Annotated in this window: 60 protein-coding genes (1 of these 60 cut by a window edge); 24 read left to right on the plus strand and 36 right to left on the minus strand. The window is 63.5% G+C overall.

Translation table 11 applies throughout. From position 1 onward, the window contains the following. Positions 1-47: 47 nt before the first annotated feature. The 3 genes from O0881_RS03175 (at position 48) to O0881_RS03185 (ending at position 1,138) form a co-directional block, all read left to right on the plus strand. Entirely contained in the window at positions 48-254 is a 207-nt protein-coding gene (locus O0881_RS03175) for a hypothetical protein (RefSeq protein WP_289904861.1), read from the plus strand. Positions 255-490: 236 nt separating this feature from the next. Beyond that, on the plus strand, positions 491-820 hold the full coding sequence (locus O0881_RS03180) for a hypothetical protein (RefSeq protein ID WP_251348591.1): 330 nt from the start codon (positions 491-493) through the stop codon (positions 818-820). 72 nt (positions 821-892) lie between these two features. Beyond that, a complete protein-coding gene (locus O0881_RS03185; RefSeq protein ID WP_099667858.1) occupies positions 893-1,138 on the plus strand; it encodes a hypothetical protein in 246 nt (81 codons plus the stop codon). A 13-nt stretch (positions 1,139-1,151) separates the two neighbouring features. Here the strand turns inward: O0881_RS03185 and O0881_RS03190 are convergent, their stop codons facing one another. After that, on the minus strand, positions 1,152-1,373 hold the full coding sequence (locus O0881_RS03190; RefSeq protein ID WP_099667857.1) for a hypothetical protein: 222 nt from the start codon (positions 1,371-1,373) through the stop codon (positions 1,152-1,154). A 144-nt stretch (positions 1,374-1,517) separates the two neighbouring features. Here O0881_RS03190 and O0881_RS03195 point away from each other — a divergent pair, with 144 nt between their 5' ends. Then, a complete protein-coding gene (locus O0881_RS03195; RefSeq protein WP_289910095.1) occupies positions 1,518-2,231 on the plus strand; it encodes an SOS response-associated peptidase family protein in 714 nt (237 codons plus the stop codon). Here the strand turns inward: O0881_RS03195 and O0881_RS03200 are convergent. From O0881_RS03200 to queE, 8 genes are all read right to left on the minus strand, one after another. Beyond that, on the minus strand, positions 2,228-3,406 hold the full coding sequence (locus tag O0881_RS03200) for a DUF418 domain-containing protein (RefSeq protein ID WP_289910097.1): 1,179 nt from the start codon (positions 3,404-3,406) through the stop codon (positions 2,228-2,230). The two genes, O0881_RS03195 and O0881_RS03200, sit on opposite strands and share 4 nt — an antisense overlap. A gap of 14 nt (positions 3,407-3,420) precedes the next feature. After that, complete coding sequence (gene ldcA / locus O0881_RS03205; protein WP_289910100.1) at positions 3,421-4,338, minus strand: muramoyltetrapeptide carboxypeptidase; 918 nt, start codon at positions 4,336-4,338, stop codon at positions 3,421-3,423. Positions 4,339-4,375: 37 nt separating this feature from the next. Next, positions 4,376-5,293 carry an alpha/beta hydrolase gene (locus O0881_RS03210; RefSeq protein ID WP_251348585.1) on the minus strand — a complete coding sequence of 306 codons (918 nt, stop codon included), beginning with the start codon at positions 5,291-5,293 and terminating at the stop codon, positions 4,376-4,378. A 163-nt stretch (positions 5,294-5,456) separates the two neighbouring features. Next, complete coding sequence (locus tag O0881_RS03215; RefSeq protein ID WP_289910102.1) at positions 5,457-6,611, minus strand: ChuX/HutX family heme-like substrate-binding protein; 1,155 nt, start codon at positions 6,609-6,611, stop codon at positions 5,457-5,459. 61 nt (positions 6,612-6,672) lie between these two features. Further along, complete coding sequence (locus O0881_RS03220) at positions 6,673-9,036, minus strand: TonB-dependent hemoglobin/transferrin/lactoferrin family receptor (protein WP_289910103.1); 2,364 nt, start codon at positions 9,034-9,036, stop codon at positions 6,673-6,675. 244 nt (positions 9,037-9,280) lie between these two features. After that, positions 9,281-9,790, minus strand: a complete 510-nt coding sequence (gene tadA / locus O0881_RS03225) for a tRNA adenosine(34) deaminase TadA (RefSeq protein ID WP_289910105.1) — start codon at positions 9,788-9,790, stop codon at positions 9,281-9,283. Beyond that, positions 9,783-10,229: a 6-carboxytetrahydropterin synthase QueD gene (gene queD / locus O0881_RS03230; RefSeq protein WP_289910106.1), complete on the minus strand. Its 447-nt coding sequence runs from the start codon at positions 10,227-10,229 to the stop codon at positions 9,783-9,785. Before queD ends, tadA begins: the two co-directional genes overlap by 8 nt. Positions 10,230-10,239: 10 nt before the next feature. Then, positions 10,240-10,875 (minus strand): 7-carboxy-7-deazaguanine synthase, encoded by a 636-nt coding sequence (gene queE, locus O0881_RS03235; protein ID WP_034785949.1) that lies wholly within the window; start codon positions 10,873-10,875, stop codon positions 10,240-10,242. 288 nt (positions 10,876-11,163) lie between these two features. Here queE and O0881_RS03240 point away from each other — a divergent pair, with 288 nt between their 5' ends. From O0881_RS03240 to O0881_RS03265, 6 genes are all read left to right on the plus strand, one after another. After that, on the plus strand, positions 11,164-12,063 hold the full coding sequence (locus O0881_RS03240; RefSeq protein WP_289910107.1) for a sensor histidine kinase: 900 nt from the start codon (positions 11,164-11,166) through the stop codon (positions 12,061-12,063). Between the two features lie 101 nt (positions 12,064-12,164). Further along, a complete protein-coding gene (locus O0881_RS03245) occupies positions 12,165-13,151 on the plus strand; it encodes a diguanylate cyclase (protein WP_099667847.1) in 987 nt (328 codons plus the stop codon). 70 nt (positions 13,152-13,221) lie between these two features. Further along, positions 13,222-13,509: a type II toxin-antitoxin system Phd/YefM family antitoxin gene (locus tag O0881_RS03250; protein WP_289904851.1), complete on the plus strand. Its 288-nt coding sequence runs from the start codon at positions 13,222-13,224 to the stop codon at positions 13,507-13,509. 1 nt (position 13,510) lies between these two features. Next, complete coding sequence (locus O0881_RS03255; protein WP_289910108.1) at positions 13,511-13,843, plus strand: type II toxin-antitoxin system RelE/ParE family toxin; 333 nt, start codon at positions 13,511-13,513, stop codon at positions 13,841-13,843. A gap of 110 nt (positions 13,844-13,953) precedes the next feature. Next, the gene (locus O0881_RS03260) at positions 13,954-16,830 is read left to right on the plus strand and encodes a pitrilysin family protein (protein WP_289910110.1); all 2,877 of its coding nucleotides are present in this window, start codon (positions 13,954-13,956) and stop codon (positions 16,828-16,830) included. 185 nt (positions 16,831-17,015) lie between these two features. Further along, on the plus strand, positions 17,016-19,358 hold the full coding sequence (locus O0881_RS03265; RefSeq protein ID WP_289910111.1) for a M20/M25/M40 family metallo-hydrolase: 2,343 nt from the start codon (positions 17,016-17,018) through the stop codon (positions 19,356-19,358). 15 nt (positions 19,359-19,373) lie between these two features. On the opposite strand, the gene O0881_RS03270 is transcribed toward O0881_RS03265, so the two are convergent. Further along, the gene (locus O0881_RS03270) at positions 19,374-19,628 is read right to left on the minus strand and encodes a hypothetical protein (protein ID WP_077404902.1); all 255 of its coding nucleotides are present in this window, start codon (positions 19,626-19,628) and stop codon (positions 19,374-19,376) included. 20 nt (positions 19,629-19,648) lie between these two features. Next, positions 19,649-20,434 (minus strand): DNA/RNA non-specific endonuclease, encoded by a 786-nt coding sequence (locus O0881_RS03275; RefSeq protein ID WP_099667845.1) that lies wholly within the window; start codon positions 20,432-20,434, stop codon positions 19,649-19,651. Positions 20,435-20,661: 227 nt separating this feature from the next. Here O0881_RS03275 and O0881_RS03280 point away from each other — a divergent pair, with 227 nt between their 5' ends. Further along, positions 20,662-21,189 carry an SRPBCC family protein gene (locus O0881_RS03280; RefSeq protein WP_289910114.1) on the plus strand — a complete coding sequence of 176 codons (528 nt, stop codon included), beginning with the start codon at positions 20,662-20,664 and terminating at the stop codon, positions 21,187-21,189. Positions 21,190-21,265: 76 nt separating this feature from the next. Here the strand turns inward: O0881_RS03280 and O0881_RS03285 are convergent, their stop codons facing one another. The 6 genes from O0881_RS03285 to O0881_RS03310 form a co-directional block, all read right to left on the minus strand. Beyond that, positions 21,266-22,279 (minus strand): response regulator, encoded by a 1,014-nt coding sequence (locus O0881_RS03285; RefSeq protein ID WP_251348576.1) that lies wholly within the window; start codon positions 22,277-22,279, stop codon positions 21,266-21,268. Further along, positions 22,272-23,369, minus strand: a complete 1,098-nt coding sequence (locus O0881_RS03290) for a hybrid sensor histidine kinase/response regulator (protein WP_289910115.1) — start codon at positions 23,367-23,369, stop codon at positions 22,272-22,274. Before O0881_RS03290 ends, O0881_RS03285 begins: the two co-directional genes overlap by 8 nt. A gap of 1 nt (position 23,370) precedes the next feature. Continuing rightward, the gene (locus tag O0881_RS03295; protein ID WP_289910117.1) at positions 23,371-24,714 is read right to left on the minus strand and encodes a HAMP domain-containing sensor histidine kinase; all 1,344 of its coding nucleotides are present in this window, start codon (positions 24,712-24,714) and stop codon (positions 23,371-23,373) included. Then, positions 24,714-26,108, minus strand: a complete 1,395-nt coding sequence (locus O0881_RS03300; protein ID WP_099667840.1) for a class I SAM-dependent methyltransferase — start codon at positions 26,106-26,108, stop codon at positions 24,714-24,716. Before O0881_RS03300 ends, O0881_RS03295 begins: the two co-directional genes overlap by 1 nt. A 264-nt stretch (positions 26,109-26,372) precedes the next feature. Beyond that, positions 26,373-27,398, minus strand: coding sequence for an AraC family transcriptional regulator (locus tag O0881_RS03305; protein ID WP_289897776.1), 1,026 nt, complete (start codon positions 27,396-27,398; stop codon positions 26,373-26,375). Beyond that, on the minus strand, positions 27,398-28,306 hold the full coding sequence (locus O0881_RS03310; protein ID WP_099667838.1) for a GGDEF domain-containing protein: 909 nt from the start codon (positions 28,304-28,306) through the stop codon (positions 27,398-27,400). The genes O0881_RS03305 and O0881_RS03310 overlap by 1 nt, the downstream gene beginning before the upstream one ends. A 305-nt stretch (positions 28,307-28,611) precedes the next feature. Between O0881_RS03310 and O0881_RS03315 the strand changes: the two genes are divergently transcribed. Together O0881_RS03315 and O0881_RS03320 are read left to right on the plus strand one after the other, a co-directional pair. Next, complete coding sequence (locus O0881_RS03315; protein ID WP_289910119.1) at positions 28,612-31,149, plus strand: TonB-dependent receptor; 2,538 nt, start codon at positions 28,612-28,614, stop codon at positions 31,147-31,149. Positions 31,150-31,166: 17 nt separating this feature from the next. Further along, complete coding sequence (locus tag O0881_RS03320; protein WP_289910121.1) at positions 31,167-33,026, plus strand: phytase; 1,860 nt, start codon at positions 31,167-31,169, stop codon at positions 33,024-33,026. A 54-nt stretch (positions 33,027-33,080) separates the two neighbouring features. Here the strand turns inward: O0881_RS03320 and O0881_RS03325 are convergent, their stop codons facing one another. The 4 genes from O0881_RS03325 to O0881_RS03340 form a co-directional block, all read right to left on the minus strand. Then, positions 33,081-33,497, minus strand: coding sequence for a hypothetical protein (locus tag O0881_RS03325; protein WP_289910123.1), 417 nt, complete (start codon positions 33,495-33,497; stop codon positions 33,081-33,083). A 24-nt stretch (positions 33,498-33,521) separates the two neighbouring features. Then, the gene (locus O0881_RS03330) at positions 33,522-34,082 is read right to left on the minus strand and encodes a hypothetical protein (protein ID WP_289910124.1); all 561 of its coding nucleotides are present in this window, start codon (positions 34,080-34,082) and stop codon (positions 33,522-33,524) included. A gap of 20 nt (positions 34,083-34,102) precedes the next feature. Beyond that, positions 34,103-34,585 (minus strand): hypothetical protein, encoded by a 483-nt coding sequence (locus tag O0881_RS03335; RefSeq protein WP_289910125.1) that lies wholly within the window; start codon positions 34,583-34,585, stop codon positions 34,103-34,105. An 80-nt stretch (positions 34,586-34,665) separates the two neighbouring features. Next, positions 34,666-35,151: a hypothetical protein gene (locus O0881_RS03340; protein WP_289910128.1), complete on the minus strand. Its 486-nt coding sequence runs from the start codon at positions 35,149-35,151 to the stop codon at positions 34,666-34,668. 214 nt (positions 35,152-35,365) lie between these two features. Between O0881_RS03340 and O0881_RS03345 the strand changes: the two genes are divergently transcribed. Both O0881_RS03345 and O0881_RS03350 read left to right on the plus strand, forming a co-directional pair. Further along, positions 35,366-36,244, plus strand: coding sequence for an EamA family transporter (locus O0881_RS03345; RefSeq protein ID WP_289910129.1), 879 nt, complete (start codon positions 35,366-35,368; stop codon positions 36,242-36,244). Positions 36,245-36,399: 155 nt separating this feature from the next. Then, the gene (locus O0881_RS03350) at positions 36,400-36,807 is read left to right on the plus strand and encodes a cytochrome c family protein (protein ID WP_289910130.1); all 408 of its coding nucleotides are present in this window, start codon (positions 36,400-36,402) and stop codon (positions 36,805-36,807) included. Between the two features lie 185 nt (positions 36,808-36,992). Here O0881_RS03350 and O0881_RS03355 read toward each other — a convergent pair whose 3' ends face one another. Beyond that, positions 36,993-37,256, minus strand: coding sequence for a DUF378 domain-containing protein (locus O0881_RS03355; RefSeq protein WP_218965320.1), 264 nt, complete (start codon positions 37,254-37,256; stop codon positions 36,993-36,995). A gap of 321 nt (positions 37,257-37,577) precedes the next feature. On the opposite strand from O0881_RS03355, the gene O0881_RS03360 reads away from it, so the two are divergent. Beyond that, positions 37,578-38,960: a methyl-accepting chemotaxis protein gene (locus tag O0881_RS03360; protein WP_289910132.1), complete on the plus strand. Its 1,383-nt coding sequence runs from the start codon at positions 37,578-37,580 to the stop codon at positions 38,958-38,960. A 35-nt stretch (positions 38,961-38,995) separates the two neighbouring features. On the opposite strand, the gene O0881_RS03365 is transcribed toward O0881_RS03360, so the two are convergent. Genes O0881_RS03365 through O0881_RS03375 form a run of 3 tightly spaced genes read right to left on the minus strand, consistent with a single transcriptional unit; the run spans position 38,996 to position 41,053 of the window. After that, on the minus strand, positions 38,996-39,520 hold the full coding sequence (locus O0881_RS03365; protein WP_289910133.1) for a GNAT family N-acetyltransferase: 525 nt from the start codon (positions 39,518-39,520) through the stop codon (positions 38,996-38,998). A 7-nt stretch (positions 39,521-39,527) separates the two neighbouring features. Further along, positions 39,528-40,100: a helix-turn-helix transcriptional regulator gene (locus tag O0881_RS03370; protein ID WP_289910135.1), complete on the minus strand. Its 573-nt coding sequence runs from the start codon at positions 40,098-40,100 to the stop codon at positions 39,528-39,530. Between the two features lie 50 nt (positions 40,101-40,150). Further along, positions 40,151-41,053, minus strand: coding sequence for a LysR family transcriptional regulator (locus O0881_RS03375; RefSeq protein WP_289910136.1), 903 nt, complete (start codon positions 41,051-41,053; stop codon positions 40,151-40,153). 105 nt (positions 41,054-41,158) lie between these two features. Between O0881_RS03375 and O0881_RS03380 the strand changes: the two genes are divergently transcribed. Together O0881_RS03380 and O0881_RS03385 are read left to right on the plus strand one after the other, a co-directional pair. Next, complete coding sequence (locus O0881_RS03380; RefSeq protein ID WP_289910137.1) at positions 41,159-42,241, plus strand: YeiH family protein; 1,083 nt, start codon at positions 41,159-41,161, stop codon at positions 42,239-42,241. 105 nt (positions 42,242-42,346) lie between these two features. Continuing rightward, complete coding sequence (locus tag O0881_RS03385; RefSeq protein ID WP_099667826.1) at positions 42,347-42,988, plus strand: LysE family transporter; 642 nt, start codon at positions 42,347-42,349, stop codon at positions 42,986-42,988. On the opposite strand, the gene O0881_RS03390 is transcribed toward O0881_RS03385, so the two are convergent. Beyond that, complete coding sequence (locus tag O0881_RS03390) at positions 42,989-43,756, minus strand: alpha/beta hydrolase (protein WP_289910138.1); 768 nt, start codon at positions 43,754-43,756, stop codon at positions 42,989-42,991. A gap of 85 nt (positions 43,757-43,841) precedes the next feature. Between O0881_RS03390 and O0881_RS03395 the strand changes: the two genes are divergently transcribed. Continuing rightward, the gene (locus O0881_RS03395; protein ID WP_289910139.1) at positions 43,842-44,600 is read left to right on the plus strand and encodes a helix-turn-helix transcriptional regulator; all 759 of its coding nucleotides are present in this window, start codon (positions 43,842-43,844) and stop codon (positions 44,598-44,600) included. Here O0881_RS03395 and O0881_RS03400 read toward each other — a convergent pair. The 10 genes from O0881_RS03400 to O0881_RS03445 form a co-directional block, all read right to left on the minus strand. Next, on the minus strand, positions 44,597-45,238 hold the full coding sequence (locus tag O0881_RS03400) for a CatA-like O-acetyltransferase (protein ID WP_289910140.1): 642 nt from the start codon (positions 45,236-45,238) through the stop codon (positions 44,597-44,599). The two genes, O0881_RS03395 and O0881_RS03400, sit on opposite strands and share 4 nt — an antisense overlap. A gap of 98 nt (positions 45,239-45,336) precedes the next feature. After that, positions 45,337-45,663 (minus strand): hypothetical protein, encoded by a 327-nt coding sequence (locus O0881_RS03405; RefSeq protein ID WP_289910142.1) that lies wholly within the window; start codon positions 45,661-45,663, stop codon positions 45,337-45,339. A 79-nt stretch (positions 45,664-45,742) separates the two neighbouring features. Beyond that, positions 45,743-46,615 (minus strand): hypothetical protein, encoded by an 873-nt coding sequence (locus O0881_RS03410; protein WP_289910143.1) that lies wholly within the window; start codon positions 46,613-46,615, stop codon positions 45,743-45,745. 140 nt (positions 46,616-46,755) lie between these two features. Further along, on the minus strand, positions 46,756-47,178 hold the full coding sequence (locus tag O0881_RS03415) for a DUF5071 domain-containing protein (protein ID WP_289910144.1): 423 nt from the start codon (positions 47,176-47,178) through the stop codon (positions 46,756-46,758). After that, complete coding sequence (locus O0881_RS03420; protein WP_289910145.1) at positions 47,175-48,395, minus strand: MFS transporter; 1,221 nt, start codon at positions 48,393-48,395, stop codon at positions 47,175-47,177. Before O0881_RS03420 ends, O0881_RS03415 begins: the two co-directional genes overlap by 4 nt. 38 nt (positions 48,396-48,433) lie before the next feature. After that, the gene (locus O0881_RS03425; protein ID WP_289910146.1) at positions 48,434-49,060 is read right to left on the minus strand and encodes an energy transducer TonB; all 627 of its coding nucleotides are present in this window, start codon (positions 49,058-49,060) and stop codon (positions 48,434-48,436) included. Between the two features lie 142 nt (positions 49,061-49,202). Continuing rightward, positions 49,203-49,490, minus strand: a complete 288-nt coding sequence (locus tag O0881_RS03430; RefSeq protein WP_099667818.1) for a pentapeptide MXKDX repeat protein — start codon at positions 49,488-49,490, stop codon at positions 49,203-49,205. An 83-nt stretch (positions 49,491-49,573) separates the two neighbouring features. Further along, positions 49,574-50,344 carry a molybdopterin-dependent oxidoreductase gene (locus O0881_RS03435; RefSeq protein ID WP_289910147.1) on the minus strand — a complete coding sequence of 257 codons (771 nt, stop codon included), beginning with the start codon at positions 50,342-50,344 and terminating at the stop codon, positions 49,574-49,576. Positions 50,345-50,355: 11 nt separating this feature from the next. Beyond that, complete coding sequence (locus tag O0881_RS03440) at positions 50,356-50,952, minus strand: cytochrome b/b6 domain-containing protein (protein WP_289910148.1); 597 nt, start codon at positions 50,950-50,952, stop codon at positions 50,356-50,358. Beyond that, positions 50,952-51,758, minus strand: coding sequence for a DUF1223 domain-containing protein (locus O0881_RS03445; RefSeq protein WP_289910149.1), 807 nt, complete (start codon positions 51,756-51,758; stop codon positions 50,952-50,954). The genes O0881_RS03440 and O0881_RS03445 overlap by 1 nt, the downstream gene beginning before the upstream one ends. Positions 51,759-51,888: 130 nt before the next feature. Here O0881_RS03445 and O0881_RS03450 point away from each other — a divergent pair, with 130 nt between their 5' ends. The 5 genes from O0881_RS03450 to O0881_RS03470 form a co-directional block, all read left to right on the plus strand. After that, the gene (locus tag O0881_RS03450) at positions 51,889-52,473 is read left to right on the plus strand and encodes a sigma-70 family RNA polymerase sigma factor (RefSeq protein WP_099668507.1); all 585 of its coding nucleotides are present in this window, start codon (positions 51,889-51,891) and stop codon (positions 52,471-52,473) included. Then, positions 52,470-53,117, plus strand: a complete 648-nt coding sequence (locus O0881_RS03455) for a DUF1109 domain-containing protein (RefSeq protein WP_289910152.1) — start codon at positions 52,470-52,472, stop codon at positions 53,115-53,117. Before O0881_RS03450 ends, O0881_RS03455 begins: the two co-directional genes overlap by 4 nt. 374 nt (positions 53,118-53,491) lie before the next feature. Continuing rightward, positions 53,492-55,003: a DUF4331 domain-containing protein gene (locus O0881_RS03460; protein ID WP_289910154.1), complete on the plus strand. Its 1,512-nt coding sequence runs from the start codon at positions 53,492-53,494 to the stop codon at positions 55,001-55,003. Positions 55,004-55,021: 18 nt separating this feature from the next. Next, the gene (locus tag O0881_RS03465; protein ID WP_099667811.1) at positions 55,022-55,270 is read left to right on the plus strand and encodes a hypothetical protein; all 249 of its coding nucleotides are present in this window, start codon (positions 55,022-55,024) and stop codon (positions 55,268-55,270) included. Positions 55,271-55,356: 86 nt separating this feature from the next. Beyond that, on the plus strand, positions 55,357-55,380 hold the 5' portion of the coding sequence (locus tag O0881_RS03470) for a hypothetical protein (RefSeq protein ID WP_289910156.1). 1,188 nt of this gene lie beyond the right edge of the window; only the first 24 of its 1,212 coding nucleotides appear in the window; the start codon lies at positions 55,357-55,359; its stop codon lies beyond the right edge, outside the window.

Raw genomic sequence — 55,380 nt, forward strand, 5'->3', positions numbered from 1 at the left:
TGTGCTACATTCAAGGCTCTGCATTCCTGTCTCGCAAGGTGACCATCATGGAAACTCTTGAGCTGCTTTTTGCCTCGCTGGTGCGCGAAACGGCCGAATCGATACGCGACCACCACGTCCCTTTTGCCATCAAGCACGACGAGCGCGCCTATTTCGAGTGGATGGACGGGCATCCGATCGATGGCTATATCCAGGAAGCGTATCGGGAAATCGAAGAAACAGCCCAGCAAATCCGCGCCATCCGCGCTGGGTGATGACGGCAGCCGCAAGCTACTGCGCGGGCGACTTTGCGGCTGGCGATGCTCACCGTACCAATGTACGGTTGCGCTTCTCAGCCACACATCACCGTCGCTCGCTACGCTTGCGACAAGCGTAGCGACGTTGGTTGAATCGTGGCTTGAAATGGCGGTCTTGATTCAGATCAAACACTCTGCTGTTCCTATCGAATTGATGGCCCAATGCCGTGACAATGGACTTGGAGGCGGGAGACATGGATCAGGAACAAAAACACCAGATCAGGGGTTATGAATTTCATGTGACGGGGGCGCTGGAGAAGGACGGACGCTACCGGGGCATGATCTTGATCAGCAAGCGCGGCGATACCTTGCAGGCGTATGCCAAGCCCGTGCTGATTGAAACGCCGAGCAGTTTCAAATCCGTGCATGCGGCCTTGATCGAGGCCTCGGCGTACGCCCAGGAACTCATCTATAACGGCGCCATCAAGGCGCTGCTGCCGGCCGAGGCGCCGCTCGCGGGTACACAGGCCGATACGCAGGCTGGTACGCAAGCGCCGCAGCCGCCGGATTTCGTCGGCAACTGACGCCGGCAAGCCCGTCAGGCCCGCCTGGGCGCGCGTATAATGACGCGCTTTCCCGGATGAAAACACAAAACCATGGAATATGTGAACTTGCCGCTGGTCTTCCTCGTCGGCTGCGCCCTGATTGCCTTGCTGGCCAAGAAGAATGGCTATTCGTGGTACCTGTTTTTCTTCGCCATCGCCGTGCCCACGCCCCTGTTGCTGCTGGCCTTGCCCCATGTGGTGGGCGTGGAGGCCGCTTCGCTGACCTCCGTCCGGCTGGGTACCGCCCTGTTCTTCCCCGTGGCCGGCTTGCTGCTGGCCCTGCGGCGAAAACACTGACCCAAAAGCGGTCTCAGCGTGCAGGCACGCCATCGGCCAGGCGCCAGCCGACGGACAGCGCCAGTTGCTGCGCCTCTTTTTCATTGCTGCAATCGTCGTAATCGCAGGTGTCCGCATATGCGCCGCACGCCTGGTTCTGGCTGACATACGAGCCGACCCAGCGGCCATCGCGGCGCTGGCTGGCCGTGGCGCTGATGGTAAAACCCTTGTGGATGGTGGGATTTTCAAAAGGCATAATTCCTCCGATGCAAGAAGCGTCAGGGACCTGACTGGCTTCCACTGTGCGCCTTGCGGTCGCCCACGTCTGTACGTTTGACCACACTCACGAAAAGGGCGTGCGCCGCGCTCGCGCCGGCGGGCGATCGGGTATGATTTCCCCATGTGTGGACGATTCGATCAAAATGACACGGCGCGCGTGCTGGCGTCATCCTTCGGCTGGACCGACGCGGTGTTCGACAGCGAGGCGGAAGCGCACCTGAACGTCTCGCCCGGCACCTACCGGCCCATCCTGCACATCCAGGATGGCGTGCACCGGGTCGACGATATCTTCTGGGGCTACCGGCCCGCCTGGGCCGCCGCGGCCACGCCCGCTCCCGGCAAGAAAAGAATCCCCATCGCCATCAATGCCCGCCTGGAAAAACTCGCCGGCGCCTACTGGAAACCCTTGCTGCGCGCGGGGCGCGGCATCGTCTGCGTTTCCGGCTGGTATGAATGGACGGGCGAGAAAGGCGGCAAGCAGCCGTGGCACATCCACCGCAAGGACCGCGCACCCCTGTTCCTGCTGGCGCTGGCCCAGTTCGGTCCCTACAAGGTCAATCGGGAAGAAGCGGGCTTCGTACTGGTGACGGCCGACAGTATGGGCGGCATGGTCGATATCCACGACCGCCGCCCCGTAGCCGTCAACCGGGAAGACGCGCACCGCTGGCTGGACCCCGCCCTGACGCCCGAGCAAGCGCTGCACCTGGCGCGCACCTGCATGCTCGACGTGGACTTGTTCGAATGGCATGCCGTCGACAATCCGCTGGTACCGTCCGCCAGGGCCAAGCCGCCACCGGCCGCGGCGCAAAGTGCCTTCGACTGGGGTACGGATTAAGGCAGGTGCGCCAGGCGGCGCCACAGCGCTTCCATGGGACCTTGCCTGAAATGGCGCAGCCAGTAGCGGCTCAGCAGCACCTGCCCCGCCATCATCACGACCGCCAGGCCCAGCATCTCGACGGGACGCAATGTTGCGCCCCAGCCCAGGCCCGGCCCCTGCAGCAGCCAGGTGCCGATCAGCGATTGCAGCAGATAATTGCTCAGCGCCATGCGTCCCACGGGCGCCAGCCATGCACCGAGCCAGCGCAGCATGAAGGGGCCGGCCAGCATCAGCGCGGCCACATAGCCGGCCGCCAGCACGGGGCCGCCGGCGAACAGGCCCACTTCGAACAGGGCCGTGTCAAACACGGTTTGATACGGATCGGCCACCTGCCACGCGACGGCCCCCGCCGCCAGCAGGTTGAACGGCAAGCCCGCGCCCAGGCCCACGGCACGCACCCTGCACCACAGGCGCTGGTGGCGCTGCGGCTGCGTCAGCCAGCCGAAACGCACGGACAAGATGCCCAGCAAGAACAGCACGATGATATGCGGCAGCATGACGGCCGAGTACAGCAAGGAGACGAGGAAATCGTTGGCGCGCAGCCTGGCGACGGCCCATGCGCCGCCCTGCGTGTAGACCGCGTAGCGCTCCGCAAAGGCTTGCAGGTCGCGCGCGATGTCCGGCGCGCCGCCCTGCTGGCCCACAGGAATCAACAGGCACATGAATAATAGAAAACCGGCCGCCACCAGCCAGGCGCGGTTGCGCACGCGGCTGAGCCTGGCGGACAGCAGGGGCAGGACCAGCATGCCGGCGACGGCATACGAGGTCAGCACGTCGCCGCTCCAGATGCAGAAGCCGTGCAGCAGGCCGAACACGAGCAGCCAGCGCAAACGGCGCCGGTAAGCCGCTTGCGCCACTTCCCAGCTACCCAGCTGGCGCCGCAGGGAACGTGTCTGCAAGGCAAAACCGGCGCCGAACAGAAAGGCGAAGATGGGGTAAAACTTGAATTGCGCCAGCGCCGCCACGCCAAAAATGACGAGCTGGTCGAGCACGGGCGGCTGCGCCGGCAAGGTGCCGTAGCGCAAGGACAGGCTGCCCCAGGCGAACGACCATATATTCACCAGCAAGATGCCAAACACGGCGATGCCGCGCAGCACGTCGAGCTGCAGCAACCTGCCGGGCTTGGCGCCCACGGAGTTCAGGACGTTCAGGGGCGCGCCAGGGTCGGGTAATCGCCCACCTGCAGGCTGAAACCGGACGCATCCGATTGCAGCCGCGCCTGGCCGCCGAACGGCAAGGTGACGCGGCGGCGGATGTGGCCGAATTCCAGTCCCGTCAACACGGGCACGGGCAGGCGCTCGCGCACGTAAGCCAGCATGGCGTCGACATCGTAGCCCTTGTCCATGGGGCTCAGTTTATAGCCGGAAAAGTCACCGAGCACGACCGCTTGCTGGCGCTGGATCACGCCCGCGTGCAGCAGTTGCAGCAGCATGCGTTCGACCCGGTACGGGTGTTCGTTGACGTCTTCCAGGAACAGGATGCCGCCATCGATCTGGGGGAAATATGGCGTGCCCAGCAAGTGAACCAGCATGGCCAGGTTGCCGCCCCACAGTTGCCCGCTCAGCTCGACCTGCGGATTGCCCGCCGCCGCGCCCGTGACCGCGTGCGTGGGACCGGCCAGGCACGACCACAGTTGATCCAGCGTAAATTGCTCGGGCTCGTCGCGGATAAAATCATCGCAGATCATGGGGCCGGCAAAGCTGGCGCGGCCCGTTTTTGCCAGCAAGCCCATGTGGAAGGCCGTGAAGTCGCTGTAGCCGACAAACAGCTTGCTGCTGTCTGCCATGCGGTCGAAATCGATGTCGGGCAGGATGCGGCTGATGCCGTAGCTGCCGCGCAAGGCGATCACCACTTGCACGGCCGGGTCGGCGGCCGCCGCGTTCAGCTGCGCCAGGCGGCCCGCATCCGTGCCGCCGAAGCGCTGGAATGTGTGCTCGGGGTCGTAGTAATTGTGGACGGTGGCGCCTTGCGCCTGCAAGCGGGCGATGCCGCGCGCCAAAGCCGCCTCGTCGGGCGCACAACCGCCCGGCGCGACGATGGCGATGCCAATCTCAGGTGTCTTCAAAATATGCCTGGCTAGTCAAGTGGTGGGCGCGCCTGGCTCAAGCTGGCTGGGAGCGCATCTGGGGCGCCATCTTACCTTGCAGATGCACATCGATCAAGGCGAGCAGGCGCTCGATCAGCTGGGGCGGCATGTCGTGCCCCATGCCTTCGATCACTTCCAGCCGGGCGCCGGGGATCAGCGCCGCCGTATCGATGCCGCAGGCGACGGGGATCAAGGGGTCGGCCGCGCCATGGATCACGAGCGCCGGGCAACTGATGCTTGGCAGCAAGGCCGTGCGCTCGCCCGAGGCGGCGATCGCCACCATTTGCCGCGCCACGCCTTCGGGGCAACTGCCCCGCTGCAGCGCCGCTTCGATGCGCTGGTACAGCAATTTTTCCGACACGGGATAGGCGGGACTGCCGATCACGCGCACGGTGGCGGCCATGTGCGCCATCAGTTCGGCGCGGCTGGCGTTGCGTTTCGGGCGTTGCAGCAGCGCATTGCGCGCGGCCCGCGTGGGGCCAGGCAAGCCGCGCCGGCCGCTGCTCGACATGATGGAGGTCAGGCTGAGCACCTGCAGCGGCGCGCGCGCCGCCATCACTTGCGCGATCATGCCGCCCATCGATACGCCGATCACGTGCGCCTGGGCAATCCGCAGGGACGCCAGCAAGCCCAGCGCGTCGTCCGCCATGTCATCGAGGGTGTAGGAAGTCTTGAGGGGCCAGCCCAGCAGGTTTTTCACGTAGGCCAGCGGCAGATACGGCTTGCCCGCCAGCGCCATCTTGCTCGACAGGCCGCTGTCGCGGTTGTCGAAACGCACGACCCGGTAGCCTTGCTCGACGATGCCTTCGACGAAGTCCGCCGGCCAGGCAATCAGTTGCATGCCCAGGCCCATGACCAGCAGCACGCACGGGTCATCGGGGTTGCCGTGGCTCTCATAAGCTATGTTGAGGCCGTTCGCCATGATGGTTGCCATGATTGCCTCTCTTCAGGAACCAGCACGCAGGCACGATCGCTGCGGCCTTGCAATCAGCATACCACTATTGTGCTTCAGACATGAGACCGGCACGCGGTACACAAGCTGAAGTGTTGCCGCGCCGGTACGGCGCGCGGCAACCGTGCAGAATCATCGCTACTGCTTACTTGGCCTTCGGCAAGGAATCGGCCAGGTCCACCCAGCTTTGCGGCTGCGGTTTGCCGCGCTCGCGCACGCCGAAGAAGGAGACCACTTGCGTGCCGTCGTTGTCAAAGAACTCGACGGAAGTGACGCCGCCGCGCTTGACGATCCAGCCGCTGCGCAGGGCCGTGTCGCGGATGTGCAGGTTGAAGTCCGGGTCCAGCACGTTGAAGAAGCCGCCGGCGGCCATGGTTTTCTCGATCTTGCCGCTGTAGATCTGCGTCAAGCCTTCATTGCCCAGGAACACCATGATGGCGACCTTGTCCTTGGCCGCGTTTTCCAGCAGGGTGCGCAGCGCCGCTGGCGTCACGCGCTCGACCACGCCGGCCGGCGCCAGGCGCAGGGCCTGTTCGCGCGACAGGTGGAATTCGCGCATGATTTGCGCAAACTGGTGCACGTCCGTCATGTCTTTCCAGGCCAGCTGGAATTCCTTGACGTCGATCTCGGCATCCGGCTTTTCCGCCGCTTTCGGCGCCACGGCCAGCACGTTCAATTCCGCGCTTTGCTGGGGCATGCGGAAGGTGGTCACCAATTTATCGTAGACGGCCACGCCCGGCTCGTTGCGCAGGTAGATCTTGTGCACGGCCGTGCCGTTGGCGTCAAAGAATTGCAGGCTGCGCGTCGGCTTGCCATCGCGGCCCGCTTGTTCTACCGCAAATGCGTATTTCCAGTTTTCAAAGTGGAAACGCAGGTCGATCTGGCCGCCCAGGTAGCCGCCGGCGATATTGCGCTGGCGCGCTTGCGTTTCCGGGTCCTTGGCGTCGGCCTGCTCGGACTTGTCGCCCGCCTGCTTGAATTTGCTGGCGACGCCCGTCGTTTCGATGACGCCGTTTTCATTGCGCGTGATCGCTTGCACGGTGCCCAGGTCCAGCGCGGCGCGCATGATTTCGCGCGGCTGGTTGCCGTCGGCCTGCAGGCGCGTGACGCCCTTGCCGATGTTGGTTGCCAGCAATTGCGCTTCGGATACACCCAGCGCGCGCGCCGCGTCGCGGATCTGCAGCTTCGGCTGCTCCGTGCGCAAGGTGGACCAGCGTTCCGCCAAAGTGGCTGGGGCCGCGTATGCGTTTGCGATCAGCAGGCTGCCTAGCAGGGATAGAACGAGTTTGGATAACTTCATAGAGAGACCATTCAATCAAACATGGAAAAAAAGAGGGGCAAGCACCCCTCCCCGGTAGAAATCAATAGTTGACGCTGAGGCTGGCGGCGACGTTGCGGCCCGGCTTGGCGTAGCGCTCGATCTCCAGGCGGCTGGCAGCCGTGGTGCCGGCGGCCAGGCTGCGCGCGGCGGCGTAATCCCAGTACTTGCGATCCGTCAAGTTGTACACGCCGACGATGATCTTGGCGTTCTTGTGCACGTTCCAGTAGGTCGACAGGTCGAAGATGGTGTACGACGGCACCTTGAAGAGCGGCGCGGTCCCGCCCATCAGCAAATCGTTCGGCGCCTGTTTCTCGCCGGCATGCAGCGCCGTCAGTTCCAGGCCGAACAACTTGTTCGTATGGTCATAGCCGAAGGTCAGCGCCGTCTTGGCCGGCGCCACCGAGGCCAGGCCGCCGCTCTCGCCCGTCAGGGTATTGAAGGAGCGGCCCTTGGCCACGCCCGTGGCCAGGTCGACGCGGTAGCCCTGCATGGCCGGCAACCAGGCGCCCAACTCCGCGCGCAGGCTCAGCTCGGCGCCCCAGGTGCGCGCATTGCCGATGTTTTCCGGACGGAACAGGCCCAGAGTGAGGGTCGGGTAATTCACCGGATCCAGCTCTTGCGCCACGTACTCGATCATGTTCTTGTACTCCGTCTGGTAGACGGACGCCTGCATGCTCAAGCCCCTGGTCACGTCGCCTTTGAGCCCCAGTTCATATGCCTTGCTGGTTTCCTTGCCCAGATTCGGATTGCCCAGCACGGCATAGCCATTCCCCGTGCCCGTATAGCTGATGGAATCATAGGTACCCGTGCGTTCGATCGCCGTCGGCAGGCGCGTGCCGCGCGTGAACGTGGCGTAGGCTTGCATTTGCGGCAGCACTTCCACGGACAGGCTCAGGCTCGGCGTGAAGTAGGAATCGCTCTCCTTGCGCACTTCCTTGGCCGCATTCGGCACGCCGATCAGGTAGTTCTGCAGGTTTTTCGGCTCCAGTTTGCGGTAGTCGGCACGCAGGCCTGGCGTCAGCACGGCTTTCTTGCCGCCCAGGTCGAAACTGAGGTCGTCGCGCACATACAGGGCCAGCTTGGTGGCATCCATGTCGGCCATGCGGTTCTTGCGCGTGATCTGGTGCTCGCCCGTGGCGATGAGGGTGCGGTCTTCCATCCAGGGGCGGCGCGATTTGGCCTGTTCCAGCTGCACGCCGTACAGCAGCGCGTTGTCGGCGTTGAGCTGCTTGAACGCTTCCGAGGTCAGGCCGATGCTGTCATTCTTGAAGCTGGTGTCGATGGCGCGCAGGGAGTTGCCGCGGTAAACATAGCGCCCCTTGCTCTTGTCCTCGATCTTCGCATTCTGCAGATAGACTTTCGAGGTCAGGCGGTCGAACAGGGCGAAATCCTTCAGCACCACCTCGTGGCCCAGGCTGACGCGGGTGCGCTTGGTGGTGGAATCCTGCTGTACGCCGTCCGGGTACATGGCGCTGACTTTATTGTTGAGGTCGCGCTTGTTCTTGCGTTCGAACATGTCGACCGTCAAGTCCAGCTTTTGTTCGCCCGGCAAGGCCCACACCAGCTTCGACAGCAAGGCGTTCGAATGCCAGTCATCCGGGTTGACGGTGGCGCTGCCGCGGCTGTCCAGCTGCTCGCCATCGCGGTGCACGTACACTGCCAGGCCTTGCAGACTGGCGCCGATCTTGGCGGCGCCCGTCAGGGTGTGCGCATTGCTGCGGTCCACCGTGGCGCGGCCGTATTTATACGCCACATAATGGTCCACCCCTTCGCCCAGGTAATCTTCGGGCGACTTGGTGATGAAGGCCACGCCGCCGCCCAGGCCGGGATTGGCGCCGCTGACGGCCGTCGTGCCCGAATCGATGCGCACTTCGCGGAAAGTCTCCGGATCAAAATAATCGCGGCCCATGCCGAAGGCGTTCATGTTACTGCTGTCCGGCTTGGGTGCCGCGTCTGGCAGGGAAATGCCGTCGAGTTCCAGGCTGACCCGGTTGCCTTCCAGGCCGCGGATGTTGTAACCGGTATTGCCCGCGCCATCCCACATGCCGCCGCCGCCCGAGGCCGCCATTGACGTGCTGATCAGCGGCTGATAGCGCACGACGCCAGCCATGTCCGTCACGTTGCGGCGCTCCAGGTCATCGCTGCGGATCACCGTCTTGGTGCCCGCGCGGCGCTCGTAATCCTGTTTGGCGTTCACGACGATTTCCGGGAAAACAGGCAGCTTGGCCGGTTCCTGCGCGGCCGTGCCTGCATTGATGGCGGCGTTTTGCGCGGCCACGGGCAGCAGCGGCGCGGCGAACAGGCCCAGCAAAGCGGCGCGCAGCACCAGGTTATGGCGGCGGACAGGCAGGTGAGCTGGGGATACGACGGGTGCAGCGAGGCGCTGCGTAGGCACAGTAGTCATGATGATCCGGTGGAAGAGTAAAGGCTGGCTCTTGAACCCGGATCGATAACGAAAGTGTTAACGATGTATAAGGAAAGTTTGCTGGCGAAAACAATACTGTAACACGAATCATTCTCATTTGAGAATGGCAAAGTGGTCTAGACAGATGTTATTTCGCAACAGTTGTAAAAAATGCCAGCCGGGGTGGCTGGCATGGCTGGCACGCGGGACAAGGCCATGGCGGCCCTGCCCTGTCTGGGCCGAATCAGGCCGGAGGATGGGCCAGCTTGCGCGCTTCCGCCTGCGCGCGGCGGCGCTCGGCAAAGAAGCGCTTGAGGAAAGCGCCGCACTCGTCGGCCAGCACGCCGCCAGCGATGGCCGTCTGGTGGTTCAGCGCCGGCTGCTCGAACAGGTTCAGCACGGAACCGCAGGCGCCCGTCTTCGGGTCGCCCGCGCCGTACACGACGCGCGCCAGGCGCGCATGCAGCATGGCGCCCGAGCACATCACGCACGGTTCCAGCGTCACGTACAGCTCGCAGCCGGGCAAGCGGTAGTTGCCCAGCTTTTCGGCGGCCGCGCGCAAGGCCATGACTTCCGCATGCGCCGTGGGGTCGTGGCGGCCGATGGGCTGGTTGTAGCCGACGGCGATGACCACCCCATCCTTGACGACGACGGCGCCGACGGGCACTTCGCCCAGATCCCATGCGTGCTGGGCCTGTTCCAGGGCCAGCTGCATGTAGCACGCGTCCTGCGCGCTAGCGTGCGTTTCAGTCATCGGTCACTTCTGCCCAGCAATTCGGCGTTTCATGCAGCACCAGCTTATGCAGGCGCAAGCCCGTGCCGAAATGGTCGGTAAATGCGGCTTTCAGGATCTCGAAAGCGATGCGCGCCAGGTTTTCCACGGTCGGGATGCGGTCGATGACGACGGTTTTATGGTCGGGCAGGCTGGCCAGGAAGTCGCGCACGGCCGTATCTTTTTCGTAGACGAGGAAGGCGTGGTCCCACACATCGACCAGGTGCTGCTTGGCCAGGGTTTTCACGTCGGAAAAGTCCATGATCATGCCATTGTCGGAATTGCCTTCCGCTTCGATGACCTTGCCGACCAGGGTGATTTCCACCGTGTAGCGGTGGCCGTGCAGGTTGCGGCACTGGCTTTTGTGGTCGGGAATGCGGTGGCCCGCGTCGAATTCGAGCTTGCGTGTGATAGTCAGCATATTATTTGTTTTAAGGGATTTGCAGGAGTTTATGGGTTTGCAGGCTCAGCTTCCACTTCGGGTTGCTTTTGCATGTTTCGATGGCCAGCTTCATGTTGTGCGCGGCCAGGGGGCCGTCCATCGCCTGCACGAAGAAGTTCTCGAAGTCCAGTTGTTCGTAGGCGGCCAGGTCTTGCTGGAACTGGGGGATGACCACCTTGATTTCATTGCCTTTGTGCACCACCAGGGTGGAACCCATCTTCGGGCTGACGCAGATCCAGTCCACGCCGGCCGGCACGGGCAAGGTGCCATTGGTTTCGATGGCGATGGTAAAGCCGACCGCGTGCATGGCGTCGATCAGCGCCGTGTCCAGTTGCAGCAGCGGTTCGCCGCCCGTAAACACCACGTATTTGCTGGGCGCGTAGCTGGCGGGCCACAGGCTGTCGATCAGCGCGGCCAATTCCTGCGGCGTCTTGAACTTGCCGCCCAGTTCGCCGTCCGTGCCGACGAAATCCGTATCGCAGAACTGGCACACGGCCGTGGCGCGGTCGCTTTCGCGGCCCGTCCACAGGTTGCAGCCGGAAAAGCGGCAAAACACGGCCGGACGGCCCGCGTGCGCACCTTCGCCCTGCAGGGTATAAAAAATCTCTTTGATGCTATAAGTCACTGTATTTCCTAAGAGCTGGCTGGCGTCATCGCGCAGGGCGAACGCATCGGGGCTGGCGCGTGGCGCCGTTACCGCAAAAGCCGATTGACAACCCTCTATTATATGCCGCCACGACACTTCCCGTGCAAATGCCGTGCCCGCCGCCTGCCGCTGCGGCGTCCGGGGCCGGAAATCGACATGCGCAGGCATAACTGCGCGGCTTTTGCGTTTAGACAATGTAAATGATCCCAAGTTAATATATTTTCTGTAAGAACATTGCCTGATGGAAAACATTAAGGGAGCATGGACATGCCGCAACGCTGGCTACGCCCGCCGTACCGCCTGAGTATTCTGGCCTGCCTGGCGGCGGCCGCACTCGCGGCCCTGCACGCCAGCCATGCCGCCGGGCCGATGCAGGTAGCTGGCACGCCCTCCCCCTTGATGCTGGCCTGTGCCGTCCTGCTCGGTGCGCTGGCGCTGCTGCTGTGGCGCCAGCGCCGCCTGGCGCTGCGCCTGCAGGCGCTGGAACAGCTGCGCGCGGAGGCGGAACAGGCGCGCCTGGCCGGCGAACAGCACAAGGCGCGCGCGCAGGAACGCCTGCGCATCGGGCGCGACATCCACGACGACCTGGGCCAGCATCTGCTGACCCTGAAAATCGACCTGGCCATGCTGCAGACCAGCACGCATGACGCCGCCCCCTTGCTGGCGCGCCAACTGGACATGATGGCGCGCAATATCGACCTCAGCATCGCGGCGCTGCGCTGCGTCATCCACGACCTGCGCCCGCCCGCCCTCGACGCGGGCCTGCAAGCGGCGTGCGACGGCTTGCTGGCCGATTTCAAGCGCACCACGGGCATCGCTTGCAGCTGCGACTACCGGCTCGACGCCGCCGCCGGCAGCGCGCACGGCCCCCTGCTGTATCACGTGCTGCAGGAAGCGCTGGCGAACATCGCCCGCCATGCGCGCGCCACGCATGTCCAGCTGAGCCTGCAGCAAGCGGGGGCCACCCTGGCATGCCGCATCAGCGACGACGGCGTCGGGCTGTCGGGTTCGCCACCGCGCCTCGGTTGCGGCCTGTCCGGCATGCATGAGCGCGTGGCCGCCGCCGGCGGCAGCCTGCACATCGAAAGCCGCAGCGGCGCCGGCACCACCTTGCGCCTGTCCCTGCCGCTGGCCGCCTGCGAGGAGGCGCCCCTGCTGCACGACTGATCGTGGCGTCATAAATATTGCTCAATATCAACACCCTCCGTCCCGCTGCGCTGCATCATGGCCAACGAGCCAGCCCCATTCACCCCAAGAAGGATGCTTACATGCCGGATAGCCATGCTCATGCCAGCGCATCGCCCTGCGATGAAGCCCAGGGTTTCGCCGTCAAGATGATGGAATTGCTGGTGGTGCCCACCTTTGTCCTCGACGTACATGGCCAGGTCATGATCTGGAACCGCGCCTGCGAGCAGCTGACGGGCGTGCCGGCGGCCGAAGTGCTGCGCACGCGCGAGCCGGGCCGCTGCTTCTACAACGACGAGCGCCCCACCCTGGCCGACCTGCTGCTGGCCGGGCGCGGCGGCGACATGCGCGCGCTGCACGCCCAGCAGCAGTACCGCAGCAGCACGGGCGGCAATCTGTGCGCGGAAAACTGGTGCGACATGCCGCGCACGGGGCGGCGGCGCTACCTGGCCGTCGATGCCAGCCCCATCTATGGCAATCACGACGAGCTGATCGCCGTCGTCGAAACCCTGCGCGACATGACGGATGAAAAACGCGCGCACGTGGAACTGGAACGCCTGGCCACGCGCGATGGCCTGACGGGCCTGGCAAACCGGCGCTGCTTCGACGACACCATCCTGGCCGAGTGGCAGCGCGCCCAGCGGCAGGGCCAGCCCCTGTCGCTGCTGATGGTCGACGTCGACAATTTCAAGGAATACAACGACAGCCATGGCCACCAGGGCGGCGACCTGTGCCTGCGCAAGGTGGCCGGCGCCGTGGCCAGCGAAATGCGCACGAACGACCTGGTGGCCCGCTATGGCGGCGAAGAATTTGCCGTCATCCTGCCGAACCAGTCGCTCAAGGGCGCGGCCATCGTGGCCGAACGCATCCGCCAGCGCGTGGAACGGCTGCAACTGCCGCGCAAGCGTCCCGACGGCGCCTGCGTCACCGTCAGCATCGGCGCCGCCACGGCCCTGCCCGGCCCCGGCACGGAACTGGGACAGCTGATCCACACGGCCGACTGCGCCCTGTACCGCGCCAAGCACCTGGGCCGCAACCGCATCAGCCTGCCGGAAACGACGCTCACATAGGCAACAGGGAAGCACGACCAAATTTGGTGTATATTTAGTCCTATCACAGTTTTTCGCATTCGGAGCCGCCATGGACCTCAAGGAACGCATCAAGCCGATTTCCTATCTCAAGGCCAATACGACGGACATCGTCAACAGCTTCGACGCGGGCCAGGACGAGCCCATCATCATCACGCAAAATGGCGAAGCGAAGATGGTCGTGCTGTCCATGCACGCGTATCAGGAAGGCAAGCGGCAAGCGCGGCAAATGCAGGAGCAGCATGCATTCATGAAACTGATCGCCATGGGCAACCAGGACATCGCGCGCGGCGACGTGGTGTCCGAAGAAGACTTCCTGGCCAGCCTCGATCAGGACTGACATGGCGCGCATCGTCGTGCTGAAAAGCGCGCAAGCCGATTTCAATGAACTGCGCAGCGACTTCAAGGCGCGCCGCACGGCGGCAGCGTACGCGCAGTTCATCGCAGCTTTCCGGCAATTATTTGCCGATCTCAAGACCTTTCCCGACAGCGGCACGCCCGTCGAGGCCGCCCGCGAAGTCGGCATGGATGTGCGGCAACGCCTGTGCGAAGAGATCCGCGTCATCTACCACCATGACCGGGCGCACGACACCGTGTACATCCGCATGTTCCTGCCCACCAAACGCGACTTCCTCGCCCACTTGACGGCGCGCATCCTGCGGCCCGACTTTTAATCTCCCCCCAGCGCAGCGTTCCGACAGCGCCTTGCCCCTATGCAGGGCGGCACGAATATTCTATGCTGCGGCGTTGCACTTTCCACATTCCAGAAAAAGAAGGAGCCTTCGTGTCAAGAATCATGCCCGCTTTATTACCCGCTTTCGCCCTGGCCCTGTCGGCCATGGCCTCGTCGAACCTGGGCGCCGCGCCTATCAAACCGGCCGCCGCCCACAGCGCTGCCGCCAGCAAGGCCGATCTGCTGCCATTCAAGGCGACGGAAAAGACCTTGCCCAACGGCTTGAAAATCATCATCGTGCCGACCGGCTTCCCGAACCTCGTCTCGCTGCAGATTCCCGTGCAGACGGGATCGCGCAACGAAGTCGAGCCGGGCAAGTCCGGTTTCGCCCACTTCTTCGAACACATGATGTTCCGCGGCACCAAAGCTTATCCACCCGAGAAATACCAGGAAGTCATCACCCGCGCCGGCGCGCGCCAGAATGCGTATACGAGCGACGACTTGACCAATTACCACACGACGTTTGCCAAGCAAGACCTGGAAACCGTGCTGAAGGTGGAAGCGGACCGCTTCCAGCACCTCGACTATGCGGAAGACGCGTTCAAGACGGAATCGCGTGCCGTGCTGGGCGAATACAACAAGAACAGCGCCAATCCCGTGTCGAAACTGTTCGAAGTGATGCGCGACAGCGCCTACACGACGCATACCTACAAGCACACGACGATGGGTTTCATTCAGGACATCGAAGACATGCCGAACCAGTACGCGTATTCGAAGCTCTTCTTCGACCGCTGGTACCGTCCCGAGCGCACCACCATCATCATCGCCGGCGACGTGGAACCGCAGCAAGCGATCGCGCTGGTGGAAAAATACTGGAGCAGCTGGCAGCGCGGCAAGCAGCAGGCGGCCGTGCCCGTGGAACCAAAGCCGCGCGGCCCCGTCTACAAGCATGTGGCCTGGCCCACGCCGACCCTGCCGTGGGTGGCCGTGGGCTTCCACGCGCCCGCGTTTTCCGTGAAGGACAAGGACCAGGCGGCGCTGGCCACCCTGCTGTCGCTGTCGTTCGGCCGCACTTCGCCCCTGTACAAGCGCCTGGTGCAGAACGAGCAAAAGGTCGACCAGTTGTTCGACATGACGCCGGACCGGGTCGATCCGACCCTGGCCGTGCTGGGCGCGCGCGTGAAAAACATCGACGACGCCGTCTACGTGCGCGACGCCATCCTGGCCACCGTGGCGCAGCTGCGCGATACGCCCGTCAGCGACAAAGACCTGGCGGACGCCAAGTCGGCGGAAAAATACGGCTTGATCCGCTCGCTCGACAACACGGAGCAGATCGCCGGCACCCTGGCTTCCTTCGTGCATTTCGACCGCTCGTATGCCACCATCAACCAGTACTACCGCCTGCTCGATACGCTCACGCCGGCCGACCTGCAGGCGGCCGCGCGCAAATACCTGACGGACGAGGGCCTGGTGGTGACGACCTTGTCGCACCAGCCGATGGCCGCCGCCATCGCCGCCACGCCAAAGCTGGCCAGCCTGCTGCCGGCCGCCTCGACCGCGAAGTTCGACGTGCTGGTGCAAAAGTCGGCGCTGCCGCAAATCCGCTACAAGCTGCTGTTCATGGCAGGTTCCGCGCAAGACCCGCAAGGCAAGGAAGGCCTGGCCGCGCTGACGGCGTCCATGGTGGCGTCGGGCGGTTCGTCCGAGCGCAAGATCGACGAAGTCAACCAGGCCCTGTTCCCGCTGGCCGGCAGTTTCAGCCAGCAGACGGACAAGGAAATGACGACGTTTACGGGTTCCATCCACAAGGATAACTGGACCCAGTTCAACGCCATCGCCCTGCCGCTGCTGCTCTCGCCCGGTTTCCGCGAAGACGACTTCCGCCGCCTGAAGGATGCGCAAAAGAACGCGCTGCTGCTGGACCTGAAGGACAATAACGAAGAGGAATTCGCCAAGGAACGCCTGCAAACCAATGTGTATGCGGGCACGCCGTACGGCCACCCCGTGCTGGGCACGGTCGCCGGCATCGACGCCATCACCCTCGACGACGTGAAACAGTTCTGGAAGAGCGCGTATGCGCAAGGCGCCGTCAAGGTCGGCATTTCCGGCGACGTGTCGGACGCCATGACGGCCTCGCTGACGCAGGCACTGGCAAGCTTGCCGGCCGGCCCGGGCTTGCCCGCCACCGTGAAACCCGCGGGCCGCAAGGCGCAGGGCCTGGAAGTGGAAATCATCGAGAAAAACACGCGCGCCACGGCCATTTCCTTCGGCTTGCCGCTGGACGTGACGCGCACGCACCCGGACTTCCCCGCCCTGTGGCTGGCGAAGACGTGGCTGGGCGAGCACCGCGCCTCGAATTCCTACCTGTACCAGCGCATCCGTGAAATCCGCGGCATGAACTATGGCGATTACGCGTACATCGAAGCCTTCCCGCGCGGCATGTACCAGTTCTTCCCGAACCCGAACCTGGGCCGCAAGGCGCAGCTGTTCGAAATCTGGATCCGCCCCGTGGCGCCGGACAACGCCCATTTCGCCCTGCGCGTGGCCCTGACGGAACTGGGCAAGCTGGTCGACAACGGCTTGACGCAGGACGATTTCGCCACCACGCGCGACTACCTGATGAAGAACGTCTTCGTCATGACGTCGACGCAGGACCAGCAACTCGGTTATGCGCTCGATTCGCAATGGTATGGCACGCCGGAATTTACCAAGCTGATGCGTGATGGCTTGTCGAAACTGACGCTGGCCGACGTCAACCGCGCCATCCAGCAGCACCTGTCGGCGAAGAACCTGTCCGTGGTGATCGTCGCCAAGGATGCGGCCGGCTTGAAGGATAAGCTCGTCAGCGACGCGTTCTCTCCCATCAAGTACGACGGCAACAAGCCGCAGGCGCTGCTCGATGAAGACAAGGTCATCGGTGCGATGAAGCTGGACATCAAGCCGGCGGCCGTCACCGTCACGCCGGCGGCACAGGCCTTCGCCAAGTAAGTTTGTGCCAGATCAACCTCGTCCGATGCAGCTTGCCGGATGGGGTTGACCTGGCATTCGGCGCGGCCAAACCCGCCTTCATTCCGCAAATCCCGGCCTTGGTCGGAAAGTAGCATCTTGGCAATCTGGTTATCCGCATACTGTTTTTCGACTCTTCCCGAGTGAAAACCATGACAAGGATAACCATGCACCTATTCCACCCCCACCTTTACGCCACCTGCTTCCTCGCCGCTACCGCGCTGCCGGGCGCCCTGTACGCGCAAGCGCCGGCCCTCGCCGGACAGTGGCAATTCCAGACGGCGACGGGCACGACCACGACGAATGGCGTCGAGGTCGACCTGATCGACACGGGCATCCTCGACATCAGCGAAGAGCAAGGCGGCTTGCGCGCGACGATCGCGTGGCTCGACGAACGGGGCCAGCTCACGCCGCCCCGCACGGTCGACGGCACGGCCGGCCCCGCCGGCGCCGTCTTCCGGCACGGCGGCAAGCGCGTCAGCACGGGGCGCAACGGCAAGGAGATCAGCACCGGCGTGACGATACGCTGGACCTTGCAAGCCAGGGGCAACGTGCTGAGCGGCGAGCGCCTGGTCGAAACCGATGAGAACGAACCCAAGCCCGTGAGCGGCACGCGGCTCAAGGAACGCTATGTGGCGCCCGCCCTGCCGGCCGCAGCGCTGGCGACAGAGGCAAGCGGCGCCGCGCGCGGCCCTTCCACGCCGGCCGAGCGCGCGCGCGTGGTGCGGATGGCGAACGAGGCGCAGCGCGATCCCCTGGCCGTGCAACTGCGCGACGGCGCCTGGCTGGGCGCATGGATAGAAGCGATTCCCGACTTCACCTTACCGGCCAGCGCGCTGGAAAGCTGGCTCTCCATCGCCGGCCGGCCGGCCATCCGCGAGGCAACGGTCTTTCAATACCTGGCCAGCGCGATGGCCTTCCAGATCGAACACCCGGAGCAGGCCGGGCAGCAGAGCGCCAGCGACCTGGCGGGCATGCAGGGCGTGCTGTGCGCCTACGAAACCCTGTTGCGCCAGGATAAGCTGAACCGTTCCGCGAAGCTGGATGCGGCGCTGGCGGCGCGCCAGCAAGACAGGCTGCCCGCCTTCCTCGCCACGCTGTCCGGCAGGAATGCCGGCATCGAAGCCGCAACGTCGCCGTCCAACGATGCCACGGCGCGCCGGATTGTTGCGCTGGGCACCGGCGAGCCGCGCGCGATGGACTGGCTCGACATCCTCAGCAACCGCTTCGGCGGCCGCATGGCCGGCAGCGACGCCTACACGCATGCGGCGCAATGGGCGCGCATGCAACTGCGGCAATGGGGCGTGCAAGCGGAGCTGGAAGAAGCGGGCCAGGTGCCCGCCGGCTTCAACCGCGGCCCGTGGTCGGGAAAGATGCTGGCGCCCGAGGAACAGCCGCTGCGCCTGGCGACGCCCGCCTACTCGGCCGGCACGCGTGGCGTGCAGCGGGGCCTGGCCATGATGGGACCGGCCACCCTGGAAGAGGCGCAGGCGCGCGCCGCGCAATTCAAGGGCAAATGGGTGCTGATCGGCGGTGAAAACGGGGGCGGCGGGCGCGATGGCAGCACCATCCACCAGCCCAGGGCCATCACCCGGGTGCTGATGCAGGCGGGCGCCCTCGGCACCATCCAGTCCGGCGAAGAACCGCTGTATGCCGCCAGCGCCGCGCCCACCGCGTGGGCGGCCCTACCGACCTTGCCCGACATCAAGCTGGCCGCGCCCCAGTATGCGGGCATCCGCGAGCGCCTGGCGCGCGGTGAAGCCGTCACCCTGGAGTTTGACATCCGCAACTGGTTCTATCCTGGCCCGGTGACATATCACAACGTCGTCGCCCGCATTCCGGGCACGGAAAAGCCGGAGGAAATCGTGCTGATCGGCGCCCACCTCGACAGCTATGACGGCGGCACGGGCGCGGCCGACAATGGCGGCGGCGTGGCCACGATGCTGGAAGCGATGCGCCTCTTGGCGCTCTCCGGAGCGAAGCCGCGCCGCACCATCATGCTGGTGGCCTTCGGCGCGGAGGAAATCGGCCGCAAGGGATCGTTCGCGTTCGCCGAGCGGCATGCGGGGCAATTGGAGCATATCGTCATGATGCTCAACCGCGACGGGCGGCCCGGCGCCATCGACGGCATCGCCATTCCCTCGGCCTGGAAGAGCGTGTTTGGCCGGGTCGAGCTGGCCCTGCAAGACATCCACCCCGTGTTCGGCTTCGCCGCCAGCATCAATGACGTGCCGCGCGACGCCAGCAAGGCGATGAGCGCGCGGGCAGGCAGCGATGACGCCGTCTTCAGCCTGCATGGCGTGCCGACGCCGAAATTTACCGTGCTCGGCGATTTCGACTATGCGCGCGTGCATCACACGGTGCTCGACACCTACGACAACGTGCAGCCTTTCAGCGCGGCGCAGCAATACTCTGCCATCGCCATCGCCTTGACCGCGTATGAAGTGGCGAACGCGCCGGAAGAGATCAACAGGAAAGGCTACTATCGCGCCGCCAAGGCGGCGCCGTAGACCTCCCCGCCCGCGTCACTCGAAGGGGTTGGCCACCGACGTCACTTCGGGCGGCGGCAGCTGGTCGGGCAAGTCCTGCTTTTCCAGTTGCGCCACCACGTCGCCCAGCAGTTTTTGCAGCTGTTTCGCCAGCGCCAGGCCCGGCTTGTCCAGGGTCAGGTCGATGTCGCCGCTGATGCTGATGCGGTCGATCCTGTTTTCGATGCTCAGGCTGCCGATCTCCAGCACATCGCTTTCATTGGCGTACGGGACGAATTTCTTTGCGCACATGGGATTTCCTTTCAAAGGGATTATTTTTTCGACTTGCTATTGATCTTGGGCAAACTCAGCATGCGCAACTTTTGCTGGCGCGTCAGCGACGGTAACAGATCGATGCCTATCCTGTCTTCCAGTTGCGCAATGCTCAGCACTTCATACGCCTTGGTATCGACGTTTTCAATGAAGTAGGCGGCGCCGGCGCGCTGGCGCGGGCTGTACACGGCCTTGTACAGATGGCTGGGCACAATCACTCTTCCCACCTTGCGCAGGTTGCCGCCAATGAAAGCCGGCCCCGTGATCACGTACAGGTCGCCCTCTTTCTTCGCCATCTTGCGCACGGCGCCCTCGATGCCGGCCCACACATAGCGGTTGTTGCGCGCATCCTGCGGCACCATGTTGGCCAGCGTAAAGCTGTCGCGCTGGCTCTGGCGGTCCGGCATGTCGCCGTTCGGCGCCATGTGGCCACGGTCGAAGCCGCTGCGCGCATAATCGGCCAGCTCGGCGCGCTGGGCGGCGGGCAGCTTGCGTTCCGCGTGGAAGGAATTTTCGCGCGACAAGTCCTGCGCCGCTTCCAGGTTGTTCGCCGTCAAGTGTTCAGCCGACCACAGGGGCGTGCGCGTAATCCCCGAATGCATCACGCCAAACACGTTGTAGCACAGCTCCCTGGTTGCCACGTCCAGCTTGGGGTTGGTGATTTCCGGCTTGCGGCCATCGACGTAGTGGGCGGGACAGGCATCGGCATGCGCCAGGTTCGCGGCAAAGGCGGAAGCCAGCAGGCCGCACGCCAGGGTCAGCCTGGCGATCGATCGTTGAAACATATTTCCCTCTGAAATCTTTGCAGGCCAGCATTCTAGCGGACGGCGGCCCTCGCCACAAACCGGCACCAACCTGGCGTGCGCGGCGGCGAACGGGCGTGCAGGCGGGCGTGCGGGCGGCCCTGTGCAGAGCTGGCGCAAATAAAGGCCAACAGGCCGCGCACAGCCATTCATATCTGCTAAGATTGCCTTGATTCGTTCGCATCGACCATTCAAGATTTGGAGAGCATATGATCAAAAAAACCCTGCTGCTGATCGTTGTCGTCGTCGCCGCCATCCTCGGCTATGCCACCACCAAACCCGACACTTTCAGTGTCCAGCGCGAAATCACCATCAAGGCACCGCCCGAGAAAATCGCCGCCCTGATCACGGACTTCCACTACTGGGCCGCCTGGTCGCCGTGGGAAAAGCTCGATCCGGCCATGCGCCGCACGTTTACGGGCCCCGCCAATGGCCTGGGCGCGCAATATGCTTGGACGGGCAATGACAAGGTGGGCGCCGGCCGCATGGAAATCACGGAAGCGGCCCAGCCCGAACGCACCGTCATCAAGCTGGACTTCCTCAAGCCGTTCGAAAGCCATAACACCACCACGTTTGCCATGACACAAGAAGGCGACAGCACCAAGGTGAACTGGACCATGACAGGTCCCAGCCCTTACGTGAGCAAGGTCATGACGGTCTTCGTCAGCATGGATACCATGATCGGCAAGGATTTCGAGAAGGGCTTGAACAACCTGAAGGTGGCGGCAGAGCGCTAAGCCTTCCCCGTCGCGATGAAAAACAGGGCCGCGCGGCCCTGTTGTCGTTGGCGCCGCCCCTTGCGGGGCAGCCGGCTCAGAACTGCTCGATCCAGGCCGCCAGGTGGTCCGGCGTGAGCGCCGGTTCAGCCTGCACCACCTTGCCCTGCAAGCCCATTTCCGTTTTACTCAGCTGCAAGGACCAGCCGCGCCGCGCCAGCCACAGCAAGCTGGCCAGCCAGAATGAGTGAATGGCCGAAACGGGCGTGGTGGTGGGCGTTTCCAGGAATTCCGTCAGCAGGCGGCCATCGAGGAACAGCGCCGTGCCGCCCTGGTTTTGCAGCGCCGCGCCGAACACGGGCAGCAGCATGTCGATCGCCTGCTCCACGCCGCGCCCCGGATGCTCGCGCTCGAGCGTGTCGAGCTGCTGGCGCACGGCGGCGGCAAAGGCCGTGCCGCGGAAGGCTTCCGAACTGACCAGGTCGGCATAATCCATCAACAGCCAGTCCGGCTCGGGCGGCGTGACGCCGGCCGTCAGGGCCGCCGACAAATACGCTTCCACGGGCAGCTGCTGTTCCGGACCGGCCAGGCTGGCGCACAGCGCGTACAGGCTGCCGATGCGGTTGGCGACGGCTTGCCGCTGGCGCACCATCAGCTTTTCGCGCAGCAATTGGGCGTGCTCGTTGCGCAAGCGCGCCAGCTCCAGCGCCTGCTTGAGTTCCATGCGCAGGGCCGCGATATCCCACGGTTTCTGGATGTAGCGGTGGATCTGCCCCTGGTTGACGGCTTCCACCGTGTGCTCGAGCTCGGAATACGCGGTGGTCAGGATGCGCACGATGTGCGGATGGCGGTCCCAGGCGTACGACAGCAACTCGTTGCCATAGGCGCCCGGCATGCGCTGGTCCGACACCAGCACGGCGATGCGGTCGGCCTGCTCGTCCAGGATGCGCTTGCCCTCCTCGACCGAGGTCGCCGTCAGCACGTCGGCCAGCGGCGCGATGGCGCGCTGGAAGTATTTGAGGGCGTTGGCCTCGTCATCGACATAGAGTATCGTCGGCAAGCCTTGCGCCGGCTCACGCTGAGCCGGTAAACGCAGATTGGCGTCAATCATGCTCGTTCCTTATATGTACTGGAAAATTCAGGGTTACCGTGGTGGAAGTGCCAAACTCGGTGGCGATGTCGAGGTTGCCGCCGAACGACTGCATCATGCGGTGGCAAAACACCATGCCCCAGCCCTTGCCTTCGTCGCCGTTGGCACTGACGGGGTCGATCAACAGCTGTTCGACAATCTCGGGGGCGATGCCGGCGCCATTGTCGCGCACCATGATGCGGCCGGCGTCGATGCGGATGCCGATCGCAGGATGAGCCTGCTCGCCGGCCGAGCGCAAGGCATTCGCCAGCACGGACGATAAAATCAGGGCGACGCAATTGGGCGACTCGGCAATGGAAAAATCGTCGCCCACGTCCACCGTGATGGCGGCGCGCTGGGCCGTGCTCAAGGGATAGCTGTCAAGCAAGGCGGCCAGCAGCTGGCGCGCGCTGCCGGCGCGGCGTCCGCCCTGCATGCCGGGCCCGGCGCTTGCCAGGCGCACCGTGTCGACAAAGCTGGCCAGCACCGACAGGCAATAGCGCGCATTGTCGTGCATCAAGGCGGCCGCTTCGCCGATCTCGGCCTGCGGCGCGGATTCCGCCTGCGCGCGCCGGGCGATGCCGCGCGCAAAATTGGCGATTGCCGCCAGCGGCGTGTTCAATTCATGCGCAAGAAACGCCAGCGATTCTTCCATCGCCACCAGGCCCTGGCGGCGCGCGGCGCGCTCGCGTCCCGTCTGCACGGCCAGTTGCAGCGCCGTCTGCATGGCGGCCAGGTCGAGCGGCTTTTCCAGCAGGCGGAACACCGCGCCGCCGTTGATCAGTTCGAGCAGCACATCCTTGTCCGCATACGCGGTGACGAGCATGCAGACGATGTGCGGATAGCGCTGCGCCACTTCCTGCAGCAATTCGCTGCCCAGGCGGTCCGGCATGCGGTAATCGGTGACGAGCACGTCGATCTGGCCGGCCTCGTCTGCCAGCAAGGCGAGCGCCGCATCGACGCTCAGCGCCGTCAGCACGCGGTAGCGGGCCCCGGCGGCGCGTTCGAAATACTTGCAGGCGAGCGCTTCATCGTCCACGTACAGCACGCTGGCGCGGCTATCGTTATCCATGCTAACGGCCCTCCCAATCGGAGCGCTGCAAGTCGAAATTCATGCTGGCCCACGCGCCCAGCTCGCTTTCGGCCGTGAGGGTGCCGCCGTGGCGCTCGATCACGCCATAGCTGATGCTCAGGCCCAGGCCCAGTCCCTGCCCCACTTCGCGCGTGGTAAAGAACGGCTCGAACACGCGCGCCAGGTTTTCCGGCGCGATGCCGGGGCCGTTGTCGCGCACGCTGATGCGCAGGCGGTTCTCGTCCCAGTGGGCCGTGATGCGGATCTCGAACGGCGGCGAATTGCCCTTGCGCATGGACAGCACGGCATTGCCCAGCAAGTTGATCAGCACGCCCACGATGGCCGCTTCGTCGCCGCGCACCAGGGTGTCGACCGGCAAGTCGTGGCTGATGCTGACATTCTTCGTTTCATGGCCCACCAGGCGGATGGCCGCGTCGAGCGCGCTGCGGAACTGGAAGTGTCCCGTTTCCAGCTGGTTGCCGCTCTTGCGGTAGGCAAAGGTCTTCAAGTCGGACACGATGTGCTGCACGCGCAGCATGCCCTGCTTGGCGTCGGCCAGGCATTCGCTGACGAGCGCGCTTTGCTTGGCGGCCGGATCTTCAATGGCCACCTCGATGGCCATCATGCAGAAATTCACGGGGTTATTGACTTCATGCAGCATGCCGGCGGCCAGGGTGCCGATGGCAGCCATTTTCTCTTGCTGCAGCATCTGCCCCTTGATATCGGCCAGACTTTTGTTGGTTTCTTCCAGTTGCGTGTTCTTTTGCGCCACTTCCGCCTTCAGCTGGAACAGCATGAAGCGGGCGCGCTCATTGAAATAGGTAAACACGGCACTGATGCTGGCCGACATGATAAGGAACAAACAATTGACGACAAACGTACCCGCCAGGTCGAAGCCGCCCGCATGCCAGGCACAGGCGCCCACATACAGCAGGCAGGAGATGGCGCCGAAAACCATATTCTGCCACAAGCCAAAGGCCAGCACGATGCCCGACGAATAGATGGCCAGGGTCATGCCCACGTAATAGATCGAGGTGGCGCCTTCCGTGACGGCGATCATCCAGGCGATCATGATCTGCGGCAAGATCAGCCAGACAAAGGTCAAGCCCTGGATGCGGTCCTGCGCCCAGCGCGTGCGCATGGCCAGCACGACGCAGAAGATCAGCACGGACACGAGGATGCGCGCAGTGGTGAACGCCGACTGCTTGTCCGGATACAGGGCCGAATCGAGGCCCATGCCCAGCAGGATCAGCACGATGCCCGTGTACGCCCCGCCTCGGCTGAATTCCAGGCGGAAGTCGCGCAAAACGGCCGTGTAGCCGGCGTGCAGGCCTGGAGTATCCATCAAGGAATGCTCACTTCCGCGAACACATTCACGCCCGTGGCATCGACATAGATCAGCGGGTCCGTCGCGTGCTCGGGCAGCAAGGCCGACAAGCCCTCTTCATTGCGATAGATCAAATGCCATTCCAGCAAATGCTCCATGCCGAACTTGCCCGGGTTATTCGCGTGCACATTGGTGACGAGCAAACGTCCGCCCGGCCCCACGCGCGAGGCGAAATGCATCAGCAGACGCGCGCACACCTTGTCGGACAGATAGTCGAACAGGCCGGCGCAATACACGGCGTCGAAACTGCCGGGCAAGCCCGTGATACCGGCGCCATGGCGGCGCTTGAGCAGGTTGTGCACGGAATCGTGCACATAATCGATCTCGACCACGCGCCCCGTGCGCTGCATGATGGTGGTCAGCCGCGCGCGCGTCCAGTCCAGGGTCTCGCTGCTGAAGTCGACCAGTTCGAAGGCCAGCCACTGCGCGTCCGGGCACGTTTCCAGGAAACGCTGCACCTCGATGGCCGGGCCGCAGCCCACGTTGAGCACTTTATACACGCGCCCGGCAGCGCGCGCCGCGGCCGCCTTCTGCGACAGGAATTCCGTCAGGATATCGATACGGTTGCGGTGCGCCGTGGCGACAGCCGCCTGCAGGAAGGCGGCATTGACGATCTGAAAGTACGTGCTCGGCCCCTGGCGCGGGTCGTCCAGCAGCTGGTTGACCATCTGGTAATCGCCCGCGTAACCGAGCGGCTTGGTAAACGTGCGGAAGACGAACGGCGCGCGCAGGATCAATGGATGCAGCGCCGCCTGGGCGAAGGCGCGGTGCGCGGGCGCCCGCTCTTCCTCGACGAGCGAGGCTTCCACTTCGAGCTGGCGCAGATACAGCTGGGTTTGCTCCATCAGCGGCAAGGCCAGTTCATCGAAGATATCGGGGCGCAGCCGGCCGTTTTCCTTGGGCAGCGAGTCGGACAAGTCGACTTGCTCGACCCAGCGCGACACTTCCGACAGGAAGGCGCGCATTTCGTTGACGACGATCTGGTAATCGCGGCGGATGCGGAAACGCTCGCCCCAGCCGGCGACAAAGGCGCTGGACTCTTTCTGCACGGCGCCCTTGACCACCACCACGTCGCTCAGCTCGCGCCACTCGTCGATCAGGGTCACGGAAACGATGGCGGTCAGGCCCGTGTTGACGCTGCTGATGACGACGGCCTTGCCCACGTAGGCATTTTTCGCCCCCATGCGCACCGTCACGTCATTGAGCACCTCGCTGACCTGCACAATCGAGTATGGATTATAGATTTCCATGACCAGCGAATTGCGCTGCAAGTTGAAAATCGTGCCGCGCACCGCCTCACCCTGGGTGTTGCGGAAACTGACGACTGGATCGATCTGCGATTGTGAATACACGATTGAGCATTATCAAGTTGCCCGGTTTCCGGCGCACCCCACGGGTGACGCCAGTTTCCAGGCTGGGTTAAGGCACGGCACACCGGTCGTCTGCCGCCGGCACCGCCATCAAGATGACGGAATTGCGGCGTCGTTTGACGCCGTGCCGGAGCGCCTCAAAGCGCGTCTGTTCGCTCTCTGATCGAGTGTACTATGGATGTAGCAGAACGGGCAATTGTTCCCTCAGGAACGACTGTCCGTGGCGCTGGCGCGCAACGCCGGCGGTCAACCTGCCACAAAAAGGGCCAAAGCATGGCGCAGCAACTGCGGCGTTTGCCCTGTCCAGCGCTTGAACGAGCGGCGAAAGTTGGTGGCATCATGAAAGCCAAGATAGGCGGCCACGGCGTCGTTGTCGTAGCCATGCGCCTGGAACAGATAGATCGCCTTGTGCGCGCGCACCTGGTCCAGCTCGGCCTGGAAATGCGTGCCATGGCGCGCCAGGTGGCGTTTCAGGGTGGCGGGACTGACGCCGAACTCCTGCGCCGTGCGTTCCAGGGTCGGCGCGCAGCGGATATTGGCCAGCAGATAGTCGTACAGCGCGCCGAGCAGGCTCGCGGCCGGCACGGGCGCCACGGCCGCCGCGCGCAAGGCTAGCGCCGCCGCCGTGGCATTGCCGCGCGGCCAGGGTTTATCCAGCCAGCTGGAATCGATGAGCATGGCGTCGACCTGGCAATCGAAGCGCAGCGCCTGGCCCAGGTGCACCTCGTGCTGCTCGACGTGGCGGGGCCGCGCCCGATTGAAGCAAAAGCGCCACGGCAGCGCTTCGCCGGCCAGCCAGCGGCACATGGCCGCCAGCGCCGTCATGTGCATCTCCACCAGAAAAGGCAGCTGGCTGGGCGCGCCGAACGCATCGACCCAGTACAGCACATGCATGTCGCCCGCCTCGCGCAAGCGCGGCTGCAACAGCGGACACAGCAAGGTGTGGAATTCGCACAGGATGCCAAGCGCCTGGCGCAGATTCTGCGCCTGCAGCAAGGCGTGGCTGGCCGCGCCGTAATGGCCGGGCAGCATTTGCTGGCCCAGCATGAAGCTGGTATCGGCACTGTCCAGGCCGCGCGCCACGTTGGCCAGCAATTGCAGGTATTGCGCGGCGCTGACCTGGCTTTCCGCGGACGGCAGCGCGCCGCCATCGAGGCCCGTACCCTTGAGCAGCGGCGCCACGGCCAGTTCGCGGCTGCGCGCATAATCGAGCACCAGCGCCGGCTGGTGATGGGCCGCGATGCTGGGGTCGCCCTGCTGGTTCAGCGGCATCAGGCGGGCGCGGCGGAACTGGCCCTGGGACCGGCGCTGCGGCCGGGCGTTTCCACGGCCCGGCTCAGCTCGGCAAGCACCACTTCCGGCACGCCATCGGTGAGCGCGCACGCATGCCGCAGGCTCAAGCGGATTTCGCGGTTGTCGTTGGCGTGGTGGCGCATCTGTCCCACCATGGCGCACAGGTGGCGCGCCTTCGCGGCCGCATCCTCGCGCGACACGCCCGGCATCAGCACGGCGAAGCGGTCGCCCGCATAGCGGCACAGCAAGTCGTCATTGCGCAAGTTCAACAGCAGCATGTGGCCCACGGCTTGCAGCACGCGGTCGCCTTCGCGGTGGCCGTATTCGCGGTTAATCAAGTGAAAGCTGTCGATGTCGAGCAAGACCAGCGCGCAATCGAGGCCGGGCCGGCGCTCCTGTTCCAGGCGCATCTGCGTGCGCAGATAGCTGGCGTCGGCCAGCTGCGTGATGCGGTCGAAGGCGCGGTGGTCGCGGAACAGGCGCTCGCGCTTTTGCAGGTGTTCGTTCAGGCGGAACTGTTCCTGGCGCCAGTAATACATGCCGATCGTCAGCACCAGCATACCGAACGGAATCAAGGCTTCCAGCCAGTTATCCCACACGGCGCTCTTGTCGACGGCAAAGAATTCGTCCAGGCAATCGGCCCAGGAGCCCAGCATGATGGCGCACAGGCCGCCGGCGATCAGGCGCGTCACCCGCCCGCGGGGACGGCTGCTGAGGGTAAACAAGAACCAGATGCCCGCCATGACGGCCGTGCCGCCCTCGCAGACGATATCCATCCACTTCCAGATGGCAAACGGTTTAAGGTGCCCCAGTGTGGCGTACAGGAACAAGAACAAGGGCAACGCGAGCGCTGCGGCAATCAGGCTGTTACGGTGCAACGGCAGCATGTGGGAAACCTTTAAAAGTGGTGCTGTCGCCACGATAGCGCCCGCCCATGACGGCACGATGACATGCCCCACGCCCGTGCGGCAGGTGCAAACGGCTCATCATTAACAGCGCAGCCGATGCAAATCCGGCAAGCCGCATCCCATGCGCCCTGCGCTGGCAGGTCATTTCAGCTCACCATGATTCATTTCCAGCTGGAAAGCGCTCACAGGCCGTTGTTTTCAAGGTGGCAAGCCCTTGCCTGTCACGCAATCGTCATATTTGCTGCCTAGAATCCGCCCGGTTCCCTCCCCTAACCGAGCTCTTCATGAAAACCATGCACACTTCCTTCCCCTCCCCGCTGCGTCTGACGGCCGTGGCCCTCGGCATCATGGCCGTCTTCAGCGGCCAAAGCCATGCGCAAGCGCAAGATGCGGATGGCCAGCCGGCCGCCACCGTGGTCGTCAGCGGCCAGCGCGCCAGCCTGCGCAACGCCATCGCCGCGCAAGAGAAAGCGGACAATATCATCAGCGTCATCAGCAGCGACGATATCGGCGGCTTGCCTGACAAAAACGCGGCCGAGGCGCTGGCCCGCTTGCCGGGCGTGTCCGTGCAGCGCGACCAGGGCGAAGGCCGCTACATCACCGTGCGCGGCCTGGGCCCGGACTTGAACGCCGTCACCATCAACGGCGCGCTGGTGCCGTCGCCGGAAGCGGGCCGCCGCGCCGTGGCGCTGGACATCCTGCCTGCCGGCCTGATCCGCACGCTGGAAGTCTCGAAGACTTTACTTCCTGAAATGGACGCCAACTCGCTGGGCGCCACCGTCGAAGTCAAGTCGCTGTCCGCCTTCGACTTGCCGGGCAAGCTGCTGTCGGCCAACGTGGGCGCCAGCTATGATGAAAAGACGGGCAAGACCAGCCCCAGCGGCGGCGCCCTGTGGGCCCAGCGCTTCCTCGACGGCAAGCTGGGCGTTGCAGCCGGCCTGAGCGCGGAAAAGCGCTCGTTCGGCTCGGATGACGTGGAAACGGGCGGCGCCTGGAGCAAGGGTAAATTGTCGGGCCTGGAATTGCGCGACTACCTGCCCGTGCGCAAGCGCGGCGCCCTGGCCGTCAACCTCGATTACCGTCCCGAAGCGGGCAACAGCTGGTTCTTGCGCTCGTTCCTCAGCGAATTTTCCGACAATGAAGTGCGCGACCGCCTGACCATCAGCAATATCGCGGGCGGCAGCCTGGCGGAAGGCCAGACGGCCAGCACGCGCGCCGAGCGCCGCATCCGCCAGCGCAAGTACACGCAGCAAGTGCGTTCCTTGGTGCTGGGCACGCAACAGAAATCGGGCGATTGGACCCTCGATGTGAAAGGCGGCCTGAGCCGCGCCACGGAAGACACGCCGGAATCCTTGAACGACGGCCGTTTCCGCGGCACCAGCAATTTCGCCGGCATCAGTTTCACGGATACGCAGGAACCGAAATTGAGCGGCCCCGCCTCGCTGTACGACCCGGCCAGCTACGCACTCAACGCCATCACCCTGCAAAAGCGCTACTCGAAGGACAATGAACACCACGCGCGCATCGACCTGGCGCGCAAGTTTGACATCGCCACCCTGAAATTCGGCGCGAAAGTCAGCCGCCGCGAAAAAACCAATGACACGGATCAATGGGCATATAACAGCAGCAAGGCTTCCAGCGGCAATTACTGGGGCGCCGGTTCCACGTCGATGAGCAATTTCGTGCAAGGCCACACGCTCGACTACGACCTGGGCAACATCGGCGTGGCCCTGGACCCGTCCCTCATCCGCGCCCGCGTGGCGGGACTGGACCGCGCCAAGGCGCGCCTGGCCACGGAATCCGTCATCAACGACTACCGCATGCATGAAGACATCAACGCCATGTATGTGCAAAACAGCTATGACTTCGACGCCTGGCACATCCTAGGCGGCGTGCGCGCCGAGCGCACCAGTTTCGAAGCAAACGGCTCGCAGGTAGACAGCGCAGGCGTCGCCACGGCCTTGACGCGCGAACGCTCGTACACCAACTGGCTGCCAAACCTGCAAACCCGTTATGACCTGGATCAACATACCAGCGTGCGGGCCGCCTGGACGCAAGCCGTCGTGCGCGCCAACTTCAGCCAACTGGCGCCGGGCATCAGCCTGGCCAGCAACACGGAAGCCGTGATCGGCAACCCGGACTTGAAGCCGCTGAAGGCCAACAACCTGGACCTGGGCATCGAAAGGGTACTGGGCAATGACGGCGTGATGTCGGCGTATGGTTTCTACAAGGACATCAAGAATTTCACGTACACGACCAACCTGGCCGGCACGGGACAGTGGGCCGGCTACACGACGGCGACCTCGTATGCGAATGGCGACGCGGCCAAGGTGAAAGGCATCGAACTGGCCTACATGCAGCCGCTGCGCATGCTGCCGGCGCCCTTCAATCGTTTCCTCGTCGGCGTGAACGGCACCCTGAGCACCTCGAGCGCGCAAATCGGACGCTTCGACAAGGCGACGAACAAACAGATGAACCGCGACATCCGCCTGCCGGGCCAGTCGAACCAGGTGATGAACTTGATGCTGGGCTATGAAACGGGGCCGGTCAGCGCCCGCCTGGCCCTCAACTACAAGTCGCCTTACCTGCTGGAAATGGGCAACGACATCCTCGATCAAAGCCAGGACCATATCGTCGCCGGCCAGAAGCAGCTCGATTTCTCGCTGTCGTACCAGATCAACAAACAATTCCAGCTGATGTTCGAGGCGGCCAATCTGAACAACGAAAAATACTATGTTTACCAGGGCACGAAGCAGTACAACGTGCAAAACGGACAATATGGCCGCACCTTTAAAGTGAGCCTGAAAGCCAGCGCCTTCTGATGATGATTTCCAATAATATGAAAAAAACCGTACTCTGCAGCGCCCTGCTGGCTGCCTTTTGCCTCGCGGGCACGGCGCAAGCCGCTTCTGCCAACGCTGTGCCTTCCTTCACGCAGGAAGCGGAGGAACTGTCGCGCCTGCCCGGCGGCGGGTGGCTGCTACTCGACAAGCACGGCTTGCGCCTGTTCAACGCAGCCGGCCAGGAACAGGACCGTATCGCCGTGCGCGCCAAGCAACTGGACACGCGCAGCGATGGCAACAAGGTGCTGGCCGTCTTCCTGGAAGCGGACACGCAGCGCCCCCTGCCCGTCTCCGTCGACGTGCAGGCCGGCAAGCTGGTCAAACTGGCGCCATTTCCCGTGCCGACGTTTTCCGTGGAAGCGTCGTGCCTGTACCGCGACGCCCAGCAACTGGCCCATCTGTTCTTGATCGGCAAGGATGGACAAGCGGAACAGTGGGTGATGCAGGGCGAGCAGCGCAGCCTGGTGCGCAAACTGGCCTTGCCGCCGCACGCCAAGCATTGCCGGGTCGACGATGGCGCCCAGCGCCTGCTGGTGAGCGAGTCGAATATGGGCGTGTGGGCGTATGACGCCGAGTCCGAAGGCATGGGCAAGCGCGAAGTTGTGGCGCTGCGCAAGCCGTATGGCCAGCTGGACGGTGGCGCCGGCGCGCTGGCCATGCTGCCGGGCGGCGTTGCCGTGCTCGATGGCAAGGCGGAAAAACTGCACCTGTACACCCACCAGGGGAGTCAATGGACGGCCATGCCGCCGCAAGCGGTCGCCTTGAACGTGCGCAAGGGCGACAGCCAGCTGGCGCTGGACAAGGACTCCTTGCTGCTGCGCGGCAAGAACGGTTGGCAAACGCGACCCTTGAAATGGGCTGGCAAGGCGGAAACGCAGCCTGCGGTAGCCATCATCGCCCCACAGGCGCAGACGGAGCCGATGGCGCGCCAGGGCGACGCGGCCGACGATCCAGCCATCTGGCTGTCCAGCAACCCGGCCGACGCGCGCATCCTCGGCACCAACAAGAAGCAAGGCTTATTGGTCTACGACCTGCAAGGCAAGCAGACACAACTGCTGGAAGTGGGACGCCTGAACAACGTCGACGTGCGGCAGAATATCCAGTTGGGCAGCAGCAAGGTCGACCTGGCCGTCGCTACCCAGCGCGACGATAACAGCATGATGTTGTTCACCATCAATGCCCATGGCGTGGTGGCGGAAGCGGGCCGCTTCCCTACCGGTCTGAAAAGCATCTACGGCATGTGTCTGTACCAGCCAGCCAGCGGCGGCGTGGAAGCGTTCATCAACGACAAGGACGGCACCTTCCAGCAATACAGCATCGGCCTGGAAGGCAACAAGTTCACCGCCACCCTCTTGCGCAGCTTCAAGGTCGCCACCCAACCGGAAGGCTGCGTGGCCGACGACGCCAACGCCCGCTTGTTCCTGGGCGAGGAAACGCGCGGCATCTGGACCACCTCGGCCGACGCCGCCAAACCGGACGCCCTCACCATGGTCTTGCCCGTCGGCGCGAACCTGACGGCCGACGTGGAAGGCATGGCCATCTACCGCAAGCCAGCCGCCAAGCCGGACACCGGCTACCTGATCGTTTCCAGCCAGGGCGACAGCAGCTACGTGGTGCTCGACGCGCAAGCGCCATATGCAGTGCGCGGGCGCTTCAAGGTGGGATTCAACCTGCCCGCTGGCATCGACGGCACCTCGGAAACGGACGGTCTGGACGTCACCTCCGCCAACCTGGGCGGCGCGTACGCGCAAGGCATGCTGGTAATCCAGGACGGCTACAAGCGCCTGCCCGATGGACCGCAGAACTTCAAGTATGTGGCGTGGGGGGATGTGGCGAAGGCGTTGAAGCTGGACTAGCGACACAGGGGCGGCCCGCACAGGCCGCCCTTGCCACCGCGCGAAAGACAGGCGCTAAGCCGCGCGCGGCAGATCGATGACCAAGGGCAGGCTTTCGCCAAAAAAATCCACCTTGCCCGTCAGAGCCAACCGTTGCGCGGACAGTTCCACCAAGCACAGGTCCGCCACATCGCGGTATTCCATCATGTAGAGACTATATTCACAGTCCGTATTGCTGGCATCGACGGCCAGCCCATGCAGGGGCGATGCATCCGTTTCCGCGACGAGCAAGCCCTGCAAAATGAAGGACGGCGGATACAGCGCCCATGACCAGGGGGCATCGTCATCTTCCGTCAGCCGCATGAACTCCTCGTCGTCGGCCTCGATCTTGATATTGATTTCCCGCATACCATTGGCAAGTGCCGCCACGCTGATCCGGGATTTCGCGGCATCCACTGCAAAATTGGTGTCGCCGATACTAAATACATGCATTCAACACTTCTCCATCGTAACAAGTCAAGGCACGGCGGCACGCACGGAAAGCGTTCCCGTCGCGCCCGGCTGGGTCAAGGACATGCGCAGCACCCAGCTGTACTTGAGCCGCCCCTCGCGCAAAATGGCGTAAGACGAGGTAGCCATATCGCCCTGCCGGTCCTCGGCTTTCTGCATCACGGTATAACCGGTGCTCGCAGGAGGAAGCCACCGTTCAAACTCGCGCTTCAAGTCGGCTGGAGCTATCTGTTTCACCACAACGGAGCAGGTTTGCGGCTGCGTGGCAACTACTGTAAAGCGGCCGCCTGTTTCCCTCGTGGACCAGGACTTGCCAGGCACATTATCCGGCAGTGCCCGCGCCTCTTTTGACGTCACCTCGACCAGTTTCACTCGCCTGACTGCCGTTTCGATCTGATGCACATCCCCCTGGGAAGGCATGCAAACGCCGAGAAATAGCTGCATCGCCCATTGTTCAGCGGTTTCAGGCTCTGCCGCGCGAACGCCGCAACTGGCCCCCAAGACGAACGCCAGGATCGTGCATCCGACGAGTTTCTTCCCGTATTGCCCCTTAACTGCTTCTCTCATTTGCTCCCTCATTAACATCATCATGCCGCACCGGCAAGCAGGCAGGCAAAGCGCTGTGCCAGCATGCTCCATCGTTTCCGGAGACCGGCCTCGGCGTTGAATGCCGATGCCTTGCAATAGGCAAGCAGCTCTTCGCAACGCGTCTTGCTTAGCGAAATATTCCCCGATTCCATACAGGCATCCATGCCGCAGCATGCGCCGGCAAGGTACACATCGAGATAAGCGACGCCACCGCGCTGCAGCAGTTCCTGCGCCAATTCAGCCACCACGCTCCTGACGCACCAGGCTTCCTTCGCCCCCTGCGTCTCCGCGCGGTACAGGGCGGCAATCAGCGGCAAGGAGCATGCCTGCGCATGCTCTTCGAAATAATTGCCTATCACGGTGCGAAACTCCATGTTGGCATCGTCGAAATCGGCCCCATGCCTGCCATTCCAAGCAAAGGCAATTTTCGCTTCGGATGAGGGGGTATAGGATGCAACGAAATCCACTGCCAGTGCTGTCATATTCTCAATTCATGCCGATTCAGGCTATTGCCCATTCCCGTGGACTGCTTGTCAGCCAGCGGACATGCGCGGGCAATCCATCAATCGCCCTGCTGTTGCCAAAACGCCTTGCCGCCCTTGATATAGATCAAGGCACTGGCAGAACCCTCTTTCGCCACCACGATTCCATCCGTTTTCAGCTTGAGGGATTTTTCATGATAGCTGTGCTGCAACGATCCCTTGTCTTCCACCTGCCATACTTCCAGCCAGGCGAAATCGTCGCCGCCGCTGGACAAGGCATGTCCGGCACCGACGATGAGGGGCGACGTCTTTTGCCTGAACAGGAAGGCGATGCCCTCCTTCTTGCTGTCCTTGTTCCTGACAAGCACGGCCAGATCACCCTTGCCATCGCCATCGAAATCGCCGCGCAGGATAAACGGGTTCATGCGCGCGCTCACTTCGACCGCTTCGCGTTTGGCCAGACTATCGAGCTGTTGCGTTGCCCAGGCCGGCAATTGCGCCTGCGGCGGCAAGGCCTGTGCTCCAGCCGAGCCGGCGGCAAACACCAAAGCGACGGTCACTGCCATGCTTTTGCAATTCATAGAGCGGCTCCATAGAGACAAAGAATCGGTGGCGGCACCCCACTGATCAGTGGTGTACTGCCAGAATAGCATTATCAGAAAATACTTGCACTATTACAACAGTGCCCGGTCCGCTTTGCAGCCAGTACGGGAGGATAAATGCCATCCGTTGCAGATCTGCCAGCGACTAGCGGCCTGTTGCGTATTAAAATGGCGCCCCATGACCTCCCCCGCCTCGACCTCCTCCCTCCCCGACAGCATCTTGCTCCCCTCCCTGGCCGTACTGGGAGGGCAGATTTCCGTCAATCTGGGGGCGGCGATTGCGAAGAATCTGTTTCCCGTCGTTGGCGTGGAAGGGATCACGGCGTACCGGGTGGGATTTTCGGCGCTGATACTGCTGGCCATCTTCCGGCCGTGGCGCTATCGCCTGACGCGCAAGGATGTACTGAACTTGCTGGTCTACGGCTCCGTGCTGGGGCTGATGAACTTGCTGATTTACCGGGCGTTTGCGCTGATACCGATCGGTATCGCGGTCGCCATCGAGGTAACAGGGCCGCTGGCCGTGGCCATGCTGTCGTCGCGGCGGCCGCGCGATGTGCTGGCCGTAGCGTGCGCCGTGTTTGGCTTGTATTTACTGTTGCCGCTGCAAGGCAGTCCAGGCAGCCTGGACCCTGTCGGCGTGGCATATGCGCTGGGGGCAGCCCTGTGCTGGGCGCTGTATATCATCTTCGGCAAGCGCGCCTCGACCTTGCAAGGTGGCCAAGCCGTGGCCTGGGGCATGACGGTGGCAGCCATGGTAACGGTGCCCATCGGCATCACCTACTCGGGCACGGCTCTGCTGGCGCCGTCGATTGCCTTGATGGGCCTGGCCATTGCCATGCTGTCCAGCGCCCTGCCGTACTCTCTGGAAATATTTGCCTTGCGCCGCTTGCCGCAAGGCGTGTTCGGCATGTTCAGCAGCGCGGCGCCCGCCGTCAGCGCGCTGGCCGCCATGGCCGTGCTGGGAGAACTGCTGAGCCTGACCCAGTGGCTGGCCATCGCCTGCATCGTGTTCGCGTCGGCCATGGCGGCGCTGGGCGCACAGGGCGGCAAGCGCTAGCGGCCTTCAGGCCATCCCGTATCGATTCCTGCGCGCTTTCCTTCCTGCCGCCATTCCTGCGCCGCCGGGCATCGCTGCGCCGCTGACGGACAGGTTTTGATGCCCGCCTGTAAAATACGTCATTGCTTGCCATATCGTGCACTTCCGCCTCAACGATGACATATCCATTTCTTTTTCGCTGGTTTTCCCCTCTCGCCGCCGCAGCCTTGCTGCTGGCGCCAGTCGCCGCCGCACAGGCGGCCGCTCCTGCCGCCCTCACGGGCAATGCCGAAACGGGCAAGGCCGCTTTTCGCAAGTGCGCCTCTTGCCATCAGGTAGGGCCATCGGCGCGCGGCGGCTTCGGCCCCAAGCTGACGGGCGTGATTGGCCGCAAGGCCGGTGCCACCACCGACTATAAATACTCGGCGGCCATGAAAAACGCGAATATCGTCTGGACCGAGCAAAACCTGGCCGGCTTCCTGAAAGCGCCGAGCGATTTCATTCCTGGCAATAACATGCGTTTCTGGGGCATCGGCAACGCCCAGCAAGTGGCCGATCTGCTGGCCTATCTGCGCACGCAGTAAGCGCATGCAATAAACGTATATGCAACGACGTCAGCGTCCAAACTGGCCGAGTGCCAGCCTGCACGCATGCAGGCACATGCACGCGCATATGGAGGCATCAGGCACGTGACGCCAGATCCAATTCCCGGCGCTTGCAGCACGCCCTTACGCTTCTTGTGCGCCGCCTCATGGTCGCGCAGACGACTCTAGGGCTTGGCCGGCAGCTTGCGCACGCACAGATAGATGGAATACAGCGCCGCCAGTCCCACCAGCACGTACACGCCGCGCGACGCCGTCGACATGGCGCCCAGGATGCGGGCCACGATATCGATATCGAACAAGCCCACCAGCGCCCAGTTCAAACCGCCCACGATCAGCAGGATCATCGAGATCCAGTCGACCACGTTCAGGCGCTTGGCCGACATTTCCTCATTTGCCGCACCGTCCGATCCTGCCTGGATATTCGCCATGTCAGCCTCCTGTGAATAAGAAGAAAGACCCGCCGTCGGGTCTGTGCAAGGAACAGTGTAGGCGCTGCACCGGCATGCGCCAGTCGGACGATACCGGGTATCGAGGTAGGACGCGTCTGTAATACGGCGAGTGATTTTATCTGGCAACAAATCATGCCGCTGTTGCTAAACAGGCAGTGACTAATTCCAATATGGAAATATTTATAGATTACTTAGTACCGCACTGCTACACTCATTTCACCCCAGCAACTTCAGGGGACAAGCGCCACGCCATGCCGCAGGCATGGGAGACGGCCACCATGGGACAACAGCTGAGGGGACATGAATATTTCAAACATACGTATCGGTGTGCGCCTGACCACAGGCTTTTTGCTCACTTCGCTTTTACTGGCCGTGGTGGTGGTCATCAGCACGTGGCAGTTGTCGACCGTGAGCGGGGAAATCGATAGCAGCGTGAACCAGCGCTATGCGCGCATCGCGCAATTGCAGGCCACGCGCAACAGTACGCAGGAACAAGCCGCCCTGCGCGAACTCGACCAGCAGATCGCCACGCAATCGGTGCAGATGCGCACGGCGGCGGAGGCGGCCATGGCCCGTGCGCACGATACCAGCGTGCTGATCATTGCGCTGGGCCTGGTCGGCGGCGTGTTGAGCCTGGCGACGGCCTGGTTCATCAGCAGCGGCATCGTGCGGCCCTTGCGGCATGCCGTCAAAGTCGCGCGCAAGGTGGCTGGCGGCGACTTGAGCGAACATATCCGCGTCGATTCCCGCGATGAAGTGGGGCAACTGCTGCAAGCCCTGAAAGACATGAATGCCAGCTTGATCACGATCGTGGGCGAGGTGCGCGGCGGCACGCACGACATCGCGGGCGCCTCGGGCGAAATCGCCGCCGGCAACCTCGACTTGTCGCAGCGCACGCAGGCGCAAGCCAGTTCGCTGGAGCGCACGGCCGCCTCGATGGACGAGCTGACGGGCACCGTCAAGCAAAATGCCGATAACGCGCGGCAAGCCAATCAGCTGGCGCAATCGGCCGCCGCAGTGGCAGGCAAAGGGGGCACAGTGGTGGCGCAAGTGGTCGATACCATGAGCTCGATCAACGCTTCGTCGAAAAAGATCGTTGACATCATCGGCGTCATCGACGCCATCGCCTTCCAGACGAATATCCTGGCCTTGAACGCGGCCGTGGAAGCGGCGCGGGCCGGAGAGCAAGGGCGCGGTTTTGCCGTCGTGGCCGCTGAAGTCCGCACGCTGGCGCAACGCTCGGCCGGCGCGGCCAGGGAAATCAAGCAACTGATCGGCGACTCCGTCGAGCGGGTCGACGCAGGGGCGCGGCTGGTCGATACGGCCGGCGCCACCATGCGCGAAATCGTGGCCAGCGTGCACCGCGTAACGGACATCATGGGCGAAATCAGCATGGCCAGCGGCGAGCAATTGTCCGGCATCGAACAAGTCAATGCCGCCATCGTGCAAATGGAACAGGTAACGCAACAAAACGCGGCCCTGGTGGAACAGGCATCGTCCGCGGCAGCCAGCATGCAGCAGCGCGCCACGCTGCTGTCAGGCACGGTTGGCATCTTCAAGCTGAGCCGTGACCACGCCCAGACGGCGCACGGCATCACCCTGGTGACCGCACCGGCCAGCCACGTCGTCACCGCGCCGGCAAACCGCACTGCCACAAGCGTTAGAGCGCGGCTGAAAGCCTGAGTTCCCCAGCTCATCGCCTCGCCGCGATAAATTCGCTATAGCTGCTTGTACATGACCGTGGTAGCGTCCAGCCGGTCACCGGCCGGCGCCAGCGCATAGCAGGGGATGCTGCCCGCCGCCACGTAGCCGAGCGACAAGTACAACGGTTCGGCATGGTCGCTGCTGCGCGTGTCCAGGGTCAGCAGGCTGCGCGGCAAGAGGCTCGCCTGCTCTTCCAGCGCCTGCATCAACTGGCGCGCTAGGCCACGCCGGCGGAAAGCGGGCGCGACCAGCAGCTTGCGCACTTCGGCCCGGTGCGCCTGGTTGGGATTGGTATCCCAGTCCAGCTGCACGGCGCCCGCCACCGTCCCTTCCACCTCGGCCACCAGCAGCAGGCGCACGCCGCGCGTGACGGCCGGCAAGACGTTATCCGTCCAGAACGCCTGGCTGGCCGCCGTGTCGAACGGCAAGATAAAACCGATGCTGGCGCCGTCGTGTACGCATGCCTGCAGCAGCGCGCCCAGCTCCGGCAAGCGTTCGAGAATGTCGGCGGATGAAAAATGGCGTAGCGATGCGGGCATGGCGACCTCAGACAAGAAAGAGAAAATAGCGGGCGCCGCTGTCTGGCGGCGTCATGAAGGCGCTGGCGCCGTGCAGCTGATAACGCAGGCAGTCGCCGGCCAGCAAGTCGTGCGAGCGGCCGTCGACGGTCACGTTCAGCTTGCCTTCCTGCAGCAACAGATGGTGTTCCATGCCGGGCCGGGGCGAGGCCGCGTAGGCGATCGTCACGCCCGCGCCCAGCTCGCATTCGAGCGCTTCGCCGGCCAGCGCCCGCGCCGGGGGCGAGACGGAGCGGCGGATAAAACCGGTGTCCGGGTCCGTCCACACGCTTTGCTGAGCCCGCCGCAGCAGGGGTGGGAAATCGTCTTCCACCATGCGCAGCAGGCGCGACATGGCCAAGCCATACGCGGCGCACAGCTTGCCCAGCACGTTTGTCGTCGGGCTGACTTCGCCATTTTCCAGGCGCGATAAAGTCGCGCGGCTGACCTGGCTGGCACTGGCCAGCTGATCCAGCGACCAGCCCCGCTCCACGCGCAACTGTTTTAAACGCGCCGCCAGCCGCTGTTCCGTATCGTTCTCTGTGAGCGCTGAATTTTCCATATATGGGAATTTATCCCTCATATGAAAAACAGTCAAGCTGTTTGAGCGCGCTAGCCCGCCATGCGCGACGCGTGGCGGCACAATTCCAGGAAACCCGTCAAACGGGGCGAAAGGATCTTTTTAGACTGGCGAATCAGGTAAAAGTTGCGCTCCAATGGCGGCAACATGGTTTCCAGTTCCACCAATTGCCCGCTGGCCAGCAGGTCGGCCACCACCACCCGCGACAGGCAGGCGATGCCCAGTCCGGCCGCTGCGCCATACTTGATCGCTTCCGAGTTGCTGAACTCGCCCGCGGCGCGCAGATAGTGCAGATACGGCACCAAAGCCTGCTCCACGGCTTCACGCGTGCCCGAGCCCGCTTCGCGCAGCAGCCAGCCCGCCTGGTTCAGTTCCGTAAAACTGAGCAGATGGCGCAGTTGCGCCAGCGGATGCGTGGGCGCGGCCACGATCAGCATCTGGTCCGTCAGCCACGGCTCCACCAGCAAGCCCGCTTCGTGGCACGGCCCTTCGATCAGGCCGATATCGACACGGAATTCCGCCACGGCGGCCGCGATGTCGGCCGTGTTGGCAATCGTCACTTGCGGGATGCTGCGACCGTACTGCTGCGCTGCCTGCGCCAGGATCTGCGGCAGCAGATAAATGCCGATGGTCGTGCTGGCGCCGATTTGCAGGCTGACGGGCACGGACGGGTCGGCGCCCGCGAACTGGCGCTCGATGCCGGCGGCCCCGTCGCGCATCTGCCGCGCCTGCGGCAACAGCAAGCGGCCATTGTCGTTGAGCAGCAATCGCTTGCCCACCCGGTCGAACAGTTGCGCGCCCAGCAGCGCTTCCAGTTCATTCAGGGCCGCGCTGGTGGCCGATTGCGACAGCGCAATGTGTTCGGCCGCCGCGCTGGTGCTGCCCGTGTCCGCCACGGCCAGGAAAATCTGTAGTTGCCGCAAGGTCAACGCCATTTTATTTACCTATTTTGTCGGTTAAACATACAAAAACAATCCGTTTTACCATTTAATCGACGAACTGTACAGTCATGCCATACGCATAAAAACATGGAGTACGGCATGTCTTCCCTCTCAAGCACCAATACAACAAGTTTCAGCGACCGCTACGGCCGCCTGCTGCCCGGCCTGCTGCTCAGCGGCGTGATCGCCTATGGCGCCATTGCGCTGGGCAAGCTGGAATGGATGCAAAGCCACGGCATGAGCGCGCTCACCCTGGCCATCATGCTCGGCATCGTGCTGGGCAACAGCGTGTATGGCCGCCTGGCGCCCACCTGCGGCGCGGGCGTGGCCTTTTCCAAGCAGACATTATTGCGACTGGGCATCATCCTCTACGGCTTCCGCCTGACCTTCCAGGATATCGGCCAGGTCGGCCTGGCCGGCATCGCCATCGACGCGCTGGTGCTGGCGTCCACGTTTGGCCTGGCCATGTTCCTAGGTACCACCGTATTCAAACTGGAACGCAACAGCGCCATTTTGATCGGCGCAGGCAGCTCCATCTGCGGCGCGGCGGCCGTGATGGCAACCGAGCCCGTCGTCAAGGGGCGCAGCGAGGATGTCACCGTGGCTGTCTCCACCGTTGTTGTGTTCGGCACCATCGCCATCTTCCTGTATCCCTTGCTGTACCGGTGGAACCTGGACTGGCAGGTGCTGGGCGCCACGCCCACCGCGTTCGGCGTGTACATCGGTTCGACCGTGCATGAGGTGGCGCAAGTGGTGGCGGCCGGCAAGTCGATCGGGCAGGAGGCGGCGAATGCGGCCGTGATCGCCAAGATGGTGCGCGTGATGATGCTGGCGCCGTTTCTCGTCATCCTGTCGGCGGTCTTGGCGCGCAGCAAGGCCAGGAGCGGCAACGGCGGCCACGACAAGGCGGCCAAGCTGGCCATCCCCTGGTTCGCCTTCATCTTCATCGGCGTGGTCGCATTCAATTCGCTGGGCCTGCTGCCGGCAAACATGGTGGCCACCATCACCGATATCGATACGGCCTTGCTCGCCATGGCCATGGCGGCCCTGGGCTTGACGACGCACATGTCGGCCATCCGCCGCGCCGGCATCAAGCCCCTGCTGCTGGCCGGCCTGCTGTTCGGCTGGCTGATCGCCGGTGGCGCCGCCATCAACCATGTGGTCGCCAGCCTGTTTGCATGACACTCGCCCGTGTCGGGCCGGGGTAGCCGACACGGGAGTCGAAAACTTCGTACAATAAGCGTGTTTTGACTCTCAATCCGGCTCCGGCCCCACCCAGGAACACCCATGCATCTCTCGAACTGGCTGCTTTTCTGCAGCGTCGCCCTGCTCGTCACGTTTTCTCCCGGCCCGGCCGTCCTGCTGGCCATCTCGAATGCCATCGCCGTCGGACCGCGCCGCGCCATGATCAGCAGCATGGGCAATGGTTTCGGCTTGTTCATCATTTCCGGCGTGGCCATGGCCGGCATGGGCGTCGTGCTGGCCACCTCGGCCACGGCCTTCATGCTGCTGAAACTGGCTGGCGCCCTGTACCTGGTGTTCCTGGGCATCAAGCAATGGCGCAGCAAGACCAGCGTCGTGGCCGATGCGCCCGTGGCACCCGGCGCGGCGAATCCCAACACGTTCTGGAAACTGTTCCGCCAGGGCTTGACGGTGGCGCTGACGAATCCGAAAGCCATCCTGTTCTTCTCGGCATTGTTCCCGCAATTCATCACGCCGGGCGAACCGGTGGCCATCCAGTTCACCGTGCTGACGACCTCGTTTGTCGCCTGCGCCATGCTGGCCCACTTGTTCTACGCCAACCTGGCGCGCCTGCTGAAAACCCAGCTGGCCACGCCGGGCCGCGCCAAGCTGTTCAACCGCATCTGCGGCGGCGCCTTCGTCTTGCTGGGCCTGAGCCTGCTGCGCCTGCGCAGCAAGGCAGCGTAACTAGTCTTTTTCCGTCAAGAACGCCTCGATGCTGGCCGCCAGGGCCAGCGGCGTTTCATTCATCGGATAGTGTCCCGCATTGCCCAGCACCTCGAGCCGGGCTTGCGGGTACCACGCCAGATACGTGCGGCGCATCAGGGCCGCGTCAAAACGGGGGTCGTGCTCCCCCACCAGCGCCAGCAACGGCAGTGCCACGCGCGCCGCCTTGATTTCTTCACTGAAATCCGTCCCGCTCCACGCGAGGAAGTAGCGTGCAAACGCGGCCCGATCCGCACTCTCCCACGAATATTGCGCCTTCCAGTCCAGCCAGGCGGCAGGCAAGCGTCCTCCCGTGCTGCGGTCGATGATGGCGCGCCGCGCCTGCACATTGCCGCTGGCGTCGAGAAACAGTTGCCGCGCCGCCCCGTCGAATGCCACGCCGCAGCTGGGCACGGGCGCCACGGCCACCAGTTTGCGCAAGCGCAAGGGCGCCAGCAGGGCCAGCCGTTCCAACGCCATGCCGCCCATCGAGTGGCCCACGACGCTGAAGGTGGCAAAGCCCAGCGCATCGGCCAAGGCCAGCGCGTCGCGGGCGACCTCTTCCATCGAATACTCACCCGCCGCGCCACGCATTGCGCCATAGCCGCGATTGTCCATGAAGACATAGCTGAAAGCGCCGCCGTCGAGACCTGCTTCCATCGGGGAAAAAGCGTGGGCGTCGCCAAACCAGCCGTGCAGGACGATGACGGCGTGCGGGCCATGGCCCACGCGATGATAGGTATTGTGCATGTTCACTCCTGAAAAGAGTGTGATGGTAAGCGGCCGGCAAGCGGCCCGCCTTCGATGGCAGGTCAAATACTGTAGAGTATGGGCCATGGATGATTTTTATACGGAAGTGCCCCGCCCCTTGATCGCCACGGCGCGCGACCATGCCGCCGATGCCGTCTTTCCCAGCCATAGCCATGCGCGCGGGCAATTCGCCTATGCGGCGCGCGGGGTCATCAGCGTGCACACGCCGCAAGGCAACTGGCTGGTGCCGCCGCAGCGGGCTTGCTGGGTACCGGCCCGGCTTTCGCACGGCATGCGCATGCATGGCGCCGTGACCATGCACAATGTGTTTATCGACGCACCGGCCATCGCCGGGATGGGCTTGCCGCCCCACTGCCAGGTGCTGGACGCCTCGCCGCTGCTGCGCCAGCTGCTGGCCGAAGCCGTGACCGTGGAAGCCTTGTACGTCGAAGCATCGCGCGCCGGACGACTGATGGCCTTGCTGCTCGACGAGATTGCCTCCGCCAAGCCCCTGCCCCTGAGCGCCCCGCTGCCGCAGGAACCCCGGCTGGCGCGCCTGTGCATGGACATGCTGCGGCAGCCGAGCCTGGACAGCAGCCTGGATGCGATGGCGGCGCAGGCCGGCATGAGCCGGCGCACCTTTACGCGGCAATTCCGCGCCCAGACGGGGCTGGCCTTTGCCCAATGGCGCCAGCAAGCGTGCCTGCTGGCGGCCATCACGCGGCTGGCGGACGGGCAAGCCGTCACCCGTATCGCGCTCGACCTCGGCTATGCCAGCCCCAGCGCCTTCACGGCCGCCTTCCGCCGCGTGCTGGGCCAGGCGCCCAGCGACTATCTGGCCTAGGCAATGGTGGCGGCGATGCGCTGCGACAATGCCTGCGCCAGTTTCTGCACGTGGTAGCCATCGACAAAGCCATGGTGGGCTTGCACGGAAAACGGCACCCGCATGCGGCCATCCTCTTGCGCGGGGCCAAACTTGCCCCAGGTAAATGTCGGGATATCGGCGTCGCGGTGGCGGTGGATCGGGTGTTCGATGGCCGCCAGCTCCAGCCAAGGCAGGCAGGTGATGAAGATATTGTTGCGCTGCTCGCGCTCGGTCTCTCCCTCGCCCGTATTGATCAGCGCGGAGCTGGCTTCCGCTAAGCGCTTGGCTGCCAGGCTGCGTTCGATGAACAGGTCGAGCTGGTCCGTCATCGTGAAACGCGTGTAGTTCAGGTTCTCGTCACCATTGATGACGGTATAGGAAGCGGGAAAATCATCGATCCTGATCACCTCGCCCTGGTAGATGCGGTACATGAACTGATCGATATCCCTGACCGTATTGAGCAGGCAAAACAGGAAAAAGTGAAACACGGGGATTTTCCGTTCCTTGCACCAGGGCCGGAAGTCCGGCACGTCGAGCTGGAAGTTGATGTTGACGAGGGGATTGTCGAATGCCCGGAACAAATCATAGCGGTCGCGCCGCTTCTCGAAATTTTTCATGCGGCGAGTGTAGACGATGGGAGGACTGGCGGGCAAGTCATGCCGTATCGGCTTGCCAATAACTTATCAATGCGACATGGAGCACCAATCGCTCCCTGTTATTCCTCACTGCGGCTTGACTGCCTGGCGCGCAAATCAAGAAAAACATGCCCCAGGATTTTTCTGCCGTGCATATCGACGATCACAGTCAGATAAGTATCATCGCGGGGAACGGGAATGCCGATGTGCTGAAACTTTCCATCTGACGACTCATAAATATGCGCGACCTGCCAATTCCAGTCCTCGGCGTCGCCAAAGTCACTCCCGATGACCAGATCGGCATATGCCCAAAGATCGACGACTCCCCTGGCGGTTTCAGTCACCTTCAACATAGGCGCATGGAAGGTTTTTTGATATTCGTCATTCGACAGTAACTGTGTTTTCATTTTTTATCTGCATTTGGCCGCCGACCGGGATAAGCCGGTCGCAAGCCTCCCCGTATCGGGAGGCTTATTTCCGCCGGAATTACGACGCTTGATTAATCTCGTCGTCTATCATATTGGCGAACAGGTCGAAACTCAGAATACCCGTGCCGATGCATGAAAAGACTGTCGTACCCGCCGCATCCTTGATCGTCAATCTCTCGGTCCAGTCATTCTGATTCATGCACTTCAGGCTGGCGCCAGGCCAGGTGACGCCGTTCACATGCAAGCCCTGCGCCGAGAAGGCCAGTTCCTGTGTCTTGACATTCAGGAAATTGCCGAAGAAGCGTTTCTTGTATACCTCGCCGCTGCTGATGTAGCGGAAAGTCACGCGCTCGCCGTCCGCCAGCTTTTGCTTCAAGACGGGCATGCGGTATTCCAGGTAACGGGAGCGAAATTCGTCCATGAATTCGTCAAAGCGCTTGAGTTCTCCGGTAGCCCATATCCAGGGCTGGTCGGCGCCCGTGCGGTAGGCAAAGTTATTGATCATGCCTGTCATGGCGGTGGAGCCGCCGGCAAACAGATACAGGTCCTCGATATCGGCAAAGGCGGCGTAACTGCGAATGCCGTTCAATTCATGCACCACACCGTCTTCATGCAATTCAAAACGGCTTTTCTGCCGCTTGAGCATTATCGCGCGCATGACCAGCACCAGCACGGCGAGCAGCAATAGAAAAGCCGCCGTGCCGTACAGAATAGTCAAATTGCTGTGCGTGCCCAGCTTGGCGCCATTACGCAAGGTCATGGCCTGCGTATCGGTCAGTGTTTTCTGAGGGATGGTCGTGCTCAGGTACAAGACAAAACCTGCCACTGCCGCCAGGATCGCCGCAAATACCGCAAACAGCCTAGGCACCGTCTTGCCATGAAAATACACGGCGAGTGCTTTATTGGTTTGCGGGATACTAAAATTGCCCATGTAATCTTCCTGTTAAATGATAGGGAGGGTTTTACAACCCGGAGGTCGAAATATATTCGGCCCGGATTGTCTCCTATCTATTACAGGAATGGCCACACGCACGCACATTCAATACTGATTTCTTACAATAATGCCCCTGATTACTGGCCGGCCACAGTTATTATCTGGCATTGCAGAATTTCCCGGGCCACCTCGGCCACGCCTTCTTCCAGTTCTCCCATTGTCGGTGCATGGGCGAAGCGTTGCAATTCCCCGTCCAATTCGAATGCCAGATCCCGTGAATGGCGCACGATGCCTTGCAACACAAAGTACTTCCATTGTTCGTCATTACCGGCCAGCACCGTTTTTATACAGGGGGCAAGGCGCACACCGATGCCGGCCAGGTAAGGCAGGAGCACGCCGGCCACCGGCCAATTGACATCTTGCACCCATTCCAGGATCTGCGGCATGGCTGGATGGACTTCCTCCCAGCTCAAGGCGATCAGGGCTCGCGCGTTGCGCGTATCGTGTTTATCGCGCGGCAACGGCAGAGGCGTGCGGGGCGTCTCGCCGGTGCGTTTCATGCGGTGCCGCCGTGCGCCAGGCCCCGCTGCACCTTCCACGCCAGCGGCAAGGTCAGCAGCAATACGGCCGCCAGCGCCAGCAGGGCCGTGTGCACGCTCGTATGGTCGCCCAGCGCGCCGAACAGCACGGGGGACAGCGCCCCGCCGCCGATGCTGCCCGTGTAGAACAGGGCAAACGCATGTTCGCGCTTGCCGGGTTCGGCCAATTCCGGCACCACGCCATACAGCACGGATGAAGTGCCATTGAGCGCCAGCCCCAGCAAGGGCAGCATGGCCATGACGCCGGCCAGCGGCAGCCACAGGGCCAGCACGATCAGCAGCGAGGTCATCGATTCCGTCAGCCACACGGTCTTCATCATGCCGATGCCCGCGCCCAGGTAGCCGCACAGCAACTTGCCGAAGGCGCCGCCCACGAACAGCAGGGACAAGGCCACGCCGATGCCGGCCGTGCCCGCTCCCTTGCTTTTCAGCAAGAATGGCAAAAAGGTGAGAAAACCCATGCGCACGGCGCTGTCCAGGGTGCCCGTGGCCAGCAAGGCGCGAAAGCTCGCCTTCGAGCCGCTGCCGGCGATGGTCTTGCCCGCCTTCTTCGCACCCGCCTGCAGCTCGCCCGGTTTCGGCAGCAGCCACCACAGCAAGCCGGCCGCCGCCAGGCCAAGCAAGCCCAGCAAGGAGACGCTGGCTTGCCAGCTGCACACCAATAACAGCAAGCCCACCAGCGCGGGAATCAGGGTCTTGCCGATATCGCCGGCAAAGTTGTAGTGCGACAGCGCTTCCTTCACGCCGCCGCCCGCCTCGTGCGTGTCGGTGACGATGGAAGACGCCAGCGGATGCTGCGTGCTGGCGCCCAGGCCGCCCAGCAGCAAGGCGATCAGCAAGACGGCCAGGCCGCCCGCCTGCCCCGCGATCAGGTAGGCGACGCCGGCCAGCGCCGTGCCGCCCACGAGCATGCGCTCGCGGCCCCAGCGCTTCGCCATGCGGCTGGCCAGCAACTGGAAGCCGGCCATCATGCCCGAGTAGGAACCGCGCAACAGGCCCACCATGGCGTAACTGATGGCAAACTGCGCCTGCCAGATGGGCAGGAGCACATAGATCACGTCCGTCAAGCCGTCATGCACGGCATGCGCGCTGCAGGCGGCGAACAGCGAGCGGCGGCGGATCGATTTGTCGGAGGGGGACGATACAGTGGCAACAGCGGCGGCGGATGGTTCAGTCATGACTTCGGCGGGTAAACGATGTGGACAGTGCAAGCTTACTACAGGGGCTGGCGGCGCAGCAGCACCTTGCCATACGTGCTCCAGCTACGCGTGCCGCCAACTTCAGGATCGATGGCAAAACGGCAACCCTGCACATAGGTAACCGCCGCCTCGACCAGTTCCGCTGGCAGGCCTGGCGCTTCGGCCACGATGCGTGCAGGGGCACCTTCGCTGCCGATAAACATGCGCAGCACGACGCCGCTGTCATTGCTGGCCAATTTGTCGAGGTTGTTATAGCCCTGGACGCGCTGGGAAGGCTGGCAGCTGCCGGGTACCAGCAAGGGACGCAAGAGCTCGGTATCGTCCAGATCCCATACATACTGAACACTAAAATTTTCCTTGGCCGCTCTATCAGCAGGGAACACGCACTGCCGCACATTGCTCAGCGCCGCATCGTCCAAAACTTTCCACCCCGAACTGCGTGCCACGGATGCCGTTGCCACCTTGCCATCCTGCTCTACGGAAAAGCGCACGCTCGTTTTACCTTCCAGTTCATACAGGCGTGCCTCGTGCGGATACACTTGGGGCGGACAGGTCGCGCCCGGCATCGCCTGGCCAAGCCCGGGCAGGATGGCCAGCACCGCTGCCGCACAGCGTAAGGGGAAGCTTGCTTCATGCATCGGCATCGTTACTCCAGCAATTGCTATTAAATAAGTTTTCAATTTTAGCAAATTGCCATGAACACCAGCAAGCCGCTGGCGAAACGACGGCAGGCGCGCCACCCGGCGAGGATGGCGCACCTGCCCATGCAAAACCTTGCTTGCCCGCTTATTTGGCCATCGCATCCTTGGCCATGCCATCCTTTTTCATCTCATCCTTCTTCATGCCGTCTTTTGCCATGGCATCTTTCGCCATGCCATCCTTGGCCATGTGGTCCTTCTTCATGTGCTTCTTCGCCATCGGCTTGTGCATGCCATCCTTGCCCATGGCATCCTTGTGCATGGCATCGGCCGAGGCGTCCTTGGCCATGGCGTCTTTCTTCATGGCATCTTGGGCGAACGCGGCGCCCGACATGAGGATGGCGGAAGCGATCAGGGCGGTGATGGTGGTTTTCATGATATGTCCTTGTCTCTGGGTTATATGGGCGAGATTGCCCGGTGGTAAAGCTGTTGCCGTGCTACGGGTACTGCCAAAATTGTTCAAGAGCCGCCGAACCAGTTATAGCCCTGATTCTCCCAATACCCTCCCGGATACGTATTCGTGACGAAAATGGCCTGGATGTGCTTGGGATTCTTGTAGCCCAGCTTGGTCGGCATGCGCAGCTTCATCGGGTAGCCGTACTTGGGCGGCAATTCCTGGCCGTCATACGTGAGTGCCATGATGGTTTGCGGATGCAGGGCCGTGGCCATGTCGATGCTGGTGAAATAATCGTCGGCGCACTTGAAGCCGACGTATTTTGCCGTCGTGTCGGCGCCGACCCGCTTCAGGAAGTGGGAAAACGGCACGCCGCCCCACTTGCCGATGGCGCTCCAGCCTTCCACGCAGATGTGGCGCGTGATCTGCGTTTCCTGCGGCAAGGCGCGCAATTGCGGCAGGGTCCACGGCTTCCTGTCGGCGATCAAGCCGCTCAATTCCAGGCGCCAGGCGTCGCCATCGACTTCTTCCACCTCGTCTTCGCCGTAATACGCGTTGAAGGGAAACGGCCGCGTGATCATGGAGTCCGGGTAAGTCGGCGCCAGTTTGGTCGGGTCGAACAGCCAGCCCTGTACCCTGTCGTTGAAGCGCGACACGGCCGTCAGGGCCGTCTCGATGCCGGACGGGTCGCTGACGTTGCAACCAGTCAGCATGGACAGGCCGCCCAGGGTCAGGCTGCGCTGCAGGAACAAACGGCGCGACGGTTGCTTGATCTGGCGCAAGGCGTCGTCCAGCATGGCCTGGCCCTGCTCCTGCACGATGATGGTTTTTTTCATGCTCATCTCCTTCAGCGGCCGCGCAGCATGGCGACCAGGGTGCGCGGCACCAGCGCCACCATCAGCAAGTGCACGCTGACAAAGCCCGTCAGCAACGCCATGGCGATGAAGTGGACCCTGCGCGCACTCTCGTAGCCGCCGATCAGCTCGCGCAGCAGGGGAAATTGCACGGATTTCCACAGCACCAGGCCGGACAGCACCAGCACGATGCAGTCGAGCATGACGAACAGGTAGGCGGCGCGCTGCACCATGTTGTAGTGGCGCGGGTCCGCGTGGGCCAGCTTTCCTTTCAGCGCGGCGACAAAATCGGCCAGCAACAGGCGCGGCGTCAGGGGAAAGAACTGGCGCCGCAGCCTGCCCGAGGCGATGTTGATGATCAGATACAGCAAGCCATTGGCCACCAGCAGCCACATGGCGGCAAAATGCCATTGCAGGGCGCCGCCCAGCCAGCCGCCCAGGGTCAGCGCGCGCGGCAACTCGAAAGGGAAAAATGGCGCCGCGTTATAGATGCGCCAGCCGCTGGTGGCCAGTACCACGACGGCCACGGCATTGAGCCAGTGCGTCAGGCGCAGCCAGGCGGGGTGGATCACGTTCGCTTGTCCGTTCATCACATCACTCCCTTCGCACAGGATGCCGTGCTGACGGCTTGCAGGATGGCGCTGCTGTCGGCCCGCTGCACGAAGGCGACCACTTGCAGCTGCTCCGGGCGCCAGCTGGCGGGCAAGTTGACTTCGCGGCGCAGCCGGGCGTGGCCTTGCGCCAGCGCAACGGGTCCCAGCCACAGGCGCACGGCCGCATCGTGATGCAGGGTGGCGCCGCGGTTTTCGCCGCGTAGCACTTTCGAGACGATGGCGCTTTCGCTGATGGCCACGTACAGCTGGCCGCCCGCCTGCCCATCCGACGCGCTGGCATTGGCTTCAAGCAATAATTGTCCACCCGCCCCTGGCGTGGCGGACAGGCTGATATTGACGGGCGCGGCGGTCGCGTTGATGCGGCGGATGGCGGCCGGCAGTTGCGTATCCCAGCCGCGCAGTTCCGTGCCGCCCACAAAGAATTGGGGCGTGTAGGCCACATGACGGGGCTGGTAGCGCAGCAATTCGGCCTGGCGCGCATCGAATTGCGCCTGCGCCAGCGGGTCCGTCCAGCCGATCTGGTCCCAGTACGTGACATGCAAGGCCAGCGGCACGACCAGGCTGGCCGTCCCCGCTTCCTTGCGCAAGGCGTTCAGGCGCTGGTCGGCGGGCGGGCAGCTGGAACAGCCTTCGCTGCTGTACAGCTCCACCAGCGCCGCCGTCTGCGGCCCGCTTTGCACGGCGCAGCGCTGGCCGGCCGCCAGTTGCGCGTACGCGGGTGCCGTCGCGGCCCACAGGCAGAGCGGAACGAGGCTGGCGGCAAGGCGGTGCTTGATATGCATGATGACTACCCGTTATAGTGAATGAAGAAGCGTGCTTGCCTGTCAATTCGCCGCAATGGCCGGATTGGTTACAGCCGCCGGCAAAATTAATGATATTTATTTTTTTCAACGCCTGTCACCAAAGGCCTGCATGCAACGAATACCTGTAAGCGAGCACCTGCATGGAACGGAATTGCGGCTGCATGGCTTGATGCTGCGCGGGCTCGAGGGCGATGCGGCGGCGTATCGCAGTTTCTTGCAGGCCAGCAGCAGCCATTTGCGCGCATTCCTGCGGCGCCGCCTGCAGCGCTGGCCGGACGAGGTGGAAGACCTGGTGCAGGAGTGCCTGCTGGCCATCCACAACCAGCGGCTGACGTATGACACGGGCGTGCCGCTGACGTCGTGGATCCATGCGATCGCCCGCTATAAATTGATCGACTGGCTGCGCCGGCATGGACGGCGCGAAGCGCAGCACTTGCCGTACGACGAAGAAGATAGCGCGCAGGAACTGTTTTCCAGCGCCGATGCCGAGGCGGCCGAAGCCAGCCGCGACCTGGGCAAATTGCTGGCCAGCTTGCCGGCGCAGCAGCGCGACGCCATCGTGCATACCAAGCTCGACGGCTGGTCCGTGCGCGACACGGCGGCGGCCATGCAGATTTCGGAAGCCAGCGTCAAAGTGGCCGTGCATCGCGGCTTGAAGGCACTGGCAGCCAACTTGAGGATAAGGACACCATGAAAACCGATGACTTGATCGCCATGCTGGCCAGCGGCCCCGACGTGGCCGCCGCGCCGCCCCCGGGCGCCCGCCGGCGCGCCGCCACCACCCTGGGCGCAGGACTGCTGGCCAGCGTGACGCTGATGACCCTGTTGCTGGGCGTGCGGCCCAACCTGGAACAGCTGGCCCTGCTGCCGGACTTCTGGATCAAGGTCGGTTTCGTCATATGCCTCTCCCTGGCGGCCTGGCAAGTCACCCGCCGCCTGTGTGTGCCCGGGGCGCCGACGCGCGCCCTGCCCCTGCTGCTCGCCGTGCCCCTGCTGCTGATGTGGGCGCTTGGCGCCCTCATCCTGAACGAAGCGCCGCCCGAGCAGCGCGCCGAACTGTTCTGGGGCGCCACCTGGCGCAGCTGCCCTTTGCTGATCGCCACCCTTTCCTTGCCCCTGCTGGCCGCCGTGCTGCGCCTGATGCGCCAGCTGGCGCCCACGCGCCTGCGCCTGGCCGGCGCGGCTGCCGGTTTTGCCGCCGGCGCCATGGCGGCCCTCGTCTATTGCCTGCACTGCCCTGAACTGGCCGCCAGCTTCGTCGGTTTCTGGTATGTGCTGGGCATGCTGATACCCACGGCCATCGGCGGCGCCATCGGCCCTAAAGCGCTGGCCTGGTAAGTTACTCTCGCAGCAGGCGCGGCGCCCGTCAAGCGGCCATTTCACGCCTATCGACTTCATATCCGCAAAAGTCACGCATTCCCACGCGCGGCCTTTACCCCTGCATACGCGCTGACATAGCGCAACAGGCTATCGCCACCAGCCGCCGGATTGTCTTTTCTTGTCCACAAAATATTTATTCTTACCGACATGCAATACGCGCGTAGATTCGACTGCGTGCGCCAGCCCCTGACGATCGACGGCCGTTCATTCCGCTACCAAAAAATAAGTTGTGGGGAATTGAATCTGATCGTGCTGGCGCTCCGTACAAGTGATGCAGCTCCGTAATTTCCGCAAATCCTGCCACTGCGTATAACAATTCAGGGAGAATCGACATGTCTTTGCACCACTCGAAAACCGCGCTGGGCGCCGCCCTCATGGGCAACCTGCTCGCCGTATCCTTCACGTTGGCCATCGCGCCAGCGGCCCACGCTTCCAGCCACCGCGAAGCGCCATTCATCACGCAAAACCCCAAAGTCGACGCCACCGACTTCTATATGTTCCGCAGCTATGAGGCGGGCCGCGGCGCCTACACCACCCTGGTGGCCGACTACATTCCCCTGCAGGACGCCTACGGCGGCCCGAATTACTTCGCCATGGACCCCAACGCCCTGTACGAAATCCATATCGACAACAATGGCGACGGCAAGGAAGACCTCACCTTCCAGTTCCGCTTCACCAACACCATCAAGGATGGCCAGTTCACCGTGGGCGGCAAGAAAGTCTCGATTCCGCTCGTCATCAACGGCGGCGCCATCGACAGCGTCAATCCGGCCGGCCTGAACGTGCGCGAAACGTACAGCGTCACCGTAGTGCGGGGCGACCGCCGCACGGGCACCAGGAGCGCCGTCACCAACGCCAGCGGCGGCGGCACGACCTTCGACAAGCCCGTCGACAACATCGGCAACAAGGCCATCCCCAACTATGCCGCGTATGCTGCGCAACATGTGTACGCCGTCAATATTCCCGGCTGCGCCACGCCGGCGCGCATGTTCGTCGGCCAGCGCAAGGACCCGTTCGTCGTGAACCTGGGCGAAACGTTCGACTTGATCAATATCAAGGCGCCCGCCACGGAATTCGCCGCGAATGCGGAGTCGGCCGCCAAGGACGACCTGGCGCGGAAAAACGTCACGGCCATCGAGATGGAAGTGCCGACCGCCTGCCTGACGGCTGGCAGCGACCCCGTCATCGGCGGCTGGACCACGGCCAGCCTGCGCCAGGGCCGCTTGCTGAACCCGGCGCCGGGCACGGCCACCACGGCCTCGAAGGAAGGCGGCGCGTGGGTGCAAGTGTCGCGCCTGGGCATGCCGCTGGTGAATGAACTGGTCATCGGCCTGAAGGACAAGGACCGCTTCAACGCCAGCAAACCGTCGGGCGATGCGCAATTTGCCGACTACGTCACCAACCCCACGGCGCCGGCCCTGGTGGAAGTGCTGTTCGGCTCGGCAGGCGCCAAGGCGCCCACCAACTTCCCCCGCAACGACCTGGTGGCCACTTTCCTGACGGGCATCAAGGGCGTCAACCAGCCCGTCACCGTGACGGCGTCCGAAATGCTGCGCCTGAACACCTCGATCGCCCCCACCGCCGTCGGCGCGCAAAAGCGCCTGGGCGTGATCGATGGCGATAACGCGGGCTTCCCGAACGGCCGCCGCCCCGGCGACGACGTGGTCGACGTGGTGCTGCGCGTGGCCATGGGCAAGCTGTGCACCCTGAACATCGGCTGCGCCCCGGCCGATGCCCCGGCCGGCGCCCTGCACTTCACGGATGGCGCCTTCCTCGATGAAACCTACTTCACGGCAGGTTTTCCCTACCTGAAAAACCCCATCGCCGGTTCGCCGCAACTGTAAGCCTACGAGGAGAATACGATGAAAAAGCTCCATGCATGCGGCGCCCTGGCGCTCACCACCCTGCTGGCCGGCTGCGGTGGCGGCGGCAGCAGCCACGGCGGCGATAACGGCGACGGCGGCGTCACCCCTCCGCCCGTGGTCTTGCTCGACGCCTTCTATGTGGCCGTCAGCAACGTCATCCTGACCACCAGCGATGACAAGGACGGCGTCGCCATCGACGCCATCATGGCGACCTCTCCGGAAAATACGGAGCCGGTACCGTTGTAACGCGCAGTAACCGAGTGCGGGCGCCGGAGACAGCGTTCTCCGGCGCCCGCCCTTGCCGCCCTACTCCACCGTCGATGGCGTCCACGATGAAAACACCGATTTCCCTGCTG

Origin of the sequence: Janthinobacterium sp. SUN100 (assembly GCF_030397705.1) — a bacterium.
GTDB classification, from domain to species: domain Bacteria; phylum Pseudomonadota; class Gammaproteobacteria; order Burkholderiales; family Burkholderiaceae_D; genus Janthinobacterium; species Janthinobacterium kumbetense.

Coding starts and splice junctions, on each gene's coding strand:
- O0881_RS03175 (WP_289904861.1), top strand. CDS start 48: ATGGAAACTCTTGAGCTGCTTTTTGCCTCGCTGGTGCGCGAAACGGCC.
- O0881_RS03180 (WP_251348591.1), top strand. CDS start 491: ATGGATCAGGAACAAAAACACCAGATCAGGGGTTATGAATTTCATGTG.
- O0881_RS03185 (WP_099667858.1), top strand. CDS start 893: ATGGAATATGTGAACTTGCCGCTGGTCTTCCTCGTCGGCTGCGCCCTG.
- O0881_RS03190 (WP_099667857.1), bottom strand. CDS start 1,373: ATGCCTTTTGAAAATCCCACCATCCACAAGGGTTTTACCATCAGCGCC.
- O0881_RS03195 (WP_289910095.1), top strand. CDS start 1,518: ATGTGTGGACGATTCGATCAAAATGACACGGCGCGCGTGCTGGCGTCA.
- O0881_RS03210 (WP_251348585.1), bottom strand. CDS start 5,293: ATGGCAACCATCATGGCGAACGGCCTCAACATAGCTTATGAGAGCCAC.
- O0881_RS03215 (WP_289910102.1), bottom strand. CDS start 6,611: ATGAAGTTATCCAAACTCGTTCTATCCCTGCTAGGCAGCCTGCTGATC.
- O0881_RS03220 (WP_289910103.1), bottom strand. CDS start 9,036: ATGACTACTGTGCCTACGCAGCGCCTCGCTGCACCCGTCGTATCCCCA.
- tadA (WP_289910105.1), bottom strand. CDS start 9,790: ATGACTGAAACGCACGCTAGCGCGCAGGACGCGTGCTACATGCAGCTG.
- queD (WP_289910106.1), bottom strand. CDS start 10,229: ATGCTGACTATCACACGCAAGCTCGAATTCGACGCGGGCCACCGCATT.
- O0881_RS03240 (WP_289910107.1), top strand. CDS start 11,164: ATGCCGCAACGCTGGCTACGCCCGCCGTACCGCCTGAGTATTCTGGCC.
- O0881_RS03245 (WP_099667847.1), top strand. CDS start 12,165: ATGCCGGATAGCCATGCTCATGCCAGCGCATCGCCCTGCGATGAAGCC.
- O0881_RS03250 (WP_289904851.1), top strand. CDS start 13,222: ATGGACCTCAAGGAACGCATCAAGCCGATTTCCTATCTCAAGGCCAAT.
- O0881_RS03255 (WP_289910108.1), top strand. CDS start 13,511: ATGGCGCGCATCGTCGTGCTGAAAAGCGCGCAAGCCGATTTCAATGAA.
- O0881_RS03265 (WP_289910111.1), top strand. CDS start 17,016: ATGCACCTATTCCACCCCCACCTTTACGCCACCTGCTTCCTCGCCGCT.
- O0881_RS03270 (WP_077404902.1), bottom strand. CDS start 19,628: ATGTGCGCAAAGAAATTCGTCCCGTACGCCAATGAAAGCGATGTGCTG.
- O0881_RS03275 (WP_099667845.1), bottom strand. CDS start 20,434: ATGTTTCAACGATCGATCGCCAGGCTGACCCTGGCGTGCGGCCTGCTG.
- O0881_RS03280 (WP_289910114.1), top strand. CDS start 20,662: ATGATCAAAAAAACCCTGCTGCTGATCGTTGTCGTCGTCGCCGCCATC.
- O0881_RS03285 (WP_251348576.1), bottom strand. CDS start 22,279: ATGATTGACGCCAATCTGCGTTTACCGGCTCAGCGTGAGCCGGCGCAA.
- O0881_RS03290 (WP_289910115.1), bottom strand. CDS start 23,369: ATGGATAACGATAGCCGCGCCAGCGTGCTGTACGTGGACGATGAAGCG.
- O0881_RS03295 (WP_289910117.1), bottom strand. CDS start 24,714: ATGGATACTCCAGGCCTGCACGCCGGCTACACGGCCGTTTTGCGCGAC.
- O0881_RS03305 (WP_289897776.1), bottom strand. CDS start 27,398: ATGCCGCTGAACCAGCAGGGCGACCCCAGCATCGCGGCCCATCACCAG.
- O0881_RS03310 (WP_099667838.1), bottom strand. CDS start 28,306: ATGCTGCCGTTGCACCGTAACAGCCTGATTGCCGCAGCGCTCGCGTTG.
- O0881_RS03315 (WP_289910119.1), top strand. CDS start 28,612: ATGAAAACCATGCACACTTCCTTCCCCTCCCCGCTGCGTCTGACGGCC.
- O0881_RS03320 (WP_289910121.1), top strand. CDS start 31,167: ATGAAAAAAACCGTACTCTGCAGCGCCCTGCTGGCTGCCTTTTGCCTC.
- O0881_RS03325 (WP_289910123.1), bottom strand. CDS start 33,497: ATGCATGTATTTAGTATCGGCGACACCAATTTTGCAGTGGATGCCGCG.
- O0881_RS03330 (WP_289910124.1), bottom strand. CDS start 34,082: ATGAGAGAAGCAGTTAAGGGGCAATACGGGAAGAAACTCGTCGGATGC.
- O0881_RS03335 (WP_289910125.1), bottom strand. CDS start 34,585: ATGACAGCACTGGCAGTGGATTTCGTTGCATCCTATACCCCCTCATCC.
- O0881_RS03340 (WP_289910128.1), bottom strand. CDS start 35,151: ATGGCAGTGACCGTCGCTTTGGTGTTTGCCGCCGGCTCGGCTGGAGCA.
- O0881_RS03345 (WP_289910129.1), top strand. CDS start 35,366: ATGACCTCCCCCGCCTCGACCTCCTCCCTCCCCGACAGCATCTTGCTC.
- O0881_RS03350 (WP_289910130.1), top strand. CDS start 36,400: ATGACATATCCATTTCTTTTTCGCTGGTTTTCCCCTCTCGCCGCCGCA.
- O0881_RS03355 (WP_218965320.1), bottom strand. CDS start 37,256: ATGGCGAATATCCAGGCAGGATCGGACGGTGCGGCAAATGAGGAAATG.
- O0881_RS03360 (WP_289910132.1), top strand. CDS start 37,578: ATGAATATTTCAAACATACGTATCGGTGTGCGCCTGACCACAGGCTTT.
- O0881_RS03365 (WP_289910133.1), bottom strand. CDS start 39,520: ATGCCCGCATCGCTACGCCATTTTTCATCCGCCGACATTCTCGAACGC.
- O0881_RS03370 (WP_289910135.1), bottom strand. CDS start 40,100: ATGGAAAATTCAGCGCTCACAGAGAACGATACGGAACAGCGGCTGGCG.
- O0881_RS03375 (WP_289910136.1), bottom strand. CDS start 41,053: ATGGCGTTGACCTTGCGGCAACTACAGATTTTCCTGGCCGTGGCGGAC.
- O0881_RS03380 (WP_289910137.1), top strand. CDS start 41,159: ATGTCTTCCCTCTCAAGCACCAATACAACAAGTTTCAGCGACCGCTAC.
- O0881_RS03385 (WP_099667826.1), top strand. CDS start 42,347: ATGCATCTCTCGAACTGGCTGCTTTTCTGCAGCGTCGCCCTGCTCGTC.
- O0881_RS03390 (WP_289910138.1), bottom strand. CDS start 43,756: ATGCACAATACCTATCATCGCGTGGGCCATGGCCCGCACGCCGTCATC.
- O0881_RS03395 (WP_289910139.1), top strand. CDS start 43,842: ATGGATGATTTTTATACGGAAGTGCCCCGCCCCTTGATCGCCACGGCG.
- O0881_RS03400 (WP_289910140.1), bottom strand. CDS start 45,238: ATGAAAAATTTCGAGAAGCGGCGCGACCGCTATGATTTGTTCCGGGCA.
- O0881_RS03405 (WP_289910142.1), bottom strand. CDS start 45,663: ATGAAAACACAGTTACTGTCGAATGACGAATATCAAAAAACCTTCCAT.
- O0881_RS03410 (WP_289910143.1), bottom strand. CDS start 46,615: ATGGGCAATTTTAGTATCCCGCAAACCAATAAAGCACTCGCCGTGTAT.
- O0881_RS03415 (WP_289910144.1), bottom strand. CDS start 47,178: ATGAAACGCACCGGCGAGACGCCCCGCACGCCTCTGCCGTTGCCGCGC.
- O0881_RS03420 (WP_289910145.1), bottom strand. CDS start 48,395: ATGACTGAACCATCCGCCGCCGCTGTTGCCACTGTATCGTCCCCCTCC.
- O0881_RS03425 (WP_289910146.1), bottom strand. CDS start 49,060: ATGCCGATGCATGAAGCAAGCTTCCCCTTACGCTGTGCGGCAGCGGTG.
- O0881_RS03430 (WP_099667818.1), bottom strand. CDS start 49,490: ATGAAAACCACCATCACCGCCCTGATCGCTTCCGCCATCCTCATGTCG.
- O0881_RS03435 (WP_289910147.1), bottom strand. CDS start 50,344: ATGAAAAAAACCATCATCGTGCAGGAGCAGGGCCAGGCCATGCTGGAC.
- O0881_RS03440 (WP_289910148.1), bottom strand. CDS start 50,952: ATGAACGGACAAGCGAACGTGATCCACCCCGCCTGGCTGCGCCTGACG.
- O0881_RS03445 (WP_289910149.1), bottom strand. CDS start 51,758: ATGCATATCAAGCACCGCCTTGCCGCCAGCCTCGTTCCGCTCTGCCTG.
- O0881_RS03450 (WP_099668507.1), top strand. CDS start 51,889: ATGCAACGAATACCTGTAAGCGAGCACCTGCATGGAACGGAATTGCGG.
- O0881_RS03455 (WP_289910152.1), top strand. CDS start 52,470: ATGAAAACCGATGACTTGATCGCCATGCTGGCCAGCGGCCCCGACGTG.
- O0881_RS03460 (WP_289910154.1), top strand. CDS start 53,492: ATGTCTTTGCACCACTCGAAAACCGCGCTGGGCGCCGCCCTCATGGGC.
- O0881_RS03465 (WP_099667811.1), top strand. CDS start 55,022: ATGAAAAAGCTCCATGCATGCGGCGCCCTGGCGCTCACCACCCTGCTG.